This window comes from Lentisalinibacter sediminis (genome assembly GCF_040706615.1).
GTDB lineage: Bacteria > Pseudomonadota > Gammaproteobacteria > Steroidobacterales > Woeseiaceae > Lentisalinibacter > Lentisalinibacter sediminis.
The window spans coordinates 227989-285379 of the sequence record NZ_JAPDRF010000007.1 but is presented as its reverse complement, the minus strand read 5'-3'; the positions used below and the strand labels follow the sequence as shown (position 1 = coordinate 285379).

The 57391-nt window shown below is 67.6% G+C and carries 49 protein-coding genes, 1 other RNA gene and 1 riboswitch (1 of these 51 cut by a window edge); of the genes, 15 read left to right on the top strand and 35 right to left on the bottom strand.

What is annotated here, in order from left to right:
- Positions 1 to 464: the 5' portion of a CinA family protein gene (locus tag ACJMKX_RS16285; RefSeq protein WP_405227780.1), read on the bottom strand. The gene continues 46 nt to the left of window position 1, outside the view; only the first 464 of its 510 coding nucleotides appear in the window; the start codon lies at positions 462 to 464; its stop codon lies beyond the left edge, outside the window.
- A complete protein-coding gene (locus tag ACJMKX_RS16280) occupies positions 461 to 1570 on the bottom strand; it encodes a glycosyltransferase (protein WP_405227778.1) in 1110 nt (369 codons plus the stop codon). The genes ACJMKX_RS16285 and ACJMKX_RS16280 overlap by 4 nt, the downstream gene beginning before the upstream one ends.
- Positions 1571 to 1795: 225 nt before the next feature.
- Here ACJMKX_RS16280 and mutS point away from each other — a divergent pair, with 225 nt between their 5' ends.
- Entirely contained in the window at positions 1796 to 4369 is a 2574-nt protein-coding gene (gene mutS / locus ACJMKX_RS16275) for a DNA mismatch repair protein MutS (protein WP_405227776.1), read from the top strand.
- Between the two features lie 371 nt (positions 4370 to 4740).
- Here mutS and ACJMKX_RS16270 read toward each other — a convergent pair whose 3' ends face one another.
- The 8 genes from ACJMKX_RS16270 to rluD all read right to left on the bottom strand — a co-directional run bounded on the left by ACJMKX_RS16270 (position 4741) and on the right by rluD (position 13240).
- Complete coding sequence (locus ACJMKX_RS16270; RefSeq protein WP_405227774.1) at positions 4741 to 5391, bottom strand: esterase/lipase family protein; 651 nt, start codon at positions 5389 to 5391, stop codon at positions 4741 to 4743.
- Entirely contained in the window at positions 5388 to 5846 is a 459-nt protein-coding gene (gene nudB, locus ACJMKX_RS16265) for a dihydroneopterin triphosphate diphosphatase (protein WP_405227772.1), read from the bottom strand. Before nudB ends, ACJMKX_RS16270 begins: the two co-directional genes overlap by 4 nt.
- 11 nt (positions 5847 to 5857) lie before the next feature.
- Complete coding sequence (aspS, locus tag ACJMKX_RS16260; protein WP_405227770.1) at positions 5858 to 7639, bottom strand: aspartate--tRNA ligase; 1782 nt, start codon at positions 7637 to 7639, stop codon at positions 5858 to 5860.
- Positions 7640 to 7693: 54 nt separating this feature from the next.
- Positions 7694 to 8350, bottom strand: a complete 657-nt coding sequence (locus ACJMKX_RS16255; RefSeq protein WP_405227769.1) for a DUF502 domain-containing protein — start codon at positions 8348 to 8350, stop codon at positions 7694 to 7696.
- 32 nt (positions 8351 to 8382) lie between these two features.
- Complete coding sequence (locus tag ACJMKX_RS16250) at positions 8383 to 8733, bottom strand: FmdB family zinc ribbon protein (RefSeq protein WP_405227767.1); 351 nt, start codon at positions 8731 to 8733, stop codon at positions 8383 to 8385.
- A 90-nt stretch (positions 8734 to 8823) separates the two neighbouring features.
- Positions 8824 to 11427 carry an ATP-dependent chaperone ClpB gene (clpB, locus tag ACJMKX_RS16245; protein ID WP_405227765.1) on the bottom strand — a complete coding sequence of 868 codons (2604 nt, stop codon included), beginning with the start codon at positions 11425 to 11427 and terminating at the stop codon, positions 8824 to 8826.
- A gap of 116 nt (positions 11428 to 11543) precedes the next feature.
- Positions 11544 to 12272 carry a peptidoglycan editing factor PgeF gene (gene pgeF / locus ACJMKX_RS16240; protein ID WP_405227763.1) on the bottom strand — a complete coding sequence of 243 codons (729 nt, stop codon included), beginning with the start codon at positions 12270 to 12272 and terminating at the stop codon, positions 11544 to 11546.
- Positions 12272 to 13240, bottom strand: coding sequence for a 23S rRNA pseudouridine(1911/1915/1917) synthase RluD (rluD, locus tag ACJMKX_RS16235; RefSeq protein WP_405227761.1), 969 nt, complete (start codon positions 13238 to 13240; stop codon positions 12272 to 12274). The genes pgeF and rluD overlap by 1 nt, the downstream gene beginning before the upstream one ends.
- 60 nt (positions 13241 to 13300) lie before the next feature.
- Between rluD and ACJMKX_RS16230 the strand changes: the two genes are divergently transcribed.
- Positions 13301 to 14110, top strand: coding sequence for an outer membrane protein assembly factor BamD (locus ACJMKX_RS16230; RefSeq protein WP_405227759.1), 810 nt, complete (start codon positions 13301 to 13303; stop codon positions 14108 to 14110).
- A gap of 44 nt (positions 14111 to 14154) precedes the next feature.
- Here the strand turns inward: ACJMKX_RS16230 and ACJMKX_RS16225 are convergent, their stop codons facing one another.
- From ACJMKX_RS16225 to sucC, 3 genes are read right to left on the bottom strand one after another with little or no spacing between them, the layout of a single operon-like run.
- The gene (locus ACJMKX_RS16225; RefSeq protein WP_405227758.1) at positions 14155 to 15795 is read right to left on the bottom strand and encodes an NAD+ synthase; all 1641 of its coding nucleotides are present in this window, start codon (positions 15793 to 15795) and stop codon (positions 14155 to 14157) included.
- A 34-nt stretch (positions 15796 to 15829) separates the two neighbouring features.
- On the bottom strand, positions 15830 to 16702 hold the full coding sequence (sucD, locus tag ACJMKX_RS16220) for a succinate--CoA ligase subunit alpha (protein ID WP_405227756.1): 873 nt from the start codon (positions 16700 to 16702) through the stop codon (positions 15830 to 15832).
- Between the two features lie 11 nt (positions 16703 to 16713).
- On the bottom strand, positions 16714 to 17874 hold the full coding sequence (sucC, locus tag ACJMKX_RS16215; RefSeq protein WP_405227754.1) for an ADP-forming succinate--CoA ligase subunit beta: 1161 nt from the start codon (positions 17872 to 17874) through the stop codon (positions 16714 to 16716).
- Between the two features lie 184 nt (positions 17875 to 18058).
- On the opposite strand from sucC, the gene ACJMKX_RS16210 reads away from it, so the two are divergent.
- Positions 18059 to 19705 (top strand): two-component system sensor histidine kinase NtrB, encoded by a 1647-nt coding sequence (locus ACJMKX_RS16210; RefSeq protein ID WP_405227752.1) that lies wholly within the window; start codon positions 18059 to 18061, stop codon positions 19703 to 19705.
- Position 19706: 1 nt separating this feature from the next.
- The gene (locus ACJMKX_RS16205) at positions 19707 to 21044 is read left to right on the top strand and encodes a sigma-54-dependent transcriptional regulator (RefSeq protein WP_405227750.1); all 1338 of its coding nucleotides are present in this window, start codon (positions 19707 to 19709) and stop codon (positions 21042 to 21044) included.
- A 40-nt stretch (positions 21045 to 21084) separates the two neighbouring features.
- Here the strand turns inward: ACJMKX_RS16205 and ACJMKX_RS16200 are convergent, their stop codons facing one another.
- Entirely contained in the window at positions 21085 to 21792 is a 708-nt protein-coding gene (locus tag ACJMKX_RS16200; protein ID WP_405227749.1) for a class I SAM-dependent methyltransferase, read from the bottom strand.
- A gap of 168 nt (positions 21793 to 21960) precedes the next feature.
- Between ACJMKX_RS16200 and ACJMKX_RS16195 the strand changes: the two genes are divergently transcribed.
- The 10 genes from ACJMKX_RS16195 to zapD all read left to right on the top strand — a co-directional run bounded on the left by ACJMKX_RS16195 (position 21961) and on the right by zapD (position 32825).
- Positions 21961 to 22911 carry a glycosyltransferase gene (locus ACJMKX_RS16195; protein ID WP_405227747.1) on the top strand — a complete coding sequence of 317 codons (951 nt, stop codon included), beginning with the start codon at positions 21961 to 21963 and terminating at the stop codon, positions 22909 to 22911.
- The gene (locus tag ACJMKX_RS16190) at positions 22908 to 23309 is read left to right on the top strand and encodes a GtrA family protein (protein ID WP_405227745.1); all 402 of its coding nucleotides are present in this window, start codon (positions 22908 to 22910) and stop codon (positions 23307 to 23309) included. Before ACJMKX_RS16195 ends, ACJMKX_RS16190 begins: the two co-directional genes overlap by 4 nt.
- Complete coding sequence (locus ACJMKX_RS16185; RefSeq protein ID WP_405227743.1) at positions 23306 to 25141, top strand: hypothetical protein; 1836 nt, start codon at positions 23306 to 23308, stop codon at positions 25139 to 25141. The genes ACJMKX_RS16190 and ACJMKX_RS16185 overlap by 4 nt, the downstream gene beginning before the upstream one ends.
- Positions 25142 to 25993: 852 nt before the next feature.
- Entirely contained in the window at positions 25994 to 26506 is a 513-nt protein-coding gene (locus ACJMKX_RS16180; RefSeq protein WP_405227741.1) for a pilin, read from the top strand.
- Between the two features lie 103 nt (positions 26507 to 26609).
- Complete coding sequence (locus ACJMKX_RS16175; RefSeq protein ID WP_405227740.1) at positions 26610 to 27107, top strand: pilin; 498 nt, start codon at positions 26610 to 26612, stop codon at positions 27105 to 27107.
- A 215-nt stretch (positions 27108 to 27322) separates the two neighbouring features.
- Positions 27323 to 29047, top strand: a complete 1725-nt coding sequence (gene pilB / locus ACJMKX_RS16170) for a type IV-A pilus assembly ATPase PilB (protein WP_405227738.1) — start codon at positions 27323 to 27325, stop codon at positions 29045 to 29047.
- Between the two features lie 47 nt (positions 29048 to 29094).
- Complete coding sequence (locus tag ACJMKX_RS16165) at positions 29095 to 30309, top strand: type II secretion system F family protein (RefSeq protein WP_405227736.1); 1215 nt, start codon at positions 29095 to 29097, stop codon at positions 30307 to 30309.
- Positions 30310 to 30370: 61 nt separating this feature from the next.
- The gene (locus ACJMKX_RS16160; RefSeq protein ID WP_405227734.1) at positions 30371 to 31258 is read left to right on the top strand and encodes a prepilin peptidase; all 888 of its coding nucleotides are present in this window, start codon (positions 30371 to 30373) and stop codon (positions 31256 to 31258) included.
- A gap of 7 nt (positions 31259 to 31265) precedes the next feature.
- On the top strand, positions 31266 to 31907 hold the full coding sequence (coaE, locus tag ACJMKX_RS16155) for a dephospho-CoA kinase (RefSeq protein ID WP_405227732.1): 642 nt from the start codon (positions 31266 to 31268) through the stop codon (positions 31905 to 31907).
- A gap of 114 nt (positions 31908 to 32021) precedes the next feature.
- Positions 32022 to 32825, top strand: coding sequence for a cell division protein ZapD (zapD, locus tag ACJMKX_RS16150; RefSeq protein WP_405227730.1), 804 nt, complete (start codon positions 32022 to 32024; stop codon positions 32823 to 32825).
- Positions 32826 to 32832: 7 nt separating this feature from the next.
- Here the strand turns inward: zapD and mutT are convergent, their stop codons facing one another.
- The 3 genes from mutT to ACJMKX_RS16135 all read right to left on the bottom strand — a co-directional run bounded on the left by mutT (position 32833) and on the right by ACJMKX_RS16135 (position 37087).
- Complete coding sequence (gene mutT / locus ACJMKX_RS16145) at positions 32833 to 33264, bottom strand: 8-oxo-dGTP diphosphatase MutT (protein WP_405227728.1); 432 nt, start codon at positions 33262 to 33264, stop codon at positions 32833 to 32835.
- Complete coding sequence (gene secA / locus ACJMKX_RS16140) at positions 33243 to 35996, bottom strand: preprotein translocase subunit SecA (protein WP_405227726.1); 2754 nt, start codon at positions 35994 to 35996, stop codon at positions 33243 to 33245. The genes mutT and secA overlap by 22 nt, the downstream gene beginning before the upstream one ends.
- A gap of 161 nt (positions 35997 to 36157) precedes the next feature.
- Positions 36158 to 37087 carry a M23 family metallopeptidase gene (locus tag ACJMKX_RS16135; RefSeq protein ID WP_405227724.1) on the bottom strand — a complete coding sequence of 310 codons (930 nt, stop codon included), beginning with the start codon at positions 37085 to 37087 and terminating at the stop codon, positions 36158 to 36160.
- 170 nt (positions 37088 to 37257) lie between these two features.
- Positions 37258 to 37343, bottom strand: a riboswitch (cyclic di-GMP riboswitch).
- Positions 37344 to 37443: 100 nt separating this feature from the next.
- Between ACJMKX_RS16135 and ACJMKX_RS16130 the strand changes: the two genes are divergently transcribed.
- Entirely contained in the window at positions 37444 to 37782 is a 339-nt protein-coding gene (locus ACJMKX_RS16130) for a DciA family protein (protein WP_405227723.1), read from the top strand.
- Positions 37783 to 37786: 4 nt separating this feature from the next.
- Here the strand turns inward: ACJMKX_RS16130 and lpxC are convergent, their stop codons facing one another.
- The 18 genes from lpxC to rnpB form a co-directional block, all read right to left on the bottom strand.
- The gene (gene lpxC, locus ACJMKX_RS16125; RefSeq protein WP_405227721.1) at positions 37787 to 38695 is read right to left on the bottom strand and encodes a UDP-3-O-acyl-N-acetylglucosamine deacetylase; all 909 of its coding nucleotides are present in this window, start codon (positions 38693 to 38695) and stop codon (positions 37787 to 37789) included.
- 332 nt (positions 38696 to 39027) lie between these two features.
- On the bottom strand, positions 39028 to 40173 hold the full coding sequence (gene ftsZ / locus ACJMKX_RS16120) for a cell division protein FtsZ (RefSeq protein ID WP_405227719.1): 1146 nt from the start codon (positions 40171 to 40173) through the stop codon (positions 39028 to 39030).
- An 81-nt stretch (positions 40174 to 40254) separates the two neighbouring features.
- Positions 40255 to 41490 (bottom strand): cell division protein FtsA, encoded by a 1236-nt coding sequence (gene ftsA / locus ACJMKX_RS16115; RefSeq protein WP_405227717.1) that lies wholly within the window; start codon positions 41488 to 41490, stop codon positions 40255 to 40257.
- Positions 41491 to 42312 (bottom strand): cell division protein FtsQ/DivIB, encoded by an 822-nt coding sequence (locus ACJMKX_RS16110; protein ID WP_405227715.1) that lies wholly within the window; start codon positions 42310 to 42312, stop codon positions 41491 to 41493.
- Positions 42302 to 43273: a D-alanine--D-alanine ligase gene (locus tag ACJMKX_RS16105; protein WP_405227885.1), complete on the bottom strand. Its 972-nt coding sequence runs from the start codon at positions 43271 to 43273 to the stop codon at positions 42302 to 42304. The genes ACJMKX_RS16110 and ACJMKX_RS16105 overlap by 11 nt, the downstream gene beginning before the upstream one ends.
- A gap of 11 nt (positions 43274 to 43284) precedes the next feature.
- Entirely contained in the window at positions 43285 to 44181 is an 897-nt protein-coding gene (gene murB, locus ACJMKX_RS16100) for a UDP-N-acetylmuramate dehydrogenase (protein WP_405227713.1), read from the bottom strand.
- Entirely contained in the window at positions 44178 to 45605 is a 1428-nt protein-coding gene (gene murC, locus ACJMKX_RS16095; RefSeq protein ID WP_405227711.1) for a UDP-N-acetylmuramate--L-alanine ligase, read from the bottom strand. Before murC ends, murB begins: the two co-directional genes overlap by 4 nt.
- On the bottom strand, positions 45602 to 46690 hold the full coding sequence (gene murG, locus ACJMKX_RS16090) for an undecaprenyldiphospho-muramoylpentapeptide beta-N-acetylglucosaminyltransferase (RefSeq protein WP_405227709.1): 1089 nt from the start codon (positions 46688 to 46690) through the stop codon (positions 45602 to 45604). Before murG ends, murC begins: the two co-directional genes overlap by 4 nt.
- Entirely contained in the window at positions 46687 to 47883 is a 1197-nt protein-coding gene (gene ftsW, locus ACJMKX_RS16085; protein ID WP_405227707.1) for a putative lipid II flippase FtsW, read from the bottom strand. Before ftsW ends, murG begins: the two co-directional genes overlap by 4 nt.
- Entirely contained in the window at positions 47880 to 49262 is a 1383-nt protein-coding gene (murD, locus tag ACJMKX_RS16080; RefSeq protein WP_405227705.1) for a UDP-N-acetylmuramoyl-L-alanine--D-glutamate ligase, read from the bottom strand. The genes ftsW and murD overlap by 4 nt, the downstream gene beginning before the upstream one ends.
- Positions 49259 to 50341 carry a phospho-N-acetylmuramoyl-pentapeptide-transferase gene (mraY, locus tag ACJMKX_RS16075; protein ID WP_405227703.1) on the bottom strand — a complete coding sequence of 361 codons (1083 nt, stop codon included), beginning with the start codon at positions 50339 to 50341 and terminating at the stop codon, positions 49259 to 49261. The genes murD and mraY overlap by 4 nt, the downstream gene beginning before the upstream one ends.
- A gap of 1 nt (position 50342) precedes the next feature.
- On the bottom strand, positions 50343 to 51710 hold the full coding sequence (locus ACJMKX_RS16070) for a UDP-N-acetylmuramoyl-tripeptide--D-alanyl-D-alanine ligase (RefSeq protein ID WP_405227701.1): 1368 nt from the start codon (positions 51708 to 51710) through the stop codon (positions 50343 to 50345).
- Positions 51707 to 53227 carry a UDP-N-acetylmuramoyl-L-alanyl-D-glutamate--2,6-diaminopimelate ligase gene (locus ACJMKX_RS16065; RefSeq protein WP_405227699.1) on the bottom strand — a complete coding sequence of 507 codons (1521 nt, stop codon included), beginning with the start codon at positions 53225 to 53227 and terminating at the stop codon, positions 51707 to 51709. The genes ACJMKX_RS16070 and ACJMKX_RS16065 overlap by 4 nt, the downstream gene beginning before the upstream one ends.
- A 17-nt stretch (positions 53228 to 53244) precedes the next feature.
- Entirely contained in the window at positions 53245 to 54981 is a 1737-nt protein-coding gene (locus tag ACJMKX_RS16060; RefSeq protein WP_405227697.1) for a peptidoglycan D,D-transpeptidase FtsI family protein, read from the bottom strand.
- Entirely contained in the window at positions 54978 to 55280 is a 303-nt protein-coding gene (ftsL, locus tag ACJMKX_RS16055) for a cell division protein FtsL (RefSeq protein ID WP_405227695.1), read from the bottom strand. Before ftsL ends, ACJMKX_RS16060 begins: the two co-directional genes overlap by 4 nt.
- Positions 55277 to 56206, bottom strand: a complete 930-nt coding sequence (gene rsmH / locus ACJMKX_RS16050) for a 16S rRNA (cytosine(1402)-N(4))-methyltransferase RsmH (RefSeq protein ID WP_405227693.1) — start codon at positions 56204 to 56206, stop codon at positions 55277 to 55279. The genes ftsL and rsmH overlap by 4 nt, the downstream gene beginning before the upstream one ends.
- Before the next feature lie 21 nt (positions 56207 to 56227).
- A complete protein-coding gene (gene mraZ, locus ACJMKX_RS16045) occupies positions 56228 to 56683 on the bottom strand; it encodes a division/cell wall cluster transcriptional repressor MraZ (protein ID WP_405227691.1) in 456 nt (151 codons plus the stop codon).
- Positions 56684 to 57008: 325 nt separating this feature from the next.
- Positions 57009 to 57372: RNase P RNA component class A (gene rnpB / locus ACJMKX_RS16040), an RNA gene on the bottom strand.
- Positions 57373 to 57391 lie beyond the last annotated feature (19 nt).

Genomic DNA, 57391 nt, shown 5'->3' with positions numbered 1-57391 from the left:
CTGCGGCGCCGGACCGTTTCCCGGTCGCCCTCAAAATGAACACATTCGGCATACGTGACAGGCGTGGCGCCACTGACCGCCCAGGCGAACCAGACCGTGCCCACCGGCTTGTCCGGCGTGCCGCCGTCCGGCCCCGCGATACCGCTGACCGCCACCGCAATGTCGGCAATGTCCGCGCCGCTGGCCGCCAGCGCCCCGGCCGCCATCTCGCGCACGGTCTCCTCGCTGACGGCGCCGCAGCCGTCCAGGGTCTCGGCGCGCACGCCCAGCAGGGAGCGCTTGGCCTCGTTGCTGTAGGTGACCAGTCCCGCCCCGAACCAGGAGGAACTGCCGGCCACGTCGGTGAGCGCCTTGGCGATCCAGCCGCCGGTGCACGACTCCGCCGTGGTCACCCGGCGCCCGGCGGCCAGCAATGCCTCGCCCGTGCGCCGGGCCAATGCGGCGATGTCCTCGAATTCGGTCATGGGTCTTCCGTGTTCGTGTCCGCGCCGCCGAGCACTTCCCGGTAAAGCGCCAGATGGCGCGCGGCCATGCGCTCCGGGGTGAATTCGCTGCGCACCCGGACGCGGCCGGCCTCGCCCAGACTGCGGGCCAGCGCGGGATCGGTCAATACCCGCAGCATGGCCCGGCCGAGCGCCTCGGAATCCCGGGGCGGCACCAGCAGGCCGGTGCGCCCCGGCTCCACGGCCTGGCAGACACCGCCGGCGGCGAACCCGACCACCGGCACGGATGCGGCGGCCGCCTGCAGGAGCGCCACGCCGAGGCCCTCCGCCAGTGCGGGATGCACTACCAGGTCCAGCGCCGGGAGTATGCGCGCCATGTCATCGCGGAAACCGGCCATCAGCACCCGGTCCGCGAACCCGAGGCGCCGGATCTCCGAGGCCAGAGCCTTCTCCAGTGGCCCACGGCCGAAAAAAATCACGTGGAGCCCGGGACAGTCCTCCAGCACGGCGGGCATGGTCTCGAGCAGGTACCGGTGGCCCTTGCGCTCGATCAGCTGGGCGACCACGCCGGCCACCGGCGCGCCGGCCGGCAGACCGAATTCGGCGCGCAGCCATTCCCGCTCCGGCGCCCCGGCGAAGGGCTCGGCATCCACGCAGTCGGGGATCACCGTGATGCGCCGGCGGTCGATACCGGCGTCCGTCAGCACTCGCTCGATCGCGTTGGAGATGGCGACGATGCGGATGTACGGCCGATAGCGCACGGCGGCGAGCCAGCGCGGTTCCGGGTTGTCGACCCGCCGGGAGACCACCGCGCAGATGCCGCTGCGCCGGGCCGCCAGACCGCCGAGCAGGTCCGCGCCGCGACGACTGTGGGCATGCAGGATATCGGGCCGCTCCTCCTCCAGCACCCGGCGCATGCGCGGCAGGAACCCGAGGTCGTGGTCACCGCGCATGGTCAACTCGCGCACGTGGTGACCTGCCGCCCGGGCGGCCTCGCCCACCTCGCTGCCGATGGCGCTGACCAGCAGGTGCTCGGACTCGTCATCGGCGAGCGCATCCAGCAGATAAAGCACTTGCTGGGCGCCGCCGTACAGGTTGAGTCCCGTCTCCAGGTGCAGAATCTTCATGGGTGTCCGCGGGTCCGCGGCTACGAGAACCGGACAGTGGAATGGTCGCGTACTGTACCCCGCGGCCGGGACGTACAGGAACCCACGGTGTCACAGATGGTGTCACCGATGGCCTGGCAAACCGGCACACCCACCGGCCGGGTCGCCGCCTCCGACAGCCCATCGACTTGCCGACCGTGACGGGCTAGCCTATCCGGCCCGCCCCACACCGGAAAACAGCGAAGAATGAGCGCGTCCGCCCGTGCAGAACACACGCCGATGATGCAGCAGTATCTCGGCCTGAAAGCCGAGCATCCGGACACCCTGCTCTTCTATCGCATGGGCGACTTCTACGAGCTCTTCTACGACGACGCCCGCCGCGCCGCCGAGCTCATCGACATCACGCTCACCACCCGGGGCAAGTCCGCCGGCGAGCCCATCCCCATGGCCGGCGTGCCGTATCACGCGGTGGACAGCTACCTCGCCAAGCTGGTGAAGCTCGGCGAGTCGGTGGCCATCTGCGAGCAGATCGGCGACCCGGCGGCGAGCAAGGGCCCGGTGGAGCGCAAGGTGGTGCGCATCGTCACGCCGGGCACGCTCACCGAGGCCAGCCTGCTGCAGGAGCGGCGCGACAACGCGGTGGCGGCGGTGGTGCTCGCCCGCCGGGAGATCGGCATCGCCTGGCTGGATCTCTCCGCCGGGCGCTTCCTGGTGAGCCAGGTGCCGGACGAGGGCGCGCTGGCGGCGGAGATCGAGCGACTGCAGCCGGCCGAAATCCTCTACGACGAGGAAGGCGGCGTGCCCGGCTGGCTGGCAGAGCGCGCCGGCGCCCGCGGCCGGCCGCCCTGGCACTTCGATGGCGAGACGGCAACAAGGCTCCTGTGTGAGCAGTTCGGTACCCGGGACCTGACCGGCTTTGGTATCGACGGTCTGGAGATCGCCATCCGCGCCGCGGGCGGCCTGCTCGAATACGTCCGCGATACCCAGCGCGGCGCCCTGCCCCACATCGACGGCATGGCCGCCGAGCAGCCGGACGACGCCATCCTCATGGATGCGGCGACGCGGCGTAACCTGGAACTCGACCGCAGCCTCTCGGGCCAGGATCAGCACACCCTCGCCGGCGTCATGGATACCTGCCGTACGGCCATGGGCAGCCGGCTGCTGCGGCGCTGGATCAACCGGCCCGTACGCAGCCACGCCGTCATCGGCGCCCGCTACGATGCGGTGGCGACGCTGCTCGAGCGCGGCCCCGAGGAACTGCGCGATCTGCTTGCCGACGTCGGCGATCTGGAGCGCATCCTCTCCCGGGTGGCGCTGCGCTCGGCCCGTCCGCGGGACCTGCGCCAGCTCGGCGACAGCCTGGGACGTCTGCCGGACCTCGCCCGGCTGCTCGCCGGCCTCGACGCACCGCGCCTGGCCGAGCTGGCCGCCGACGCGGCCGAGCACCCGGATACCCACCGGCTGCTGGAAACCGCGCTGGTGGAGAACCCGCCCATGCTGATCCGCGACGGCGGCGTCATCGCCTCCGGCTACGACGCGGAGCTCGACGAACTGCGGGATATCAGCGCCAACGCCGACCGGTATCTGGTGGATCTGGAGCAGCGCGAGCGCGAGCGCACCGGCCTGCCCACGCTGAAGGTGGGCTACAACCGGGTGCACGGCTACTACATCGAGATCAGCAAGGCCCAGGCGCAGAAGGCGCCCGAGGAATACACCCGGCGCCAGACGCTGAAGGCGGCCGAACGGTTCATCACGCCGGAACTCAAGCGCTTCGAGGACCAGGTACTGAGCGCCCGGGAGCGCGCGCTGGCCCGGGAGAAGGCGCTGTACGAGGGCCTGATCGACGCGCTGCACGAGGTGCTGGGCCCGCTGCGCCGCACGGCGTCGGCGCTGGCCGAACTCGACGTGCTGGCGTGCTTCGCCGAGCGGGCCGAGCGCCTCGGCCTGTCCCGGCCGATGCTCGGCGACGAGCCGCGCATCGCGATCCGCGCCGGTCGTCACCCGGTGGTGGAGCGGGTACTCGAGGCACCTTTCGTGCCGAACGACCTGGAGCTCGACGACGAGCGGCGCCTGCTGATCATCACCGGCCCGAACATGGGCGGCAAGTCCACCTACATGCGCCAGGCGGCGCTCATCGTCATCCTTGCCCACATCGGCAGCTTTGTGCCGGCGGACGCGCTGGAGATCGGCCCGGTCGACCGCATCTTCACCCGCATCGGTGCTTCGGACGACCTGGCCGGCGGGCGTTCCACGTTCATGGTGGAGATGACCGAGACCGCCAACATCCTGCACAACGCCACGCCCGCGAGCCTGGTGCTGATGGACGAGATCGGCCGCGGCACCAGCACCTTCGACGGCCTGTCGCTGGCCTGGGCGGCGGCCCATCACATCGCCACCCGACTGCGCGCCTTCACGCTGTTCGCCACCCACTACTTCGAGCTCACGGCGCTGCCCGACGAGTTGCCCCACGCCGCCAACGTGCACCTCGATGCCACCTCCCACGGCGACCGGCTCATCTTTCTGCACGCGGTGAAGCCGGGCCCGGCCAACCAGAGCTACGGCCTGGAGGTGGCTGCACTGGCCGGCGTGCCGAAATCGGTGATACGGCGCGCCCGCCGCCACCTGGAGCAGCTGGAGTCCGCCCGGCATCACCGCGACCACGGCCCCCAGCAGGAACTGGCCCTGGCGCCGCCGACGCAGGAGGAGCCGCCGGGGGACGCGCTACGCGAGACGCTGGAGGATCTGGACCCGGACTCGCTCTCGCCCCGCCAGGCGCTGGACCTGATCTACAAGCTGAAAGACCTGGCGGACGGCTCGTAGGAGGGCCTTCAGGCCCGATCCGGCTTTCTATCGGCGTTGGCCCGCCATCGACTGGGGCGGACTGCGGGGGACGCTCAGTCGGACGTCCTGTCCTCCTTCGCTTCGGCCGGGCCTCCTTCCCGCCGTCCTGGCTCCAGTCGGCCCGGACGACCCCCGCAGCCCGCCCCAGCCGCTGACGGGCCCGTAGCCGAGAGGCTTGGCACAAATCAGCAGGCGCTCCTGACTGTCAGCTCCGTCACGCCACCACGCGGCGGCCGTCATGCGGGGGTATCCGTCGCCGCGACCTTTCGTCGGGAGCAAGATGGATACCCCCGCAGGGCGGCCACAAAAGAACGCGGGTCTGGCAGGGCGGATCGGGCCTGAAGGCCCTCCTACGCGAATCTTCCTTCGCGGAGGAAGGTATCCGCGGCGGCGGCGGCGGCGCGGGAGAACAGGAGGCCCGTGTGGGTCACGTTGAGCACCAGGTGATCGGCGATGCCGGGCAGCTTTGTCTCCGCCACCCGCACCGTACCGTCGTGGGGCGGCTCCAGGCGGCCGAGCAGGCGGCCGGCGCCCACGCCCCGGCTGCCGGCGATTACGCCGGTGCGCGCGGCGAGTTCCGGCGGGCACCACTCCGCCGCGCTCGAGTCGAGCACGCCGCCGGCGATGCTGCGGCCGGTGAGGCGTCTGCCGAGGCGCGAGGAGGCGAGGCGTTCCGCCGAGCGGCTGCCGGTCAGGGGCGATCCCAGGCAGACGATGCGGCCCGGCGGCGCCTCGTCCCAGCCCGCCAGCGTGCGCAGTATCAGGGCGCCGCCGAGGCTGTGGCCTACCCAGCCGATGCGGCCGGCGTGCAGGCTGGCGGCGAAGGCGCGGAGGTCCCGGGCGTTCGCATCGATGCCGTGGCGGATGGTGCGCCAGGAGAAGAGGTTGACATCGTCCCGGCCGGCCTCGCGCAGGCGTCGGGCGAGACGCTTCAGCGCCCAGGATCCGAGCCAGAGACCGTGCACCAGGACGAGTGCGCTGCGTTCTCCCTCCGGGTTCACGCCAGGTCCCTGGCCAGGTCTTCGAGCGCCTCCCGGTTGGTCCAGGACCAGACTCGTTCGATGGCTTCCTCGAGGGGCACCCACGTGAACGCGGAGTGCTCGCTCGGGCTCAGCACCACGTCCCGGGGCTCGTCGAGCCGGAAGCGCCATTCATATTCGACGTTCTCGAAGATGCCCGGCGGGTAGCGGTTGCGCCAGCGGGGATCGATGACGAAGACGCGGCTGACCCCGGTGTAGGCGAGCGTGCCGTTGTCCTCGAAGCCGGTCTCCTCGGCGAGCTCCCGGGCGGCCGCGCTGTCGTGGGTCTCGTCCCGCAGCAGGCTGCCGGTGATGGACTGCCAGAATTCGAAGGGGCGCTGGCGATGCAGCAGCAGGACCTCGCCGCTGGCCGCGTAGACGACCACCAGCACCGACTCGGGACGCCGGTAGGGCCTGGCGGGAGTCGGTGCAGTCACGGCGCCGGCGCTCAGCTCGCGGTATCGCCCCGCGGCTTGCGGAGCCGGATGCCCACCTCGCGCAGCTGCTGGGCGGAGACGTCGCCCGGCGCGTCCGTGAGCGGGCAGGCCGCCGTCTGGGTCTTCGGGAAGGCGATGACGTCGCGGATGCTCTCGGCGCCGGCCATCAGCATCACCAGGCGGTCGAGGCCGAAGGCGATGCCGCCGTGGGGCGGGCAACCGTACTCGAGCGCGCGCAGCAGGAAGCCGAACTTCTGCTCCGCCTCCTCGGGGCCGATCTGCAGCAGGTCGAACACCGCCGACTGCACCTCCTGATCGTGGATACGGATGGAGCCGCCGCCGATCTCCGAGCCGTTCAGCACCATGTCGTAGGCGCGGGAGAGTGCGTGTTCCGGGTCCTTGCGCAGGGCCTCGGCGTCACTGATCGAGGGCGCCGTGAACGGATGGTGCAGCGGGTCCAGTCGGCCCGTGGCGGCGTCGCGCTCGAACATCGGGAACTCGACCACCCACAGCGGCTTCCAGCCGGCCTCCACCAGGCCCCGGTCCTCGCCCAGCTTCACCCGCAGGGCGCCGAGGGCGTCGTTCACCACGTGCGCCTTGTCCGCGCCGAAGAACACCAGGTCGCCGTCTGCCGCGCCGGTACGCTCCATGATGCCGGCAATGGCCTCGTCCGGCAGGAACTTGAGAATAGGCGACTGCAGGCCCTCACGGCCGGCGGCGGTGTCATTCACCTTGATGTAGGCGAGGCCCTTGGCGCCGTAGCGGCCCACGTAGGCGGTGTAGTCATCGATCTCCTTGCGGGTGAGTTCGCCGCCCTTCGGCAGGCGCAGCGCGGCCACCCGGCCCTTCGGGTCCGCGGCGGGGCCGGCGAACACCTTGAATTCGACCCCTTCGAGGAGGTCGGAGACTTCCACCAGCTCCAGCGGGATGCGCAGATCCGGCTTGTCGGAGCCGAAGCGCTGCATCGCCTCCGCCCAGGCCATGCGCGGGAAGGGTGCGGGCAGCTCGACGCCGAGCACGTCGGCGAACAGGGCACGGATCAGCCGCTCCATGGTGCCCATCACCGTCTGCTCCTCGACGAAGCTCATCTCGATGTCGAGCTGGGTGAACTCGGGCTGGCGGTCGGCGCGCAGGTCCTCGTCGCGGAAGCAGCGCACGATCTGGTAGTAGCGGTCGATGCCCGACATCATCAGCAGCTGCTTGAAGATCTGCGGCGACTGCGGCAGCGCGAAGAACTTGCCCGGATGGGTGCGGCTGGGGACGATGTAGTCCCGCGCGCCCTCCGGCGTGGTCTTGGTCAGCATCGGCGTCTCGACGTCGATGAAGCCCTCGTCGTCGAGGAACCGGCGCAGCGAGCGCGTGGCGGCATGGCGCAGGCGCAGGTTCGACAGCATGTCCTCGCGGCGCAGATCCAGGTAGCGGTAGCGGAGCCTGAGCTCCTCGTTGGCGGTCTCGTCGTGATGGAACGGCGGCGTCTTCGCGCCGTTCAGCACCGTCAGCTCCTCGGCCAGCACCTCGATCTGCCCGGTCCGCATATTCGGGTTCACCGTGCCCTCGGGCCGCGGCCGCACCTTGCCGCGCACCGCCAGGACGAATTCGCTGCGCACCCGCTCCGCCTCGGCGAAGATCTCCGGGCGGTCCGGGTCGAACACCACCTGCAGCAGGCCCTCCCGGTCGCGCAGGTCGATGAAAATCACGCCGCCGTGGTCGCGCCGGCGGTGCACCCAGCCGGTGACTTCCACGACTTCGCCGGTCAGTGTCTCGTCGACCTGTCCACAGTAATGAGTGCGCATAGGGTTATCGATGATGAATGAGGGACCGGCGACGCCGGCAAAAGAGGCGAAATGTTACGACCTGGCCTCGGGCGCTGCAAGCGGAAGCTCCTGCTCGCCGGCGTGCCAGCCGGGCACGACGACGCCCAGCGAGATGATCATCTTCAGCGCCTCGTCCACCTCCATCTCGAGCTCGATGATGTCCTTTCGGGGCACCATGATGATGAAGCCCGAGGTGGGATTCGGCGTGGTCGGCACGAAGGTGCAGACCACGTCCTCGCCGGTCTTCGCCTGCACCTCGCCCAGCGCGCTGGAGGTCTGGAAGGCGAGGCTGTAGACGCCCTTGCGCGGGTACTCGATCAGCAGCACCTTCTTGAACGAGTCACCGGAGTCGCCGAGCACCACCTCGGCGAAATTCTTGGAGGCGCCATAGACGGAACGCACCACCGGGATGCGCTGCAGGATGGCCTCGCCGAGCGCGAGCAGCCGCCGACCCGCGAAGTTGGCGACCAGCATGCCGGTCACGAGCAGGATGATGATGGTGAGCAGGATGCCGAGGCCCGGGATGGTGAACGTGATCCCGAAGACCTCGTAGGGCGGGCGTACGCTCGGCGGCAACAGGCCCAGGGTCTTGTCGAGCTGGCGGACCAGCAGGTTGAGGATGAACAGGGTCAGGCCGAGCGGTACCCAGACGAGCAGCCCCGCCACCAGCCAGCCCCGCAGGCGCTTCATGACCGCTCCCGCTCCACCCGTGCCGTCCCGGCTCAGGCCGCCGCGCCGCCGGTGGAGCCGGCCGCCTTGCCGTCGCTCGCCTTCTTGTCGGATTTGCTTTCCGGCTTGCTCTCCGACTTCTTGTCGCCGTCGCCGCCGGACTTCTTCTCGCCGTCGCCGCCGCTGCCACCGCCGTCGGCCAGGTTGCGCTTCTTGTCCTTGTCGGTCTTGAAGTCGGTCTCGTACCAGCCGCTGCCCTTGAGCCGGAAGCGGGGCGCCGAGATCTTGCGCTTCAGTGCCGCCTCGCCGCAGTCGGGGCAATCGGTCAGCGGGTCGTCACTCATCTTCTGCAGGGCGTCGAGTTCGTGCCCGCAGCTCTTGCACACATACTCATAGATAGGCATGTCGTCTCTCTCCACGAAGAACGCCCCCGGAGACACCGGGGGCGCCGATTATAGCCGCTGTCGGTACGGGAACCGGTTTCGTCCTCCCGCTCAGCCTGCCATGGCCTCGGGGGCATCCGAGGTGCGGAACACGATCTCCTCCCCCGAGACGTCGGCCAGGATGGTGTCGCCCGGCGCGAATTCGCCGGCCAGGATACGCTGGGCCAGCGGATTCTCGATGCGCTGCTGGATGGCCCGCTTCAGCGGCCGCGCGCCGTACACCGGGTCGAAGCCGGCCTCGGCGAGCTGATCCCGCGCGGCGTCGGTGAGCTCGAGGTCCATGTCGCGGTCGGCGAGACGCGCGTGCAGGTAGCCGAGCTGGATATCGACGATGCGGCGGATGTGCTCGCGGCCGAGCGGATGGAACACCACCACGTCGTCCACCCGGTTGATGAACTCGGGCCGGAAGTGCTGGGAGACGACCTCCATGACCTCCCCCTTCATCTTCGCGTAGTTCTCCTCGCCGGCGAGCTCCTGGATACGCTGGGAGCCCAGGTTCGAGGTCATGACGATGACCGTGTTGCGGAAGTCCACCGTGCGGCCGTGGCCGTCGGTGAGTCGGCCGTCGTCCAGCACCTGCAGCAGGATGTTGAAGACGTCCGGGTGTGCCTTCTCGACCTCGTCGAGCAGGATCACCGAATAGGGCCGGCGCCGCACCGCCTCGGTGAGGTAGCCGCCTTCCTCGTAGCCCACGTAGCCCGGCGGCGCGCCGATCATGCGCGCGACCGAGTGCTTCTCCATGAACTCCGACATATCGAGGCGCACCATGGCCTCGTCGGTGTCGAACAGGAACTCCGCGAGAGCCTTGGTGAGCTCGGTCTTGCCGACGCCGGTCGGGCCCAGGAACAGGAACGAGCCGATGGGCCGGCGGGGATCGGAAAGACCGGCGCGGGAACGGCGGATGGCATTGGACACGCTCACCACGGCCTCGTCCTGGCCGACGACGCGGGTCCTGAGCGCCTCCTCCATCTGCAGGAGCTTCTCCTTCTCGCCCTCCAGCATCTTCGAGACCGGGATGCCGGTCCACTTGGAGACCACCTCGGCCACCTCTTCCTCGGTGACCTTGTTGCGGACCAGCGTGGGCTTGGCCGTCTGCTCGGAGTCGGCAGCACTCTCCAGCTGGCGCTCGAGTTCCGGGATCTTGCCGTACTGCAGCTCGGACATGCGGGTGAGGTCGCCGGCACGGCGCGCCGTCTCCAGCTCCAGCCGTGCCCGCTCCAGCTCCTCCTTGAGATGGGTGGTGCCCTGCATGGCCGCTTTCTCGGACTTCCAGACCTCTTCCAGATCGGAGTACTGCTTCTCGAGGTCGCCCAGCTGTTCCTCCAGGTCTTCCAGCCGACGGCGCGAGGCCTCGTCGGATTCCTTCTTCAGCGCCTCGCGCTCGATCTTCAGCTGGATGATGCGCCGCTCGAGACGGTCCATCGCCTCCGGCTTGGAGTCGATCTCGATGCGGATTCGCGAAGCCGCCTCGTCCACCAGGTCGATGGCCTTGTCGGGCAGCTTGCGGTCGGTGATGTAGCGGTGCGAGAGCGTCGCCGCGGCCACGATCGCCGGGTCGGTGATCTCGACGCCGTGGTGCACCTCGTAGCGCTCCTTCAGCCCGCGCAGGATGGCGATGGTGTCCTCCACCGTCGGCTCGGTGATCAGCACCTTCTGGAAGCGGCGCTCGAGGGCGGCGTCCTTCTCCACGTACTGGCGGTATTCGTCCAGGGTGGTCGCGCCCACGCAGTGCAGCTCGCCGCGTGCCAGCGCGGGCTTCAGCATGTTGCCCGCGTCCATGGACCCTTCGGCCTTGCCGGCGCCCACCATGGTGTGCAGCTCGTCGATGAACAGGATGATCTGCCCCTCCTGCTTGGAGAGGTCGTTCAGCACGGCCTTCAGGCGTTCCTCGAACTCGCCGCGGAACTTCGCGCCGGCGATCAGCGCGCCCATGTCCAGCGACAGAATGCGCTTGCCCTTCAGGCCCTCCGGCACTTCGCCGTCGACGATGCGTTGCGCGAGGCCCTCGACAATGGCGGTTTTGCCGACGCCGGGCTCGCCGATCAGCACCGGATTGTTCTTGGTCCGGCGCTGCAGGATCTGGATGGTACGGCGGATCTCGTCGTCGCGGCCGATGATGGGATCGATCTTGCCCTGCTCGGCCCGCTCGGTGAGATCGATGGTGTATTTCTCCAGCGCCTGGCGGGTGTCCTCGGCGTTCGGGTCGTTCACCTGTGCGCCGCCGCGCATCTCCTCGATGGCCTTGGTCAGCGCGCCCTTCACCACGCCGGCCTCGGCGAGGATCTTGCCCAGCGCGCCCTTGTCTTCGACCGCCGCCAGCACGAACAGCTCGCTGGAGATGTACTGGTCGTTGCGCTCCTGGGCCAGCTTGTCGGTGACGTTCAGAAGCTTGCCGAGGTCGTTCGAGAGGTGCACCTCGCCACCCGTGCCCTCCACGCTCGGCAGCCGGTCGATGGCCTCGCCCAGCTGGGAGCGCAGCATGTTGACGTTGGCGCCCGCGCGCGTCAGCAGGCTGCGCACGGTGCTGCCCTGCTGGTCCAGCAGCGCGACCATCAGATGCACGGGCTCGATGAACTGGTGGTCCTGTCCGACCGCCAGTGACTGGGCATCGGCCAGCGCCATCTGAAATTTACTTGTCAGTTTGTCCATTCGCATGGGCTAGTCCCCCGGATCGGGATGTTCTCAACTGGTTCGGAAATGGTGCCGGAAGCCGCAGTTTCAAGCGCCGGCGCGGCCTCGGTGGCCTCCGGTCCCACCGTGCCGTCGGGCCCTCAGCCCCGTATCCAGACCAGAGTGGCCTGACGGCCGCAGTCGTGGTCGCGCCGGTAGGAGAAGAAGCGTTCGGCCTCGTCGTGGGTGCAGTAGCCGCCGCCGCTGACCGTCACGCCGGCGGCCTCGAGCTCCCGCCTGGCCAGGCCGGCCAGGTCCGCCTGCCAGCGGCCGCGGTCGTTGGGCGCGAAGAAAGCAGCATTGACGACGTCCCGCTCGATGAATCGCTCGCGCACCTCCCCGCCGACCTCGAAGGCGGGCTGGGCGATGGCGGGGCCGAGCCAGGCGAGGAGTTCCGCCGGCGGTGTCGTCATCGCGGCCAGGGTCGCCTCGACGATGCCGTCCGCGAGCCCGCGCCAGCCGGCATGTGCGGCCGCCACCTCGTCGCCGCGGCGGCTGGCGAGCAGCACCGGCAGGCAGTCGGCCGTGAGCACGGCGCAGACCACCCCCGGTTCCCGGGTCACGGCGGCGTCCGCCTCTGCCGGAGTGCCACCGGGTCGCGCCTCCACCACCCGGGTGCCGTGGACCTGGGCGAGCCAGGCCGGTTCGCCGGGCAGATTCAGCGCCTTCGCCAGGCGACGCCGGTTCTCCGCCACCGCCGCCGGGTCGTCGCCGACGTGCGCGCCGAGGTTGAGGGCCGCGTAGGCGCCCGTACTCACGCCGCCGGCACGGGTGGTGGCCGCTGCGGCAACCGCCGCGGGGGCTTCCCAGTCGGCTCGCAGAATGTCCATCAGCCGGCCTCCACCCGCTCCCGGTGGGCCCGCAACGCCGCGAGCAACGCGGCGTGGTCGTCGGGCAGCGGCGAAGAGAACGCGAGTTCCTCGCCGCTCACCGGATGTTCGAGGGCCAGCGACTCGGCGTGCAGCGCCTGGCGCCGGAAGTGCCGGAGCGTGGCCGCGAGCGCCTCGTCGGCCCCGGGCGGCAGCTGCAGGCGCCCGCCGTAGACCGGGTCGCCCAGCAATGGATGACGGATGTGGGCGAAGTGCACGCGGATCTGGTGGGTGCGGCCGGTCTCGAGGCGCACGCGCACGTCGGTGTGCGCCACGAAGCGCTCCACCACACGGTAGTGGCTCACCGCCGGACGGCCGCCCTCGCGTACCGCCATGCGCGTGCGCTGGACCGGATGGCGGTCGATGGGCGCGTCGATCGTGCCCCCCGCCGTCAGCACGCCCCGGCACACCGCCCGGTACTCACGACGGATGTCTCGACGGCCCAGCGCGCGGACCAGCGCCGTGTGGGCCTCCACCGTCCGCGCCACCAGCATCAGCCCGCTGGTGTCCTTGTCCAGCCGATGCACGATCCCGGCCCGCGGCACGGTGGCGAGTTCCGGGTAGCGGTGCAACAGGCCGTTCTGCAGGGTGCCTTCCCGATTGCCGGCCCCCGGGTGCACGACGAGACCGGCCGGCTTGTCCACCACGATCAGGCCCGCGTCCTCGTGCACCACCCGGAAGACGACCGGCTCCGCCTCCACACGAGTCTCCGGCTCGACCACCGCGTTCAGCTCCACGGTCTCGCCGCCGCTCACCGCATCCCGCGGGCGGCAGCCGCGGCCGTCCACGGTGATCAGGCCGGCCAGCAGCCACTCCTTCAGGCGGCTGCGCGAGTACTGGGGGAACATCTGCGCGAGCGCCTGGTCCATCCGCTTGCCGGCCAGCGCCTCGGGGATCTCCTGCCTCAGTGTCTGTGCTGTCTCCGTCATCGGGGGGCCTCGGGTAAGCCCGGCAGTTTACGTTATACTCCGCCGACTATGCCCAGCATTATGCGCCAAGCCACCCGGCCCACCGTTTCCAAACCGGTCTCCGGCACGGTTTCCGCCACCGTCTCTGCATGGCCGGGCGCCGCCAGCCGGCTGTTGCTGATCGCCTGCCTCGCCCTGGCTGCGGTCGCCTGCGGCACCGACGGGCCCGAGCGCCAGCAGGGCGCGGTGGAAGAAGTGTACGAGCGCGGCCAGCGCTCCCTGGCCAACGGCAATTACCGCCAGGCCATCCTCATCTTCGAGCAGATCCAGGCCCGCTTCCCGTTCACCGAATTCGGCAAGCAGTCCCAGATCGACCTGATCTATGCCTATTACAAGAGTGGGCGCGCCGAGCAGGCCATCGACGCTGCGGACCAGTTCATGCGCGAGAACCCCACCCACCCGCGGGTGGACTACGCGCTCTACCTGCAGGGCCTGACCTGGTTCGACAAAGAGCCGAGCCTGCTGGACCGGACGTTCGGCGTCGACCGCTCGGACCGCCCACCCACCGATACCCGTCGCTCGTTCGCCGCCTTCAAGAGGCTGGTGGAGCGCTACCCCACCAGCGATTACGCCGCGGATGCCACGCAGCGGATGATCTTCCTGAAGAACCGGCTGGCGGCCTACGAGAACCACGTGGCCGAGTACTACCTCCGCCGGGGTGCATGGATCGCCGCACTGAACCGGGCGAAGACCGCGCTGGAGGAATACAACGGCACGCCGGCGAACGAGAAGTCGCTGGAGATCATGGTGCGCGCCTACGAGAAGCTGGATCTGGACGAGCTGGCCGCCGACACCCGCCGGGTGCTCGCAGAGAATTTCCCGGACAGCTGATCTGCCTACCGGCGCCCGCGTGGTCGAGGGCCGCCTGAAAGGCTCTACCCGGGGAAGCGATAGCCCGAGGTGATCGGGTAGCGCCAGTCGCGGCCGAATGCACGGGTGGAGATGCGCACGCCCGGCGGCGCCTGGCGGCGCTTGTACTCGCTCCGCCGCACCATGTTCAGCACCCGCAGCACGGTCTCGCGCTCGTAGCCCCGCGCGGCGATCTCCTCCACCGACAGATCCTCTTCGATGAACGCGGCCAGGATGGGATCCAGCTCTTCATAGGGCGGCAGCGAATCCGTGTCCTGCTGGCCGGGCTTGAGCTCGGCGGAGGGCGGACGGGTGATGACCCGCTCCGGGATCACCGGCGAGCCGCCGTCGCGGGAATTACGATATCGGGCCAGCCGGTACACCAGCGTCTTGGCGCAGTCCTTCAGCGGCGCGAACCCGCCGGCCATGTCGCCGTACAGGGTGGCATAGCCCACCGCCATCTCCGACTTGTTGCCGGTGGTCAGCAGCATGCGGCCGGTCTTGTTCGAGATGGCCATCAGCAGGATGCCCCGGCAACGGGACTGGATGTTCTCCTCCGTCGCGTCCTCCGCCAGCCCCTCGAACAGGGGCGCCAGCTGGGCGAGCGTGGCATCCACCATGGGCTCGATGGAGATGACGTCGTAGCGCACCCCCATACCCTCCGCCTGGGCCGCCGCATCCGTGCGGCTGATGTCCGCCGTGTAGCGGTAGGGCATCATCACCGCCTGCACCCGCTCCGGGCCGAGCGCATCCACCGCCACGGCCAGCGTCAGTGCGGAATCGATGCCGCCGGACAGGCCCAGCACCACGCCGGGGAAGCCGTGCTTGTCCACATAGTCGCGGGTGCCGAGCACCAGTGCCGAATACACGCTCTCCTCCGCCCCGGGCAGCTCGGCGAGCGGCAGCGGCTCGGGCTCGATCGCACGGCGGCCGATATGGAGTTCGAGCGGGAAGAGCCCCTCCTCGAACATCGGCGCCCGGAAGGTGAGATTCCCTTTGGCGTCGGCCACGAAGGAGCCGCCGTCGAAGACCAGCTCGTCCTGGCCGCCCACCATGTTCAGATAGACCAGCGGCACACCGTTCTCGCCGGCGCGGGCGCAGCCCATGCGCTCGCGCTTGTCCTGACTGACCGTGTCGTAGGGCGAGCCGTTGATGGTCAGGATGACCTCGGCGCCGGCACCCCGTGCGAGCCGCGCCGGACCCGGCTGCCAGATGTCCTCGCAGATGGTGAGACCCACACGGGTACCGCGGAAGCGGAACACGGCCGGCTTTTCGCCCGGCGTGAAATAGCGCTTCTCGTCGAATACCCGGTAGTTCGGCAGCAGATGCTTGCGGTAGCGGGCGAGTTCCCGGCCGTCCTCGATCACGATCGCGGCGTTGTACAGCCGCTCGCCGTCGTACTCCGGGAACCCCACCAGCACCGCGACGCCCTCGAGCTCGGCGCGGATACGCTCCAGCGCGGCGGCGATCTGGCGCCGCAGGCCGGAGTGGAACAGGAGATCCTCCGGCGGATAGCCGCAGAGGAAAAGCTCCGGGAACACCACCAGATCCGCGCCGTGCTCGTCCCGGGCGCGGGCGGCCGTCGCGAGCAGCCGCTCCGTGTTGTCGGTGACGCCTCCGACCACCGGATTGAGTTGCGCGAGAACGAGCTTCAGCGACTCGGCCATGTCGGTAGTGGGCCAGGCGGCAGCCCGGCGCGGCTCAGCCCCCGAGCGCCGAGGCGATGGCGGAACCGAGATCCGCCGGCGAGCGCACCGTGGTGACGCCGGCCTCCTCAAGAGCCTCGAACTTGGCCTCCGCCGTGCCCTTGCCGCCGGCGACAATGGCGCCGGCATGGCCCATGCGCTTGCCCGGCGGCGCCGTCACGCCGGCGATGTAGGCCACCACCGGCTTGGAGACGTGGTCCGCGATGTACGCCGCGGCGGCCTCCTCGTCGGTGCCGCCGATCTCGCCCACCATGATAATGCCGTCGGTCTCGGCGTCGGCCTCGAACAGCTTCAGGCAGTCGATGAAGTCCATCCCGCGTACCGGGTCGCCGCCGATGCCGATGCAGGTGGACTGGCCGAGCTCGGCCTGGGTGGTCTGATAGACCGCCTCATAGGTCAGCGTGCCCGAGCGGGAGATGACGCCGATGCGCCCGGCCTGGTGGATCATGCCGGGCATGATGCCGATCTTCGCCTGCCCCGGCGTGATGATGCCCGGGCAGTTCGGCCCGATCAGCCGGCAGTCGTAGGCGGCCAGCGCGGCGCGCACCTTCACCATGTCCAGCACCGGGATGCCCTCGGTGATGCAGACCACCAGGCCCACGCCGGAGTCCGCCGCCTCCAGGATGGCATCGGCCGCGAAGGGCGCCGGCACATAGATCATGCTGACGTCGGCGCCGGTCTCGGCCACCGCCTCGTGCATGGTGTTGAACACGGGCACGCCCAGATGCTCCTCGCCGCCGCGGCCCGGGGTGACGCCCGCCACCACGTTGGTGCCGTAGGCGATGCACTGCTCGGTGTGGAAGGACCCCTGGTTGCCGGTGATGCCCTGGCAGACGATACGGGAATTGTTGTCGACTAGAACGCTCATGGATGCTCCTGTCAGCCGGCCGCCGCCACGGCCTTCTTGGCCGCGTCGGTGAGATCCGATGCCGCGATGATGTCCAGGCCGCTGCCGGCCAGCTTCTCGCGGCCCTGCTCGACGTTGGTGCCTTCCAGGCGCGCCACCACGGGCACCTCGACGCCCACCTCCTTCACCGCGGTGATGATGCCGTCGGCGATGAGATCGCAGCGCACGATGCCACCGAAGATGTTCACCAGGATGGCTTTCACGCTCTCGTTGGAGAGGATCAGCTTGAAGGCCTCGGCCACGCGCTCGGCGGTGGCGCCGCCGCCCACGTCCAGGAAGTTGGCCGGCTCGCCGCCGTGCAGTTTGATCAGGTCCATGGTGGCCATGGCGAGGCCTGCCCCGTTCACCATGCAGGCGATGTCGCCGCCCAGGGAGACGTAGTTGAGATCGTGCTCCCGGGCCTCGCGCTCGGTGTCGTCTTCCTGGGACGCGTCACGCATCTCCTCGAGCGACTGCTGGCGGAACAGCGCGTTTTCCTCGATGTTGATCTTGGCGTCCAGCGCGACGATGTCGCCGTCGCCCGTGACGATCAGCGGGTTGATCTCGAGCAGGCTCGCGTCCTTGTCCTCGAACAGGGCGTAGAGCTTGTTCAGCAGAATGCCGAACTGCTTCAGCTGGCCCTTGTCGAGGCCGAGCCCGAAACCGAGCCGGCGGATCTGGTAGGGCTGCAGGCCGGCGGCAGGCGAGACCGCGACCGAGAAGATCTGCTCCGGCGTCTTCTCCGCCACCTCCTCGATATCCATGCCGCCCGCGGCGGAGGCGATAATGGCAACGCGCTTGGCCTCCCGGTCCACCAGCATGCTGAGATAGAGTTCGCGCTCGATCGCCGAGCCGGATTCCACGTAGACCACGTTGACCGGCAGCCCCTCGGGGCCGGACTGGTGGGTGACGAGTTGCGTGCCGAGCATGCCCTCGGCGGCCTCGCGTACCTCATCGGCGCTGCGGCAGAGCTTCACGCCCCCCGCCTTGCCGCGCCCGCCCGCATGGACCTGGGCCTTCACCACCCAGAGATCGCCGCCGAGCTCTTGGGCGGCCGCCACGGCGGCGTCGGCCGTCTCCGCGGGCCGGCCCTCGGGCACGGGGATGCCGTAATCGGCGAACAGCCGTTTGGCCTGATATTCGTGCAGATTCATCGTTCGTCCGGACTGTCAGTTGGGAGACGCGGGCCGGTTTCTGCGTTCTGGTTCGCGGCCGCCCGCGGAAGAGGTGCGTATTGTGGGGCAAAGGTCGAGGATTGGCAAAGCCCCGTCAGAAGGCGGGTTCCACTACAATTCGGCCCCAACAGACATGTAGGAGGGCCTTCAGGCCCGACCCGATATGGCAGAAAACGCGGCAGACACCCAAGGGAATCCGGTGCCGGAGGCGGCCGCCGGCGCCACGTCGGAACTGGGCCGGCGAGTGCTCGGCACGCTCGCCGCCTTCCGCCTGTTCATCGCCGCTGCCTCGCTGCTGGCCTTCTTCGTCGACACCGACCCCCGACTGGTGGGCGCCGAGCAACCGGCACTGTTCGCCGGCACTGCCGCCGCCTACCTGATGGTGGCGGCGTTCACGCTGATGGGGCTGCGCCGCACGGTGGCCGGCCTGCAGATCTACGCCCAGATCTCCATCGACGTGATCGCGATCCTGCTGCTGATGTACGCCAGCGGCGGCGTCTCCAGCGGCCTCGGCGGTCTGCTCATCGTCTTCGTCGGCGGCGGCAGCCTGGTGATGCCCGGCCGGCTGTCCCTGTTTTTCGCCGCCGTGGCTGCCATCGGCATCCTGTTCAGCCAGATGATCTCGGTGTTGCGCGGCGCCGCGTTCGCCGACGGCTACCCGGCGGCCGGCATCCTCGGCGCCGTGATCTTCATCGTGGCGCTGGCGGCGCGGCCGCTGGCGCGGCGCATCCAGGAGAGCGAGGAACTCGCCCACCAGCGGGGCGTGGACCTCGCCAACATGGCCGAGCTCAACAACTACATCGTCCAGCACCTGCGCGAGAGCATCGTGGTGATCGACGCCGACGACCGGGTGCGGCTCATCAACGAGTCCGCCGCGCACCTGCTGCGTGCAGATAACTTCTCGCCCGGCATGAAGCTCGCGATGCTCTCGCCGGAACTCGACCGCCACGTGCGCGCCTGGCGCATGGTGGACCGGGAGGGCCCGCCGCCTGAGTTCACCATGACCGACCCCGAAGGCGGCACACCCATCCTCGTGCACCTCGCTCCTTTCGGCCGCACCGGCAAGGGCCGCGGACCGGTGCTGGTGTTCCTGGAGGACGCGAGCCTGCTCGCCGAGCGGGTGCAGCAATCGAAGCTCGCCTCGCTGGGCCGCCTCTCCGCCAGCATCGCGCACGAGATTCGCAACCCGGTGGGCGCCATGAGCCACGCGGGGCAACTGCTGCAGGAGTCGCCGGCCATCTCGGAGGAGGAGAAACGGCTGATCGAGATCATCCTCTCCCACTCCGACCGGGTCAGCCACATCATCGACAACATCCTCCAGCTCTCCCGCCGCGACACCAGCCAGCCCGAGCGCTTCGCGCTGGGCCCGTGGCTCGAGGACTTCACGCAGGAGTTCGCCAAGACGCTGCAGCTCAACGAGGGCGAGCTCACCGTCGAGCCCGGCGACGACCTGGAGGTGCGCATGGACCGCAGCCACCTCCGCCAGGTGCTCTGGAATCTCTGCGACAATGCGGTGAAATACGCCAGCGAGACCGGCGGCATCGAGGTGATACTGCGCACCGGCCGCGTGGAACCGGGCGACCGCCCCTATCTGGAAGTTCTTGACCGGGGTCACGGTGTGGAGACCGGCACCATCGATAAGATCTTCGAGCCCTTCTTCACTGCGCGACAGGGAGGGACAGGGCTCGGTCTGTATATTTCGCGGGAATTATGTGAACTGAACCGGGCCACGCTCTCGTACCGGCCGCGCGATGGCGGAGGCAGCGTATTCCGCATCGTGTTCGCGGACCCGAACCGCTGGCAGAGCTGACATGACGACAGACGTACAGGCACTGGTGGTCGACGACGAGCCGGACATCTGCGAACTGCTCGCGATGACCCTGAACCGCATGGACATCGCCACCGAGACGGCAGGCGACGTCGCCTCGGCCAAGCAGAAGCTCCGTGGCGGCGACTTCGACCTCTGCCTCACCGACATGCGGCTGCCAGACGGCGACGGACTCGAGCTGGTGGAATGGATGCAGAGCCACACGCCGGGCGTGCCGGTGGCCATGATCACGGCCCACGGCAGCGTGGAGACCGCCGTGCAGGCGCTGAAGCTCGGCGCCTTCGACTTCGTCTCCAAGCCCCTGGACGTCAAGGATCTCCGCAATATCGTCGGGGCCGCCATCCGGCTGGGCGCCGCCGGCGGCGACACCGCCCGGGAGCTGCTCGGCCGCTCCGCCGCCATCGACCGGGTCCGGGACATGATCGCGCGGGTCTCGCGCAGCCAGGCGCCCGTGCACATCTGCGGCGAGTCCGGCACCGGCAAGGAACTGGTCGCCCGCATGATCCACGAGTCCGGGCCGCGCAAGGACGGTCCCTTCGTGCCGGTGAACTGCGGCGCCATCCCGGCCGAACTCATGGAGAGCGAGTTCTTCGGCCACAAGAAAGGCAGCTTCACCGGCGCCGTGACGGACAAGAAGGGGCTCATCGAGACGGCCGACGGCGGCACCCTCTTCCTGGACGAGATCGCCGATCTCCCGCTGGCCATGCAGGTGAAACTGCTGCGCTTCATCCAGGAGAAGACCATCCGGCCCGTCGGCGCGCCGCGGGAGGTGGCGGTGGACGTGCGGATCCTCAGCGCCACCCACCGGGACCTGGCAGCCATGGTCGCCGGCGGCGAATTCCGCGAGGACCTCTTCTACCGCATCAACGTCATCGAGCTGCGCGTCCCGCCCCTGCGTGAGCGCACCGAGGACATCCCGCTGCTGGCCGAGGCCATCCTCGCCCGCTTCGCCCGGGAGTCCGGCGGCGAGCCGGCGCAGCTGACGCCCGGCGCCCTGGAAGCCCTGTGCGGCTACGCCTTCCCGGGCAACGTTCGCGAACTGGAGAACATCCTGGAGCGGGCGGTGACCCTGTCGCCGAACGGCATCATCGACAGCGGCGATCTGCAGCTGCGCCCGGCCGTGGCGTCGTCGAAAGAGGGGGCGGCGGCAGCGGCGGCAGCGCGCGCCGAAGCGCTGGGCGACCAGCTAGAGGACGTTGAGCGCCAGGCCATTGTGGAGGCGCTGGAGAAGACCCGTTACAACAAGACGGCGGCGGCGAAGCTGCTGGGGCTGACCTTCCGGCAGCTCAGGTATCGGATCAAGAAGCTGAATATCGATTGATGGGGCAGGCAGAGGCGGGATTTCGGCGCTCAATCGCCGATCAGCCTTCCCTGTCTTCCCGATAGAAGAAGTCGCGGCCGACACGCTCGCAGATCGCGTTCTCCGGCACTGGCATGATCTGGCGCAGGAAGCTGTGCTCGTACGGGAAAAAGTGCAGATGTGGATTGAACGTAAATCGATACTCCCGTTCTTTCGGCACGACGATGATCAGTCTCCGCCGGCAGATGCGCCGCAACTCGGCAACGGCCGTGCGGATATCGACAACATGTTCCAGCACATGGGTACAGATCACCGTGTCGAAGGAACGGTCCTCGAAAGGCAGGCGCTCGACAGCCCCCTCGACGAGCGTAACGCCGGGCAAAACCCGCTCCAGATCGCCGGGAACGACAATATCGACTCCCGTGTGCTGATACGCGTCAGCCGGCACGTTATCGATCAGGTGACGAAGTAGTCCGCCGGCACCACAACCGATATCGACGATACGTCCCGGCAGAAGCTCCGCAGTGATGCGCTCGAGACACGCACGGGAATTATCGGTATCCAGATGCAGCCGCGGCAGATTCACATAGACGGCTTCGTAGTCCGCTTCCGTCAGCCGATGGATGCGTCTGCGAAAATGCTCGAGCTCGGCGACTTTCGCGCCCCAGTAGCGCTCGAACAGCCAGCGCATGAAGGCGCTGTCCCGAAGGATCGGGGGCACCAACTCCTCCAGCACAAAGCGGATACGGTTCGAGGTTTCACGCTTCATCGAATCTCCATGCCAGCCTCCGCGAGCCCGGTAAGCCTTGACGCCTCCGCCGGAATTCGCGGTTGATGGACCAGCTCACAGTTTTATGTTCAATGTTGAGTATACTCTCGGTCGCTCCTGACCCGCCGACGTGCGGAAGTCGTCAGCCGCCATCCGAGAGAGACGGATATGGACCGACTCCAGATCGCCGTTCTGATCCCCTGCCGCAACGAGGCCGCGGCAATCGGGAAGGTCGTGGCCCAGGCCCGCGAGTCGATGCCATCGGCCGAAATCTGGGTATGTGACAACGACTCCACGGATGACACCCGGACGATCGCATCGCAAGCTGGTGCCCGGGTCCTGTCCGAAACCCAGGCCGGAAAAGGCCACGCCGTGCGCCGGCTGTTCGCCGATACAGAGGCGGATATCTATGTGCTTGTGGACGGTGATGGCACTTACGACCTGAGCCGGGCGGGCGAGATGATCGACATGATGATTCATCAGAAGCTCGACCTCGTCACCGGCACGCGGCAGGCGGTCTCCGCTGCCTCGTATCGGCAGGGACACAAGTTGGGTAATCGCGTTCTGACCGGACTGGTTTCGCTGGCCTTCGGCCGCAGGGCGACGGACATGCTTTCCGGCTACCGTGTCATGTCGCGACGTTTCGTAAAGTCCTTCCCTATGCTGAGCGGGGGCTTCGAGATCGAGACCGAGCTGACCGTGCATGCCTTCGAACTCGGTATGCCCCAGGCTGAGCTCGAGACCGAGTATCGGGAACGTGCCAAGGGCTCTGCCAGCAAGCTCAGCACCTACCGCGACGGTATCCGCATCCTTCGCACAATCCTGATACTCGTCAAGGAGGAACGCCCGCTCGCGTTCTTCTCGGGACTCGCCGCCCTGCTGGCCGGCCTGTCAGTGGCACTGGCGGTCCCGGTCATCCAGGAATTTCTCCGCACGGGACTGGTGGAGCGGCTCCCCACTGCCGTTCTCTCGACAGGCATTATGCTGGTGGCCGTGGTCTGCCTCGGTTCCGGACTGATACTCGACACGGTCACCCGCGGGCGGAGAGAGATGAAACGCCTGTCGTATCTCCGGCTACCGGCAGTGGTTGAAGCCGCGTCTCGGCCAACCGGGGAATGATGCAGCGAGACGCAAAGTTTCTGCTTGTTGGGGCTGTTGGCTTCGGAGTAGACATCTCGATTCTCTCCGGACTGACGACCCTGGGTGCAGACCCGATCCTCGCACGCTGCGTCTCGGCTCCCGTGGCAATCACTGCGACGTGGATTCTCAATCGGCTGTTCGTGTTCCGCACGTCAGGCAAGCTGAAGCCGGCAGGAGAATACGCGCGCCACGTAACGATCCAAACCAGCGCTTTCGCGCTGAATATGGCGGCGTACTGGTGGCTGGTTAGCAGGGACGACGCAACGGTAATCAATGCAGTGGTCGCCGCCTGTTTCGGCTCGGCGATCGGATTGATCGTCAACTATGTCGGCTCCAGGTACTGGACCTACGACCTGGGCAGCGGGGCACGGACGTGACGCAGCGGATTCCTCGCCTTCTGATATGGGCCGTGTGTAGCGCAATCGCCGTTTTCCTAGCGCTGCAGTTCCACATCGCCGCGTTCGTGGACGGCGAGTACATCCCCGTCGGCAATGATTCCTTCTACCACGCCAGGCGAATCCTCGATGCCGCCATCGGCGAACGGGGCTTTTATCAGTTCGACGAAATGATTCATGCACCCGAGGGGAGTCTGCTTACGTGGCCCTGGGCGTATGACTACCTGATCGCGAAAGCGCTGCAACTGGCCCTGCTGCTCGAGCCAGCCCTGGACCCTATGAAGTTCGTCGCGAATGTCCCGGTCTTCTGGGTCATCGTCAATGTCGGCTTGCTGACTCTCCTCACGCGGGAACTCGGACTGGCGGTCGAATGGCGCGTGGCCGCCGTATTGGCGCTCGCGCTCTCGCCACTGACCCAGCTCCTGCACGGCCAGGGCATCATCGATCATCACTTCATCGAGATGACCTTCACCCTGCTCGCGGCCTGGCTGGGTGTTAGATTCCTCAACGAACCAGAGAATCGAGCCTCCGCGACGATACTCGGAGTCGCTCTCGGCACGGCGCCGGCCTTTCATGCCAGCCTGTTCATACTGCAGATGCCGCTGGTTGCAGCATTATTTATATGGTGGGTCAAAGGAGGGTCTATCCCGGTCCGAAGCCAGAAATCCCTGGCCACGAGCTTGGTGTTAGCGACCGCTGCCATTCTCTCGGTATCGGAGCCTGTCCACCGCGGGCAATTCAACTTCACCACCCTGTCCTGGTTTCACCTTTATGCAGCCGCGGGGACATGCCTCGTCACCTGCCTCTTCAGCGCCTATACATACACCGTTCGACGGCTCATATGGCTTGCCGGCGTCGTCTTGCTTTTCGTCGCTCCTCTGGTGCCTACGTTAATGGCCGCAAAGGGTTTCATGGCAGGGCAGACGATCGGACTGGAGCGCATCGAGGAGGTCCGAAGCCCGTTCAGCATGTTGATACGCGAAAATGGACTAATTCGCACACTCGGGCTCTACGGCCTTGTGCTGTTGGCAGCTCCGGTCCTCCTGCTCGCATTCCTCTTTCGCAGCCTGCGAGGCCGCAGCCCCGCCGAAATCTATTTCGCGGTTTCTTGTGTCTTCGGATTATCGCTGGCACTGCTGCAGTTTCGCTTTCATCCGTTCGCAGCGGCGGCCTTTAGCGCGGGTCCCGCAGTACTGCTCAGTCCGATTTTGGCGCGCTTGCCGCTGCGACGAGGACTGGCCGCCGCTGTCGTCATCACCGGCGTCTTCATCGCATTCGCGATACCGCTGACGGAGCAACTGTTTGCGCGACACGCTGTCGGCCTTGATCCTCATTACGCCAACACAAGAAAGATTTATAACACGTTGTCTAAAGCCTGCCAGCAGGACCCCGGAGTAGTTCTAGCGGATAGCAACGACGGTCACTACATCCGCTTTCATACCGACTGCAGCGTCATTGTGAACAACTTCCTGTTGACCGCCCAGCATGGGCAAAAGCTGAGTCAGGCCAGGCAGCTCATGCGGCTCAGACCCGCGCAATTGCTTGATCATGAGCTCCCGATCAAATACGTATTCAGCCGGCTGGAATATGTTTATACGAAAGACGACGGCGTCGGAAGGGCAACGACGTTAGAGGAAATTGCCTCGGCCAATCCACCGCTCTTCCTGGAGCTTGCCTTTAGTGAGCCGCCCAAGGGATTCGAGCTCCTCGACGAGATTCGTCTAGAGGATCGGCGTGATCTAGGCTACGCGAGACTCTTCCAACTCGTGCCGAATAAGGCCCGCTCAACCGGCCGCATCGAGAAGTGGAACTAGGGGCGGCGCTCGTACAACCACCATTGCCAACCCGGGTATCCCGAGTACGGAAAAGACTCGATCAGGTCATATGACCGATCATTCAGTGATACAGATGTGGGGCTTCTGCCGCAGGGTCTAGTTCCTGGTCTAGAAAAGATCAGCGGATGTGCGCATGAGTGAGTCTTGATCGAGATATATGAGACGTTTGCTATCTGGACGTTAACCAGCATAGAAGTCCAATAGGACCTTGTTACGAAAACCCTGGTCGCTTGCCACGGTGAACTGCCGCTATCCGTCGACTCGAATAGCCGCTCGACTGCAGCAGTGTAGCGTCCGCCGCCCGAGTCCAGAAGAGCGTGGAGCTGATAGGCATTGCCCGCGACAATCGCACAGATGATCGCGATGCTCGCAATTCTGGCAGGCGTCGATTTATCCCATAAAACACCAAGGAAGATAGCTACCGCAAGGTGGAAGAACGTAACAGCGACAAGAAGTTATCTCGGGAAGAGGAACGGCGGCTGTGATTAAGAGCAACGCCAACGGTATGGCCACCGTGATGGAAAGCAGAACCAGGCCTTGACCATTTGCGTGGACTACGCCGCCACTAAACAAGACCGCCGCTGCAACGGCTACGGAGCGTTGCGGCGAAGGCAACAGTTTAGTGACAAATTTTGTCAGGATCTGACAAGGCTCAGTATCGGCAGACCGTATCCGACTCCCCAAATTGAGTACCACCCTCAACGATAATCAAAGATTATCAAGTGCTTAGGTCTTCCTATCAGGGGTTGGCCTCGATTTTGCATCTATCGTCGCGCCGACGGGACACCGTCACAGGAAATATTCTGGCTATCTCTTTCAAGGGAGAAAGAAATGAAGAAAGTGCAGCAAGGTTTTACCCTTATCGAACTCATGATCGTGGTTGCGATCATCGGCATCCTCGCCGCGATCGCTATTCCGGCTTATCAGGACTACACCATCCGTTCGCAGGTCTCCGAGGGCCTGAACCTCGCGGCGGCTGCGAAGGCGGCTGTGGCCGAATCGTTTTTGAATACCGGCGAGGCCCCAGCAAACCGCACAGTAGCTGGCATGAGCGAAAACGCGGTCGACACCCAAGGCAAGTATGTCGCGTCAGTCAACGTGGAAGGTGGCGATATCGTCATCGTATACGGCAATGATGCTAACGCGAAGATTAACACGGACGCCGCTTCCCCCGACGGTACTACGCTAGTGATCCGTCCCTTCACCACCGTTGATGATTCAATTACGTGGGTTTGTGGTTGGGGCATAACTGGCGTCACTTCTCCGGCAGGCACTGCACTCGGCACTGGCGGTTCGAGCACAGATATCCCCGCGAAATATCTGCCGTCTTCTTGCCGTCCATGAACTAGATACTTGCATGGCGAAAGGCCCCCTCAACGGGGGCCTTTTTGCATCGGTTAGCCAAATCTACATAATTGCGGAATAGATGTAGGCTGGTAGGGCAAGAATGAACAGATCACAGCACGGCTTTACGTTGATCGAGCTAATGATAGTCGTTGCGATCATCGGCATTCTAGCGGCAATTGCCGTCTCCTCGTACCAGACGTATACGATCCGGGCGCAAGTGGCGGACGGATTGAATCTCGCGGCGAATGCCAAGACCCCGATCGTCGATGCTTTCGTCAATAATGGTACGCCACCCTCGAATCGCCTGGCCGCTGGCATGTCCGCGAATGCCACGGATACCGCTAGTAACTACGTTACGGCCGTCGACGTACGTAACGGCACAGTCGAGATCCGGTACGGTAATAGGGCTAATGCTGCGATCGGGGGCGCCTCCCTATTCTTAACGCCGTATGAAACCGGTAATCTGGGCGTTATCTGGATCTGTGCCGATGCAAATCCACCCGATGGTACTGCCCCGATGGGCACGCAAGCCGGTAACCCGGCTTTCATCGGCGACACTACTGTACCCGCCCGTTACCTCCCCACCAATTGCCGCTGACGCCCTTCGGCAATCCGCTAAGTGTCTCTGTATGCCACACGGCACAGACAGAACTTACTGTTTTCTCGGTGATTTGCGGGTACGGGAGCAGAATTTCACAGAGCCCGTTCCTTATTTGTGACGACGCGCACAAAACCAAGTTGATCACCCCCGGCAGATGGGTGAGACTATGGTGCTCCGGGTCGAGCGTAATTTAGGGAGCATCGGCGCAGCCCATGGCCGTAACCGCCTCACAGACTACTTTGTCCGGCCTGCCGCGTAGGCTGGTGCAGGACGGTATTGTCTCCGAAGACGTGGTGAGCCAGGCCTCCGAAGACGCTCGCAATGCCAAGATTTCCCTCGTTGCCCACCTGGTCACTTCCAATCTGGCTGATGCTCGTGCAATAGCCATCGCGGCAGCCCACGAATTCGGGGTCCCACTCCTGGACCTGGACGCCATCGACGTGGATCTGGATACGGTCCGTTCCGTCGACCAGAAACTCCTTAACAAACACCGGGTGATCCCGCTCATCCTGCGTGGCAAGCGCCTCTTCCTCGGTGTCGCAGACCCGACCGATCTGCAGGCCATCGACGAGATCAAGTTCCAGACCGGTCTGCGGGTCGACCCGGTGGTCGTCGAGCAGGACAAGCTGGAGGAGCGGGTCGCCAAGGCGCTGGAAGCCGTCGACACGCGGATGACGGCGTTCGACGATGAGGACTTCGACGATCTCGACAACCTAGAGGTCTCCAGCGGTATCGAGGACGAACAGGACGATATCAGCCGGGACGAGATCGAAGACGCCCCGGTCGTCCGCTTCGTCAACAAGGTACTGCTGGACGCGATCAAGCGGGGCGCCTCGGACATCCACTTCGAACCCTACGAGAAGTACTTCCGCGTGCGGACTCGTCAGGACGGCGTGCTAAAGGAGATCGCCCAGCCGCCGGCGGGACTGGCCGGCAAAGTCTGCGCCCGGCTGAAGGTCATGTCCCGGCTGGACATCGCAGAACGCCGCGTACCCCAGGACGGCCGCATGAAGATGCGGCTGTCGAAGAACCGGGCGATCGACTTCCGGGTGAACACGTGCCCGACGCTGTTCGGCGAGAAGATCGTCCTGCGTATCCTCGATCCGTCCAGCGCCAAGCTGGGCATCGATGCGCTGGGCTACGAACAGCAGCAGAAAGAGCTCTACCTCAAGCACCTGAACAAGCCCTACGGGATGATCCTGGTGACGGGCCCGACCGGTAGCGGTAAGACGGTCTCGCTCTACACGGGACTCAACATCCTCAACACCGAGGATCGGAACATCTCCACTGCGGAGGATCCTGCGGAGATCAACCTGCCGGGCATCAATCAGGTGAACGTCAATCCGAAGGTGGGTCTGACTTTCGCCTCGGCGCTGAAAGCCTTCCTCCGCCAGGATCCCGACGTGATCATGGTGGGTGAGATTCGTGACCTCGAGACCGCGGAGATCGCGATCAAGGCGGCCCAGACGGGCCACCTTGTGCTCTCCACCCTGCATACCAATGACGCGCCGAAGACGCTGACCCGGCTTGTAGACATGGGCGTGAAGCCCTACGCCATCGCCTCCTCCGTGAGCCTGATCATCGCCCAGCGCCTCGCGCGGCGCCTTTGTGACAACTGCAAGGAGCAGAAGGACATCCCCGATGCCGCACTGCTGAAGGAAGGCTTCACCGAGGAAGAGGTAGCAAAGGGCATCACGATCTTCGGTCCCGTGGGCTGCAACCAGTGTACGGACGGCTACAAGGGTCGCCTCGGCATCTTCCAGGTCATGGAGGTCACCGAGACGATCGGCCGTATCATCATGGACGAAGGCAACGCCATGATGATCGCCGAGCAGGCCACCAAGGAAGGCGTCTGGGACCTGCGCCGTGCCGGCCTGCAGAAGGTCATCAACGGTCTGACGGGACTGGAAGAGATCAACCGAGTGACGGTCGAGTGACGAACTCGACCGCAACGTAACGACAGGAACAGTCTGGATACGGAATCATGGCTGAAGCAGCAATCAAGACGACCCCGTTCAACTGGGAAGGCACGGACCGCCGCGGGAACAAGATCAAGGGCAAGACCCTGGCCGCCAGTGAGGCGGCGGTGCGGGCGGAACTCCGCCGACAGGGCGTCGTGCCCAGCCGCATTCGCAAGCAGCAGAAACTTTTCAGTACCGGCTCGAAGATTCAGACGGCAGATATCGCGATCTTCAGCCGCCAGCTCGCCACCATGCTGGCGGCAGGCATCCCGTTGGTGCAGGCCTTCGAGATCGTGGGCAATGGGCACGAGAACGAGGCCATGCAGAAGCTGATCCTCGCGATTAAGGCCGACGTCGAGGGCGGTGCATCGCTGCACGAAGCGCTGGCCAAGCACCCGCTCTACTTCGACGATCTCTTCGTCAACCTGGTGGAAGCCGGCGAGCAGGCGGGCGCTCTCGAGACGCTGCTGGACAAGATCGCCACCTACAAGGAGAAGACGGAGGCGATCAAGAAGAAGATCAAGAAGGCGCTGTTCTACCCCGCAGCCGTGGTCGCGGTCGCGATCATCGTGACGGTGATCCTGCTGATCTTCGTGATCCCGGCCTTCGAGGACCTGTTCAAGGGTTTCGGCGCAGACCTGCCGGGCTTCACGCGCATGGTGGTGGACCTGTCGATCTTCGTGCGCACCAAGGGCTGGCTGCTGCTCATCGGCATCATAGTGGCAGTCGCTGCATTCCTCTATTTCAAGAAGCGATCGCGCGCGATGCGTCACTTCCTCGACCGCCTGAGTCTGAAGCTGCCGGTCATCGGGCCGATCCTCGAGAAGTCCGCCATCGCCCGTTACGCCCGCACGCTGTCCACGATGTTCAGCGCCGGCGTGCCTTTGGTCGAGGCGCTGGAATCCGTATCCGGCGCCTGCGGCAACATCGTCTACGAGGAAGGCGTGATGCGCATGCGCGACGAGGTCGCCACCGGCCAGCGCCTCCAGCAATCCATGGAGAACACGGACCTCTTCCCGAACATGGTCATCCAGATGATCGCCGTCGGCGAGGAATCCGGTCAGCTCGACTCCATGTCGGCCAAGGTCGCTGACTTCTACGAGGAAGACGTGGACGCCGCAGTGGACAGCATGAGCAGCCTGCTGGAACCGCTGATCATGGCCATCCTCGGCGTGCTGGTCGGCGGGCTCGTGGTCGCCATGTACCTGCCCATCTTCAAGATGGGATCGGTGGTCTGACGCGCCGGATCACCGCACTCGCGCGCACTGAATCGCCGACCGGGCCCGCCGGAGCATCCCGATGAGCCTGGTGGAACTCCTCAGCAGCATGCCGGCGGTCTGGCTGACCGTCGTCGGCCTGCTGAGCCTGCTGATCGGCAGCTTCCTGAACGTGGTGATCCTGCGCCTGCCGGTGATGATGGAACGCGAGTGGCGCGCCCAGGCCGCCGCAGTGGAAGGCCGGGAAGAGGGGCCCGCCGAACCGTTCAACCTCGTGGTGCCCCGCTCCCGCTGTCCGCAATGCGGCGCCGCGGTCCGCGCCTGGCAGAACATCCCCATCCTGAGCTACGTGCTGCTGCGCGGCCGCTGCGCCGGATGCTCGGCGTCCATCGGCGTGCGCTACCCCGTCGTCGAAGCCTTCACCGCCCTGGCCTCGGTGCTGGTCGCCTGGCGATTCGGTGTCACGCCGGAGGCTGTCGCGGCGCTCGCCTTCACCTGGACGCTGATCGCCCTGGCCGTGATCGACATCGACCACCAGTTGCTGCCGGACTCACTGACCCTGCCGCTCCTCTGGCTGGGCCTGCTCCTGTCACTGTGGCACGACACGGCCGACGCCACGGTGCTGTTCCAGACGCCGCGCGAAGCGATCATCGGCGCCGCCGCCGGCTACCTCTCACTGTGGTCCGTGTATCACCTGTTCCGCCTCGCGACCGGCAAGGAGGGGATGGGCTACGGCGACTTCAAGCTGCTGGCCGCGCTCGGCGCCTGGCTCGGCTGGCAGATGCTGCCGCTGATCATCCTGCTCTCCGCCGCCGTCGGCGCGGTAGTCGGTATCGCGCTCATGGTCTTCACCCGCCGCGGCCGGGACGTGCCGATTCCCTTCGGTCCCTATCTGGCGGCCGCGGGCTGGATCGCGCTACTGTATGGGCGCGAGATCATCGACGCCTACCTCGGTATGTGGCAGGGCTGAACAGAGCATGACCCGACATCCGGCCGCAGACGACATTCTGCACATCGGCCTGACCGGCGGCATCGCCAGCGGCAAGACGGCCGTCTCCGACATGTTCGCGAAGCTGGGCGCACCGGTCATCGACACGGACCGCATCGCCCGGGAAGTGGTGCAGCCGGGCCGCCCGGCGCTGGCCGAGATCGTCGAAGAGTTCGGCGAGGACGTACTGGACGCCGACGGCAGCCTGGACCGCCGCGCGCTGCGCGAGCGCGTCTTCGCCGAGGACGGTGTCCGCCAGCGCCTGGAGGCGATCACCCATCCGCGCATCCGGGACGAGACGCTGCGGCGCATGCACAACGCCGGCGGCCCGTATCAGGTCATCGTGGTGCCGTTGCTGGTGGAATCGGGTTTCGGCGCACTGGTGGACCGGGTGCTGGTCGTGGACTGCCCGCCGGAGGTGCAGCGCCAGCGGCTGATGGAGCGGGACGGCGAGTCGGCCGAGACCGCCGATGCAATGATGCGTTCCCAGACCGACCGGGAGACGCGGCTGGATGCGGCCGACGATGTGGTGGACAACACCGGCTCGCTGGAAGACACCCGGCGCCAGGTGGAGCACCTGCACAACCGCTACCTGGCTCTGGCGCGAGCGGCCCGCGAGGACGAAGACTGACCGTCGCGATTCGGCGACACCATAGGCGACATCAGAGGCGGCACTGTCGTCGCACAATAGCCTGTCCTGACAGGACATTTGCTCTGGCCGCGTCCGCTGACGCAGAATAGCGGGATGCCGCAAGCTGCCAGAGAAGATACCGCACCCGAAACCGCCACGGCGCCCGTGGAGTACGAGCAGCCGCTGAGCGAGCGCATGCGGACATTCCTGCGGCTGGAGTTCCTCTACCAGCAGACGCTATACCACTGCGAGACCGAGTCCGACTGGGGCACCCGCGCCGCCATCTCGAGCCTGCTGGAGATCACTTCCATCCTCACCCGCGGCGACGTCCGCAGCGAGGTGATGAAGGAGCTGGAGCGCCAGCTGGCGACGCTGGAGGGCTACCGCAGCCAGCCCGGGGTGGACATGGGGCGTCTGCGCACGCTGCTGGGCAACCTGGAGCAGGCCCGCGGCGAGGTCAGCCACACCGGCCCGCACTTCCTGCAGCCGCTGAAGGAATGTGAGTTCCTGAGTTCTATCAAGCACCGCAGTGCCATTCCCGGCGGCACCTGCGAGTTCGACCTGCCCGATTACAGCCACTGGCTGCGCCAGCCCTGGGAACGGCGCATGGAGAACCTCGAGAGCTGGCTGAAGGTGATCCGCCCGGTCTGCGATGCCGTGCTGGAGCTGATGTGGCTGATCCGCGAGAGCGCCATCCCGCAGGCGCGCACCGCGACGGGCGGCATGTATCAGGACACCATCGCGAAGGACAATGCCTGCCGCCTGCTGCGCGTGTCGCTGCCGCCGGGCAGCCCGCTGTTTCCGGAGATCAGCGGCAGCCCCCACCGCTTCACCGTCCGCTTCATGGAGTGGTCGGACATCGACTCCCGCGCGGTACAGACCGGCGGCGACGTAGCCTTCCGCCTGAGCATCTGCTGAAGACGCTCTAGCCGACCCGGTCCCGCAGCAGCGCCTCCAGAACCGGCGCATCGGCCTCCAGCATGTCGTAGTCGAACAGTTCCGCTGCGCTCGCCCAGGCGAGTTCCTGCCGTTCGAGTGCCTGCACGCGGCCGCGCCAGCCGGTCACCAGATGGAAGTCCAGCGCCACGCTGCGTTCGGGGTAGTCGTGCTCCAGCGCCATGAAGCGACGGGCTCCCAGCACCTCGATGCCGATCTCCTCCGCCAGCTCCCGCCGCAGGGCGGCCAGCGGTTCCTCGCCGGGCGCGATCTTGCCGCCGGGGAATTCCCAGCGGCCGGCGCCGTGCTTGCCGGGCTGACGCCGGCTGATCAGGATGCGGCTGTCGCCGTCGCGGAGGATCCCCGCCACCACCTGCAGGCGGGGACGGGGCGCGTCGGTCACGACAGCCGGCCGTGGCACTGCTTGTATTTCTTCCCGCTGCCGCAGGGACAGGGCTCGTTGCGCCCGATCTTGCGGCCCTCGCGCACGAATGTCTGCACCGGCTCGGCCGATGCGCCGCCTCCTCCGCCGCCCGCCACTGCCTCGGCGGCCGCGGCAGACGCCGTCGCCGCCGTCCCGCCGGACGCCAGTGCCGACGCCTGCGCGTGCTGGAACTCCATGGCCTTCTTGGCCCGCTGCTCGGCCTCCATGCGCTCCACCTCTTCCTGGCTGCGCAACCGCACCCGCATCAGGATGCTGATGGTGTCGTGCTTCACCTGCTCGAGCATCTGCCCGAACATCTCGAAGGCCTCGCGCTTGTACTCCTGCTTCGGGTTCTTCTGGGCGTAGCCCCGCAGGTGGATGCCCTGACGGAGGTAATCCATGGCCGCCAGGTGCTCCTTCCAGTGCAGGTCCAGCTGGGAGAGCATGACCTGCTTCTCGAAGCCCCGCATGATGGACTCGCCGATCTCGCCGACCTTTTGCTCGTAGTAGTCTTTCGCGGACTCGACGATGCGGTCGCAGAGCTGGTCCGCGTTCAGGGTCTTCTCTTTCTCCAGCCACTGGACGACGGGCAGGTCGAGCCCGAAGTCGGCGCGCAGCGCCTGCTGCAGGCCTTCCGGATCCCACTGCTCCTCGACGCTGCCCCGCGGGATGAACTCCTGCACCGCCGTCTCCACCACCTCGTCGCGGATGTTCTCCACGGACTCGGCGACGTCGTCGGCCTCCATGAGTTCCGAGCGCTGGTGGTAGACCACCTTGCGCTGGTCGTTGGCGACGTCGTCGTACTCGAGCAGCGATTTGCGGATATCGAAGTTGTGGGCCTCCACCTTGCGCTGGGCCTTCTCGATCTGGCGTGACAGCAGCCCGCTCTCGATGGCCTCGCCGTCGCGCATGCCCACCCGCTGCAGCAGGCTCTTCGTGCGGTTGGGATCGCCGAAGATGCGCATGAGGCTGTCTTCCATGGACAGGTAGAAGCGGCTGGAACCCGGATCACCCTGACGGCCGGAGCGGCCGCGCAGCTGGTTGTCGATGCGCCGGGACTCGTGACGCTCGGTGCCGACGATGTGCAGACCGCCGGCCTCCAGTACCTGGTCGTGCCGCTTCTGCCACTCCGCGACCACGGCCTGGCGCTGCTCGTCAGTGACGTCCTCGCCGAGTTCGGCGAGTTCGGCATCCCTGTTGCCGCCCAGCACGATGTCCGTGCCGCGGCCGGCCATGTTGGTGGCGATGGTAATGGTGCCGGGACGGCCGGCGTCCTCCACCACCTTCGCCTCGCGCTCGTGCTGCTTCGCGTTCAGCACCTGGTGCGGGATCTGCTTCTTCTTCAGCAGGCCGGACAGGAGCTCGGAGTTCTCGATGGAGGTGGTGCCCACCAGCACCGGCTGGCCTCGCTCCCGGCAGTCGACGATGTCCTCGATGATGGCCTCGAACTTATCGCTCTGATTCAGGAACACGAGGTCCGGATGATCCGCGCGGACCATTGGCCGATGGGTGGGAATCACCACCACCTCGAGGCCGTAGATGGACTGGAACTCGAAGGCCTCGGTGTCCGCCGTACCCGTCATGCCGGCAAGCTTCTGGTACATGCGGAAGAAGTTCTGGAAGGTGATCGACGCGATGGTCTGGTTCTCTTCCTTCACCCGCACTCCTTCCTTGGCCTCCACCGCCTGGTGCAGACCGTCGGACCAGCGCCGGCCCGGCATGGTGCGGCCGGTGAACTCGTCGACGATGACGATCTCGCCGTCCTTGACGATGTAGTCGACGTCGCGCTGATACATGGCATGCGCGCGCAGCGCCGCCATCAGGTGATGCATGAGCTTGATGTTGCCGGCGTCGTAGAGACTCTCGCCGGGCTGTATCAGCCCTGCCTTCGTCATCAGCTCCTCGACGTGCTGATGGCCGTCCTCGGTGAGATAGACCTGCTTCGTCTTCTCGTCCGGCATGTAGTCGCCCGGGCCTTCTTCCTCCTCCTGCTTGACGAGCTTGGGCACGAGCTTGTTGATCTTCTCGTAGAGTTCGGTGCGCTCCTCGGAGGGGCCGGAGATGATCAGCGGCGTGCGCGCCTCGTCGATGAGGATGGAGTCCACCTCGTCGACGATGCCGTAGGCGAGCTTGCGCTGGGCCCGGTCCTCGGTGGAGAACGCCAGATTGTCACGCAGGTAGTCGAAGCCGAGTTCGTTGTTGGTGGCGTAGGTGATGTCCGCGCCGTAGGCCTCGCGCTTCTCCGCCGGCGACTGACCGCTGCGGATCACGCCCACCTCGAGCCCGAGGAAGTTGTACACGGGGCCCATCCAGGCCGCGTCACGACTGGCCAGGTACTCGTTCACCGTAACGATGTGCACCCCTTCGCCGGTGAGCGCGTTGAGATAGGCCGGCAGGGTCGCGACCAGCGTCTTGCCCTCGCCGGTTTTCATCTCCGCGATCTTGCCCTCGTGCAGCACCAGCCCGCCGATCAGCTGCACGTCGAAGTGGCGCATGCCCACCGTGCGATCGGCCGCCTCGCGCACGGCGGCGAAGGCCTCGGGGATGAGGCTGTCCAGCTTGTCGCCGTTGGCGAGACGCTCGCGCAACGCCGGCGTCATGGCCGCGAGTTCCTCGTCGCTCTTGTTGCGGTACTCGTCTTCCAGCGCGTTGATGGCCTTGACGAGCTTCGAATACGATTTGACCAGACGCTCGTTGCGACTGCCGAATATCTTTGTGAGAAATGCCACTGGGTTATCCGTCCTGAAACGCGCTCTGATACGCGAAAGAGCGCCGTCGGCCGTCGCGGCGTCGGCGCTCGATTGGGGTTCGCCCGAAAAGGGCTATCCTTAAAACGGTTATTCTAAGGGCAGCGGGTGCGCTGCGTCTAAAAAGGGCGGGCGTCGGGGGCTCAGCTGCCGCTGGCGCGAATGTATTTGAGCGGGTTGACCGACTTGCCCTCGTAGATGACTTCGAAATGCAGGTTGGGCCCGGTCGCCCGACCGGTCGCTCCCATGTGCGCAATAATCTGTCCTTTCCTGACTTCATCACCCACATTCACGAAGTTCTCGGCGTTGTGCGCGTAGCGCGTCACGTAGCCGTCGCCGTGGTCGATCTCCACCATCTGGCCATAGCCATAGCGCTTGCCCGAGTAGGTGACCACGCCGGCGCCGACGGCGACGATCTCCGCGCCGGCCTTGCCGGCGAAATCCACGCCCTTGTGCCATGCCTGCTTGCCGGTGAACGGGTCCGTGCGCCGCCCGTAGTAGGACGACAGCCAGCCGGACTTCACCGGCCGCCCTTCCGGCCTGATCTGCTCGTTGAGATTGCGGGTCAGGAGCACACTTTCAAGTACACCGAGCTGCTTTTCCCGATCGCTCAACTGCTGGGAGAGCCCGTCCAGCGACGTCAGGATGTCGGCGACGCCGCCGCTGCCGAATTCTTCCGGCTCCTCCGGGCCGCCGATGGCGGGCGGGGACTCGAAGTCGAATTCGCCGTCCTGCAGCTCGGCCATCTCGGTAAGACGCCGCCCGAGCGCGTCCAGCCGGATAACGTGGGCGTTCATCTGGCCGAGCCGGATCGCCAACGCATCCAGTGTTTCTTCCGTCTCGCGCCGGGCCGCCTCGATCTCGCGCCGCTGCCCGTCCAGTTGCTCGGACATGGCGCGGAGTTCGGCCGTATCCGCCTGGGTGCCGTGCTGGCGCGCGAAGAAGTATCCGCTACCGAAGACCGCTGCCGCGAATACACCGACGATAGTGCCGGCGATGGCGAGGGTGAGCGGCGCGCCGAGGTCGATCTGGCGAACGCCCGTACGGCGGCGGCTGAATATGACGAGATTCATCGATTGCAGTCCCGATTACGAGTCGGATCCCGGTCCGAAAAGCCGTTCCAATAACACCACCGACCGGGAATTGTTGGTCGCTCTTGTTCCGACCTGTGACCGACGAACCCGCTGGCTCCGGAGCAACTGCCCGGCTTGTGCAGCAATGTCGGCTTCAGTCTAATGGTCATCCCGGCAACCCCGCTGTCCGGGGCTCGGGACCCGCGGACCGGAAGCTTTGCGTCCCCGGCTCACACCGGGTTTGCCCTGATCGAGATCGTCAATATGCATAATGAAGACCGGCAGATCAAGGAATTGCATGCGCCGGAGGGGTCCTTCACGGTCAATCTGTGAGCCGGTTAACATCCACGCAAGCCATGAACGAGAAGAAGCTCGGCAATCTGCTCTCCCGTCCCGACAGCCCGCTCGCGGGCATCGTCGAGCGCGCCCGGGCCATGGAGACGCTCACCGCGGCCGTGCGGGCCGCGCTCTCCGAGGACGCGCGCGCCCACTTGGTCTCTGCCGCACGAAGGGACGATGGCACGCTGGTTCTGGTCACCGAGTCGTCCGCGTGGGCGGCGCGCCTGCGTTTCGCCGCCGACGAGGCGCTGGCCGCGGCACGGCGCTACGGCGTGACCGCCGAGTCGGTGAGCGTGCTGGTGCGCCCGGAGCGCGAAGGCCCGGAGCACGAAGACTCAGGGCGCGAAGACGGCTAGCCGCTCAGGCGAATACCGGGCTCGCGTAGGAGATCGGTGCCTTGCGGCGATCCTCGAAGGTGACCGGCTGCCACGCCGACTCGTCCTCGAGCAGGCGCCGCAGCAGCAGGTTGTTCAGCTCGTGGCCGGAGCGGTAGCCGCTGAATTCGCCGATCAGGCTGTGACCCAGCAGATACAGGTCACCGATGGCGTCCAGGATCTTGTGCTTGACGAACTCGTCGTCGTAACGCAGGCCGTCCTCATTGAGGATGCGGTAGTCGTCCAGCACGATGGCATTGTCCATGCTGCCACCGAGGGTCAGGTTGTTCGCCCGCAGCGTTTCGATGTCGCGCATGAAGCCGAACGTCCGCGCCCGGCTCACCTCACGCAGGAAAGACGTCGTGGAGAAGTCGATGGAGGCCCGCTGGGAGTGCTTCTTGAACACCGGATGATCGAAGGCGATCTCCAGGTTCACCTTGAAGCCGTTGAACGGCCGGAATTCCACCCACTTGTCGTCCTGCTCGATGCGCACCGGCTTGCGGATGCGGATCAGCTTCTTCGGGGCATTCTGCTCCTCGATGCCCGCCGACTGCAGCAGGAAGACGAACGGGCCTGCGCTACCGTCCATGATGGGCACTTCCGGCGCGCTCAGGTCGACGTAGCAGTTGTCGATACCGAGACCGGCCAGCGCCGACATCAGGTGCTCGACCGTCGCCACACGCACGTCGCCGTCGATCAGCGTCGTGCCGAGCGTCGTCTCGCCCACCCGGTGCGCTTCCGCACGGATCTCGACCGGCTCTGCCAGATCGGTCCGGCGAAAGACAATCCCGCTGTTCGGCGCGGCCGGGCGCAGCGTCATGTAGACCTTGCGGCCCGAATGCAGACCGACTCCGGTCGCGCGGATGGCCGTTTTCAGCGTTCTCTGTTGCAGCATGGCTACATTTCCCGACGCGGCCCTGCCCTCTCCCCGGCACGACCGATAATAATGGCGATCCCGCGGAAACTGCCGCTGAATCACGGATGTTCACTGGTTGTAGTCTGCGCAGCCCGCGGTTCACCCACCGCCTGACAACGCACCTGTTGCGCGAAAGCAACGGTGTATGCCCGGAAAACCCGTCGGCAAAAACACCGGTTTTCAGGCAGTTACGACCGTTGCTTCACAACACCAACGAATAAAGATATCACAGCGTTTTTTTGCAGTGCAAGAAAAAAGGGCCGGGGCGACCCCGTCCGTGGGTCGCCCCGGCCGAGCGGAGGCGGCAGCGGTCAGTCGGCCTGGCGGCGCAGGAACGCCGGGATGTCCAGCAGATCCTCCTGCAGCCCCAGGTCGCTGATGCCGTCACCGACGGCACGCTTGCGCTGCACGGTCGGCTTCTCGAGCTCTCCATAGTTCGGCTCGGTGCGTGCGGCACCGGAGCGGCGCACCACCCGCATGGGCGTGCCGGCGGCCATGGCCGGCTGACCGAGCCCGGTGGCCACGACGGTCACCCGGATGGTGTTGCTCATGTCGGGATCGATCACCGTGCCGACGACCACCGTGGCATCGTCGGAGGCGAATTCCTTGATGGTGTTGCCCACTTCCTGGAACTCGCCGATGGACAGGTCCATACCCGCGGTGACGTTCACCAGGATGCCGTTTGCGCCGGCCAGGTTGATGTCCTCCAGCAGCGGACTCGAGACGGCCGCCTCGGCCGCTTCCCGCGCACGGTCCTCGCCGGACGCCGCGCCGGAGCCCATCATGGCCATGCCCATCTCGGCCATCACCGTACGCACATCGGCGAAGTCCACGTTGATGAGGCCGGGCCGGGTGATCAGCTCGGCGATGCCCTGCACGGCGCCCTGCAGCACCTGATTGGCCGCGCGGAACGCGTCCAGCAGGGTGGTCTCGCCGCCGAGAACCGTCAGCAGCTTCTCGTTCGGGATCGTGATCAGCGAATCGACGTATTTGCCCAGCTCGGCGATGCCCTGATCGGCGATCTTCATGCGCTTCGAGCCTTCCATCCCGAAGGGCTTGGTGACCACGGCCACGGTCAGGATACCGAGCTCCCTGGCCACCTGGGCCACCACCGGTCCTGCGCCCGTACCGGTGCCACCGCCCATACCGGCGGTGATGAAGAGCATGTCGGCGCCCTCGATCACCTCCTGGATCCGGTCCCGGTCCTCCATGGCCGCCTGCCGGCCCACGTCGGGGTTGGCGCCGGCGCCGAGCCCTTTCGTGATATTGCAGCCGATCTGCAGCGCGGTGCGCACCTCGGCATTCTTCAGCGCCTGGGCATCGGTATTGGCGCAGATGAAATCCACCCCTTCGATGCCGGCCTCCACCATGTGAGCGACGGCGTTGCCGCCGCCGCCACCCACGCCGATCACCTTGATGACCGCGCTCTGGCTGTATGCATCCATCAGTTCGAACATGTCGCTTCCTCCGCTCTCAACATTCCAATGTCGTTGCTCTCAGTACCTTCAGCCGGCAGCGCCGCCGCCGGCATCCGCTCTCTAGAAATGGCTCTGGAACCACGCACGCATGCGCGCCAGCACCTCTTTCAATCCGTTGCCCATCGGCACCTCGTTCTCCTGCCGGGTCAGGTTCTCGTAGCCGTACAGCAGGAGCCCGACGCCGGTGGCGTGTATCGGGTTGCGCACGACGTCCGACAGGCCCTTTACGTACTGGGGGATGCCGAGCCGCACGGGCATGTGGAACACCTCTTCGGCCAGCTCCACGGCACCCTCCATCTTCGCGCTGCCGCCGGTCACGACGATGCCGGCGGCGATCAACTCCTCGAAGCCGCTGCGCCGGAGCTCGTCGCGCACCAGGGTGAACAGCTCCTCGTAGCGCGGCTCCACCACCTCGGCCAGGGTCTGGCGGGCGAGCCGCCGCGGCGGCCGGTCGCCCACGCTCGGCACCTCGATGGTCTCGTCCGGATTGGCGAGCTGGGACAGCGCGCAGGCGTACTTGATCTTGATGTCCTCGGCGTACTGGGTGGGCGTACGCATCGAGACCGCGATGTCGTTGGTGACCTGGTCGCCGGCGATGGGGATCACGGCGGTGTGCTGGATGGCACCGCCCAGGAAGACCGCGATGTCGGTCGTGCCGCCGCCGATATCGACGATGGCGGCGCCGAGTTCCTTCTCGTCCTCGGTCAGCACCGAATAGCTGGAGGCCAGCTGCTCGAGCACGATGTCGTCCACCTCCAGGCCGCAGCGCTGGACGCACTTGACGATGTTCTGGGCCGCACTTTCCGCGCCCGTCACCATGTGCACCTTCGCCTCCAGGCGCACGCCGGACATGCCCACCGGCTCGCGGATGCCCTCCTGACTGTCGATGATGAATTCCTGGGGCAGGATGTGGAGGATCTTCTGGTCGGCCGGAATGGCCACCGCCCGCGCGGCGTCGATGACGCGCTCCACGTCGCTCGGGCTCACTTCCTTGTCCCGGATGGCGACGATGCCGTGAGAGTTCAGGCTGCGCACGTGGCTGCCGGCGATGCCAGTGTACACCGAGTGAATATCGCAGCCGGCCATCAGCTCCGCTTCCTCGATGGCGCGCTGGATCGAATGCACCGTCGACTCGATGTTCACCACGACGCCCTTCTTCAGGCCGCGCGAAGGATGCGAGCCGATGCCGATCACCTCGATCTCGCCGGCCTCGGAAAGCTCGCCCACGATCGCCACCACCTTCGACGTGCCGATATCCAGTCCGACGATGAGGTTCTTGTCCGTCTTCCTGGACATCTAGCCCGCCCCCCTGGCCGCCACGACGGCTGACTCGGCCGAGTCCCGGCTCGCCCAGGCCGCTTCCTTCCAGCCGATGGAGAAACCGTTGGAGTAGCGCATGTCGATATGTGTGATGTCTCCCTCCCTGGCCGTGACCATGTCGACGACCGTCTCCAGAAACAGCGCCAGGCGCTCATCCACCGCCCTGCGGCCGAGCCGGACCTGGATGCCGTTGGTGAGCGTCAGCTGCCAGGCACCCCGGGCGTCGAGCCGGACGGCAGCCAGGTCCAGGCCGGCCTCGATCAGCGGACCGCGCACGGCGAGGTAACGGGAAGCCACCTGAGCCGCGCTGCCCTCGGGCCCGGACAGCCGCGGCAGCTCCGCCGGGACGTGGCGCGCTTCGGTGAGGAACAGCTCGCCGCGCACGTTCAGCAGCCCGCTCTCGCCCCAGCGCGCCGCAGGCACCTGCTCGCTCACCGCCACGCTGAGTTCGTCCGGCCATTCGCGCCGCACGCTGGCCGCGTCCACCCAGGCCAGCGCCTCGAGGCGGCGGCGCATCGCGCCGAGATCCGCGCTCAGGAAGCCGTCCCGCAGCCCTTCGGCGATGGCCTCCTCGATGCGGGCTTCGGTCACCCGCTGGAAAGGCGCGTCGATGGTCACGGCGCGGATCGGCCGGTCGAGGGCCAGCGCGCTCAGCTGATAGGTGGCGCCGATCAGCGCCAGCGCGCACAGCGCCGTCAGGATCCCGGTCACGGGGATCTGCGATAGCTGCGGCAGCTTCAGCTGCACGGCCGGCTTCTGCCGCGGAGTCCTTCTGCGCTTCGCCTGCTTACGCGCCATTGACCGACCTCCGTGTCTCCACGGCCGGCAGCTCGGCCATACTCGTCTCCAGGATGCGCCAGCACAGCGTGGAGAAGTCGATGTCCGACCCGACGGCGGCCATGGGCACCAGGCTCTGGCCGGTCATCCCGGGCACCGTATTGATCTCGAGCAGCTGGGGCACCCGGTCGGCGCCCACCATGAAGTCCACCCGGCCCCAGCCGCTGCAGCCGAGCGCCCCGAAGGCGGCCAGCGCCTGGCGGTGCAGATCCTGCTCGAGGGCGGGCTCGTCGGTGCCGGGGCAGTGATAGCGGGTATCGCCGGACTCGTACTTCGCCGCGTAGTCGTAGAAGACCCGCGGCGTCTCGATGCGGATGGACGGCAGCGCGGCCCCCCGCAGCACGGCCACCGTGAACTCCTCACCGTCCACCCATTCCTCGACGATCACCTCGTCGTCGTAATCCGCTGCCGCGGCCCATGCCGCCGCGAGTTCGGCAGCCGTCTCCACGCGGCGCATGCCGACGCTGGAACCCTGGCCCGCAGGCTTTACGATCAGCGGCAGGTCGAGGGCGGCGAGCGCGGCCTCGAGACCGGTCTCGCTGCGCACCGTCCGCCAGGCGGGCGTCGCGAGACCGGCGGCGGAGAACAGCATCTTGCTGCGCACCTTGTCCATGGCCAGCGCGGAGGCCATCACACCGCTGCCCGTGTAGGGGATGCCGGCCCATTCCAGCGCTCCCTGCAGCGTACCGTCCTCGCCGCCCGGGCCGTGCAGGGCGATCCAGACCCGGTCGAACCGCGCCGCCAGGAAGTCGGCGAAGCGGCGCTCCGCCGGATCCCAGGCGGCCGCGTCCACGCCCGCCTCGCGGAGTGCCGCCAGCACGGCGCCGCCGCTGCGCAGCGAGACCTCGCGTTCGCTCGAGGCGCCGCCGTACATCACGGCCACCCGACCGAAGGCGCCGGCATCGCGCACGGTCCTGACCACGTCGGCGGCGCTCATGCGGCCTGCCCCACGATGCGGACTTCGTGGCGCAGCTTCACGCCGTGCTCGCGCTCGACGGTGGTCTGCACCAGCTCGATCAGCGCCTCGATGTCGGCGGCCGTGGCACTGCCGTCGTTGATGATGAAATTCGCATGCTTCTCCGAGACCACGGCGTCGCCGATGCGCCGGCCCTTCAGTCCGGCGGCCTCGATCAGCCGGGCGGCGTGATCGCCCGGCGGGTTGCGGAACACCGAGCCGCAGCTCGGCAGGCCGATCGGCTGGGTGGCCTTGCGCCGCTCCACCAGCTCGTTCAGGCGCTCGATGCTCGCCTCGCTTTCCGGCTCGAAGTCGAAATGCGCCGCGATGAACCATTCGTCCGCCGGTCCGCGCACGCTGCGGTAGCCGACCTCGTAGTCCTCCGGCGTGCGCTCGCGCAGCGCGCCGTCCCGGGACAGGGTCTCGACGCGCACGATCCGGTCCCAGGTCTCGCCACCGAAGGCACCGGCGTTCATCGTGAGCGCACCGCCGACGGTCCCCGGTATGCCCGAGAACCAGGCACTGGGACCGAGGCCCCAGCGGGCGCAGCGCCGCGCGAGCCGGGTGCAGGGCACACCGGCCTCCGCGCGCACGCCGGTCTCGCCCTCGCGCTCGAGCGCGGAGAGCAAACCGGTCGTGGCGATGACCACGCCGCGGATGCCGCCATCGCGCACCAGCAGGTTGCTGCCGAGACCGACCCAGTGCACCGGGGTCGCCGGATCGAGTTCACGCAGGAACGCAGCCAGGTCAGCCACGCTGGCCGGACGGAAGAACAGGTCCGCCGGTCCGCCGACCCGCCAGGAGGTGTGACGGGACATGGGCTCGTTACGGCGCAGGTCGCCGGCAGGCTGCTGTCTCATCGTCCCGGCGTTCATGGCTTCACGCTCCTCAGACGGCCCTCGGCCAGCTTTTCCGGCAGGGCCGCGGCCTCGGCGCCGATGTCGCCGGCACCCATGGTGAGCACGACGTCGCCGTCGCGCAGCATGCCCGGCAGCACCTCGGCCAGCCGGCCGAGATCCTCCAGGAACACGGGCTCGACGGCGCCGCGGCTGCGTACCGCCCGCGCGATGGCGCGGCCGTCGGCGCCGGCGATCCGGGCCTCGCCGGCGGCGTAGACTTCGAGCAGCAGCAGCGCGTCGGCGCGGGACAGCACGTCGGCGAAGTCGTCCAGCAGATCCCGGGTGCGGGTGTAGCGATGCGGCTGGAAGACGAGCACCAGGCGCCGCGACGGCCAGCGCTGGCGCGCCGCCTCCAGCGTCGCGGCCACCTCGGTGGGGTGATGGCCGTAGTCGTCCACCAGCGTGATGCGGCCCGCCCGGGTCGCGACACCGTCGTGCACCTGGAAGCGGCGGTCGATGCCCTCGAAACCGGCCAGCGCCGCCAGCACCGCGTCGTCGGCCACGTCCAGGTCCTGGGCCACCGCAATCGCGGCCAGGGCGTTCAGCACGTTGTGCGTGCCGGGCAGGGACAGGCGCACGTCCAGGTCCGGCGCATCGCCGGGCCGGCTGACCCGGAAGCCGCTGCCGGATTCGTCGAAGCGGATGTCGGTGGCGCGCACGTCCGCATCCTCCGCGGTGCCGTAGGTGACGGCCGCGCGGCCGATGTCGGGCAGGATGCCGCGCACGCCCTCGTCGTCCAGACAGACGAAGGCGACGCCGTAGAACGGCAGGTTGTGCAGGAAGGCGACGAAACTCTGATGCAGCCGCCGCAGGTCGCCCTCGTAGGTCTCCATGTGATCGGCATCGATGTTCGTGACCACGGCCATCATCGGCTGCAGATGCAGGAACGAGGCGTCGCTCTCGTCGGCCTCGGCCACCAGGTAGTCGCCGGCGCCGAGCCGCGCGTTGGCATCCGCACTCTTCAGACGGCCGCCGATGACGAAGGTGGGATCGAGACCGCCCTCGGCGAGAACACTCGCGATCAGGCTGGTGGTGGTGGTCTTGCCGTGAGTGCCGGCCACGGCGATCGAACGGCGGCTGAAACGCATCAGCTCGCCAAGCATCTCGGCGCGCTGCACCACGGGGCAGCGGTGCTCCTGGGCGGCCAGCACCTCGGGGTTGTCCGGCGTCACGGCGCTGGAGATCACCACCACGTCCGCCCCCTCCACGTTGGCCGGGTCGTGGCCGATGCGCACGTCCGCGCCCAGGCGCTCCAGGCGGCGGGTGACGGCGTTGGCTCGCAGGTCCGAACCGCGCACCTGGTAGCCTTGGTTCAGCAGCACCTCGGCGATGCCGCTCATGCCCGTGCCACCGATGCCCACGAAGTGGATGAGATTGACCCGGCGCATCCGATCGATCATCCGGCACCTCCCGCGGCGGCGAGGCAGAGTTCGGTGATCGTCGCGAGCGCCCGGGGCGACGCCGTCGCGCGCGCCCGCTCGGCCCGCACCAGCAGCGCCTCCCGGTCGCCACCCAGCTCCTCGATGGCGGTGGCCAGGCGCTCCGGCGTCAGGTCGCGCTCCTGCACGACCAGCGCCGCCCCCGACGCCACGAGCACGGCGCCGTTGGCGGTCTGATGGTCGTCCACGGCCGCCGGGAACGGGATGAACACGGCAGGCAGTCCCGCCATCGCCACTTCGGAGACCGTGAGGGCGCCGGCCCGGCAGACCACCAGGTCGGCCCAGGCGTAGGCCGCAGCCATGTCTTCGATGAACGGGGCGACCTCGGCTTCCACGCCCGCGACCCCGTAGGCCTCCCGGGCTGCCTCCAGCGTCCGCTCACCGGCCTGGTGGCGCACCTCCGGCCGGATGCCGGAGGGCAGCGCGGCGACGGCGAATGGCAGCAGGCGGTTCAGCGCAAGGGCGCCCTGGCTGCCGCCCAGCACCAGCAGGCGCAGCGGGCCGGCGCGCCCGCGCAGGCGCTCGGCGGGCGGCGGCAGCGCGGCGATATCGCGGCGCACCGGATTGCCTACCGTCTGCGCCGTAATACGGCTGGAAAAGCTGCCCGGGAAGGCTTGCAGCACAACCCGGGCTAACCCAGCCAGAAGTCGATTCGTCAGTCCTGGGACCGCGTTCTGTTCGTGGATGATCAGGGGGCGGCGCGTCAGCCACGCGGCGACGCCGCCGGGGCCGCTGACGAAGCCGCCCATGCCGAGCACCACAGCAGGCCGCCGCCGTATCATCACGACCAGCGACTGCACCAGCGCGACGGCGAGGCGGAACGGCGCCAGCAGCCGGGTCATGAGGCCCTTGCCGCGCAGGCCGGAGATGCCAATCCACTCGATCTCGATGCCGGCGGCGGGCACCACCCGCGCCTCGAGCCCCCGGCGCGTGCCCAGCCATACCACCTCGCGGGCACGCTCGCGCAGGGCGTCGGCGACCGCCAGCGCCGGATAGACATGGCCGCCGGTACCGCCCGCCATGATCAGGATGGGCCGCGCGCTCATGACGAAGCCCTCTTCCGCCGCCGGCCGCGGCCGGTGCTGACCGGCGCGGCCGCGAGTTCGTGGCAGGCCCGGAGCACGAAGCCGATGCCGGCGAGCGTGACGATCAGGCTGCTGCGGCCGTAGCTCACCAGCGGCAGCGGCAGCCCCTTGGTCGGCAGCAGCCCCATGTTCACGCCGATATTGATGAACGCCTGCAGCCCCAGCCAGATGCCGAATCCGAATACGGCATAGGCCTGGTACCACTGCCCGGCTTCGGCGAGCTTCCTGGCGATGCCGAGGATGCGCCACACCAGCGCGAGGAACAGACCGATCAGCACCAGCGCCCCCAGCAGGCCGAACTCCTCGGCGAACACCGCGAAGACGAAATCGGTGTGCGCCTCCGGCAGGTAGAACATCTTCTGCACGCTCGCCCCGAGGCCAACGCCGAACCACTCGCCCCGGCCGATGGCGATCAGCGACTGGGTGAGCTGAAAGCCGCTGTCGTAGGGATCCTCCCAGGGATTGAGGAACGCGGTGAGGCGGCGCATGCGGTACGGCGAGGTGACGGCCAGCGTCGCCAGCGTGGCGACGGCAGCGGCGAAGAACGCCAGGAAGTCCCGCAACCGCGCGCCGCCGATGAACAGCATCGCGAGCGCCGTGGCGACCAGCACCGTGGCAGCACCGAAATCGGGCTCCGCGAGCAGCAGGACCGCGGCGAAGCTGATCACCACCATCGGCTTCAGAAAGCCGACGAAGTGACTGCTGAGATCCTGGCCGCGGCGGACGATGTAGCCGGCCAGATACAGGATCACCGCCAGCCGCGCGGGCTCGGACACCTGGATGGTGATGCTGCCCACCCGCAGCCAGCGGGTGGAGCCGTTCACCGCGTGGCCGACGCCCGGGATCAGTACCACCGAGAGCAGCGCCAGCGCCAGCAGCACCAGCAGGAAGCCGCTGCGCTGCCAGAACGTGGTCGGCACGCACAGCATGAACACGGCCGCGCCGAGGCCCACGGCGATGGCCAGCAGCTGACGCCAGACGAAGGCGAAACTGCCGACCTCGCCGCCGTCCGCCACCGCGATGGACGCCGAGGCGAGCACGACCAGGCCGCCGAGCAGCAGCGTGGACGTCAGCGCCACCAGCACCGGATCCAGCGACGGCTGCGGCATGAGGCGCACCGGGAACGGCAGGGCTGCGGAACTGGTGGCGCTCATGAGTCCAGCCCCTCCACCGCAGCGCGGAACGCATCGCCCCGCGCGCGGTAATCCGCATACATGTCCAGGCTGGCGCAGGCGGGCGCCAGGACGACCGTATCGCCCCGCTCGGCGAGCGCCGCCGCCCGGGCCACGGCACTCTCCATGTCGGCCGCCGTCTCCACCGGCCCCACCGGGTCCAGCGCCTCGGCGAGCCGCGGCGCATCCCGGCCGATCAGCACGGCGGCGCGCAGCCGTCCGCGCACCGCCTCCGCCAGGGCGTCGAAGCGGGCGCCCTTGGCGTCGCCGCCGGCGATCAGCACGAAGGGCGTCTCGATACCCTGCACCGCGGCCACGGCGGCGCCCACGTTGGTGCCCTTGGAGTCGTTGATCCAGGTGACCCCGTCCCGCTCGGCGATGAACTCGCTGCGGTGGGGCAGACCGCGGAACTCGATGGCCGCGTCCACCATGGCGTCCATGTCGAGCCCCAGCCCCTCGCCGAGAGCGAGCGCGGCGAGGGTATTCAGCCAGTTGTGCCGGCCGCAGAGGTGCAGCGCGCCGGCCGGCAGCAGCTCTTCCGCGCCCCGCGCCAGCCACCACTCGCCGGCGGACTCGCGCAGGCCGTACTGGCCCGCGGGCGGCGCGTCCTCACCGAAGCTGATGCGCCGCTCCGGCAGTTCGATACCGTCGGGCGGCGCCTCCGCCCGGTTGGTCACGGCGATGTCGGCGTCGCGATAGATGCGGTACTTCGCCCGGGCGTAGGCGTCCATGGAGCCGTGCCAGTCCAGATGGTCTGCGCTCAGGTTCAGCATCGTCGCCACACGCGCCGGCAGCCGGGCGGTACGCTGCAGCTGGAAGCTGGAGAGCTCCAACACGTAATAATCGGGCCGGGGCTGGTCCAGCAGATCCAGCGCCGGGGTGCCCAGGTTGCCGCCGGCCAGCGCCTTTACGCCGGCTCCCTCGCACAGGGCGGCCAGCAGGGAGACCACCGTGCTCTTGCCGTTGGAGCCGGTCACCGCGGCGATGGGCGCCTCGGCCTCCTGCACGAACAGATCGATGTCGGAGAGCACCGGCAGGCTGCGCTCGCGGGCGGCCTGCAGCAGCGGCTCGGAGTCCCGGATGCCGGGCGAGACGACCAGGCGGTCCACGCCCTGCAGCAGCGCGGTGTCGAACGAGCCGGTGTGGATCTCTGCCCGGGGCAGCACCGAACGCAGCACCTCGGCCCCGGCCGGCGCCGGACGGCTGTCGGCGAAGCGCGCGGACAGGCCGCGGCGCGCCAGCCAGCGTGCCACCGACTGGCCGGTGGCGCCTGCGCCGAGGACGAGCGTGGCAACGGCGCTGCCGCTGCCGCTGGCCTCGTCCCGCGCATAGAGCGGTTTGCTGTCGGCGTAGCCCATCATCGGATCTTGAGACTCGACAGGCCGATCAGGACCAGCACGACGGTGATGATCCAGAACCGGACGATGACTTTTGGCTCCGCCCACCCCTTCAGCTCGAAGTGATGGTGCAGAGGCGCCATGCGGAAGATGCGCCGGCCGGTAAGCTTGTAGGAGACCACCTGCATCATCACCGAGACCGTCTCGACGACGAACACGCCGCCCATCACCGCCAGGATCAGCTCCTGCCGGGTGACGACGGCGACGGTGCCGAGCGCAGCCCCCAGCGCCAGCGCGCCGATGTCGCCCATGAACACCTGCGCCGGGTAGGTATTGAACCAGAGGAAGCCGAGTCCGGCGCCGGCCAGTGCCGCGCAAAACACCAGGATCTCGCCGGTGCCGGCGACGTAGGGGATGCCGAGATACTCGGAGAAATTCACGTTGCCGGTGACGTAGGCGAACACGCCCAGCGCGCCGCCGACCAGCACCGACGGCATGATGGCGAGGCCGTCGAGGCCGTCGGTCAGGTTCACCGCGTTGCTGAAACCGACGATATAAAAATAGGTGACTACCATCTGCGCCGCGCCGAGCGGGATCGCCACGTCCTTCAGGAACGGGATCAGCAGCGAGGTCTCCACCGGATCCACGGCCGTCAAGTACAGGAACACCGCCGCGCCGGCGGCGAACACGGACTGCCACAGCAGCTTGAAGCGCGGCGCGAGGCCGGTGGGATCCTTCAGGATCAGCTTCTTGTAATCGTCCACGAAGCCGATGCCGCCGAATGCGAGGGTCACCAGCAGCACCACCCACACGAACCGATTGGAGAGATCCGCCCACAGCAGCGTGCTGATGGCGATGGCGATCAGGATCAGCGCACCGCCCATGGTGGGCGTGCCCGCCTTCAGCAGATGCGTGGCCGGGCCATCGTCGCGAACCGTCTGGCCAATCTGGCGCAGCGACAGGCGGGCGATCATGTAGGGGCCCACCACGAAACAGATCACCAGCGCCGTGAGCGCGCCCAGGATCGCGCGCATCGTCAGATAGCTGAAGACGTTGAAGCCCGATTCGAACCGGGTCAGGTATTCGGTGAGCCAGAGCAGCACGTCAGCCCTCCCCGCCCGCAGCCGTGTCCGGCTCCGCGTTCACGAGGCCATCGACGATGCGCTCCATGCGCATCCCCCGGGAGCCCTTCACCAGCACGCTGACTTCCGCCGTGAGATCGCCGCGCAGCGACGCAATCAGCTCGTCGGCGCTGGCGAACCAGCGCGCGCCGCCGCCGAAGCCTTCGGCCACCCGGCGCGCCAGCTCGCCGAGGCAGTACACCCGCTCGATGCCGGCGCTGCGCAGATCGGCGCCCGCCGCCTCGTGGATGGCGGCCGTCTCCTCGCCCAGTTCCAGCATGTCGCCGACGACCGCCCAGGCCCGTCCGCCGCCGGCGACCACCGCGCGTGCGCCGGCCGCGAGCGACGTGGGGTTGGCGTTGTAGGTGTCGTCCCAGATCACCGCGCCGCCGGGCGTCGGCCGGCGGGTCATGCGCCCGCTCACGCGGCGGGCTGCGGCCAGGCGCTCGGCGGCCCGGCGCAGTGGCACGCCGGCGGCCATGGCGGCCGCCGCCGCGCAGCAGGCGTTCATGACGTTGTGCTCGCCCGGCAGCGGCAGCTCGACCTCGACCGACGCACTGCCGGCGACCAGCAGGAACCGGCTGCCGTCCGCCGTCGGCCGGACGTCCCTCGCGCTGACGTCCGCGTCGTTGCGGAGACCGAAGGTCACCACCTGTGCCGGACCGGCCATGGCCTCCCACAGTCCGCACCAGGCATCGTCGGCGTTGATCACGGCGGTGGCCTCGGGACCCAGCGCCTGGAACAGCTCGCCCTTCGTGCGGGCCACACCCTCGATGCTGCCCAGCCCCTCGAGGTGGGCGGAGCCGGCATTGGTGACCACGCCGATGTCCGGGCGGGCGAGGCCGGCCAGCCACGCGATGTCGCCCGGGCGGCTGCAGCCCATCTCGAACACGCCGTACTCGTGGTCCGGCTCGAGCTCCAGCAGCATCAGCGGCAGTCCGATCTCGTTGTTCAGGTTGCCGCGGGTCGCGAGCGCCGTCTCGCCCAGACAGGCCGCGACGAGTTCCTTCACCGTGGTCTTGCCGTTGCTGCCGGTAATGCCGATGACGGTGGCCCCGTGACGGCTGCGCCACTCGGCGCCCAGGCGGCCGAGCGCCACGCGGGTGTCCGGCACGCGCACCTGGGGCAGCGCCGTATCGGCGCACCGGGAGACCACCGCGCCGGCCGCGCCGCGCTCGGCCGCCGTCGGCACGTAGTCGTTGCCGTCGAAGTTCGGGCCGGTGAGCGCAAAGAACAGCTCGCCCTCGCCCAGGCGGCGGGTGTCGGTGCTCACGCCCGCCCAGGGACGGTTCTCGCCGACGAGCTCTCCGCCCACGATCTCGGCCGTCTCGCGCAGCGTGCCGGCGCTCATGCCGACGACCTCCCCGCGAGCGCCGCCAGCGCCTCTGCCGCATCGCTCAGCGGACGGGGGCCGGCGGCCGTGATCTGGAAACGTTCGTGGCCGCGGCCGGCGAGCAGCACGCAGTCCGCGGGCGCTGCCTCGCGCACCGCCGTGGCAATCGCGTCGCGGCGATCGGCGACGACGCGGTACTTGTCGTCTCCCGGGCCGTCCGCCGGCGCCCCGCTCATGATCTCCGCGATGATCGTAGCGGGGTCCTCGGCGCGGGGATTGTCGCTGGTCACGACCACCCGGTCGGCGGCCGCGGCCGCGCGAGCCATCAACGGGCGCTTGCCCGGGTCCCGCTCGCCGCCGCAGCCGAACACGCACCACAGCTCGCCGTCGCAATGGGGCCGCAGCGCGGCGAGGACCGCCGCGAGCGCGTCCGGGGTGTGGGCGTAGTCGACGACCACCAGGGGACGGCCCCCGCCCACCACCTGCAGCCGGCCCGGCGGCGGTTCGACGGCGGCCAGCGCCGCCGTCGCCTCGTCCAGCGGGATGCCGGTCTCCAGCAGGAGCCCGAGCACGACGCCCAGGTTCTCCACGTTGAAATCGCCGCGCAGACGCGAGCGCACGCTCCCGTCGCCGAACGGCGAGGTGAACGAGAAAGCGATGCCGTCGGCGCCGAGGCAGACGTCGCCGACGGCGATGCGGCGCCGCGGCGCCGTCGCGCCCCTGCGGGTCACGGCGAGCGCGGAGTCTCCATGACGGCGGCAGAGTTCGGCGCCGAAGGCATCGTCTGCGTTGATCACCCGGTGCTCCAGCCCCGGCACGTCGAGTAGCCTCGCCTTGGCTTCGCCGTAGGCCGCCATGCTGCCGTGGTAGTCCAGGTGATCGCGGCTCAGGTTGGTGAAGGCGGCCGTGGCGAGGCGGACCCCGTCGATGCGGCCCTGGTCCAGGGCGTGAGAGGAGACCTCGATGCTTGCATGGCCTGCGCCCGCGTCCGCGAAGGCGGCGAGACGGCGGTGCAACTCGATCACGTCCGGCGTGGTCAGGTCCGCCGTCTCCAGCACGTTCGGCATGCCGGCGCCGAGCGTGCCCAGGTAGGCGCAGGGGCGCTCCAGCCGGTTCAGGGCATCGGCGAGCAGCCAGCTCACGGTGGTCTTGCCGTTGGTGCCCGTCACGCCGGAGACGGCGATCCGCGCCGACGGCGCGCCGAACCAGCGGTCGGCGATCGCACCCAGATGGCTGCGCAGTTCAGGCACCGCAACTGCGGGGACGGACAGCCCCTCGGGCGCCGCGACACCGCGGGCAGGCTCGTAGACCACGGCGCCGGCGCCGGCCGCGAGTGCCTGTGGCAGGTAGTCGAGGCCGTGGCCGGCCGTGCCCTGCAGCGCGAAGAACGCGCCGCCCGGCACCACGCGGCGGCTGTCCAGCGTGATGTCCGAGAGGGTCGTCGAGGTCGCCGCAGGCACCGCCGCCGCGGGCACGATGCCCGCCAGCAGCGCCTGCAGCGTCGTCGGCCTTGTCGACGTCTCGGGCGGACTCATGACCCCTGCCACCGCACTCATCGTCCCGCCGCCTGCATCGCCTGCACGACCTCGCCGGGCTGGCGCACCGGCAGATCGTCCGGCGGCACGGCCAGCAGGCGCAGCGCTTCCGAAGTCACCCGGGCGAACACCGGCGCGGACACCTGGCCGCCGTAATAGGCGTCGCCCGTCGGCTCGTCGATCAAGACGACCACGGCGAGCCGCGGGTCGCTGGCCGGCGCGAGGCCGGCGAAGATGGCGAGATAGCGATCCTCGGAATAGCCTCCCGCCGCGAATTTCCGCGCCGTGCCGGTCTTGCCGGCGATGCGGTATCCGGGCACGTCCGCCCGCGTGCCCGTGCCTCCGGGCAGCACCACCTGTTCCATCATCCCCAGCACCTGCCGTGCCGTGGATTCGGCGATGGCCCGGTTCGCCGGGGGCGGCTCGTCCAGCTTCAGCAGCGACACCGGCCGCATCAGGCCGCCGCTGCCGATCACGGCATAGGCCCGCGCGAGCTGCAGCGGCGTCACCGACAAGCCGTAACCGTAGGCCAGCGTCGCCTGGCTGATCGGCTTCCAGTGGTTGTAGTGGCTCAGCAGTCCCGCGGACTCGCCGGGGAAACCGCAGGAGGTGAGGCTGCCGATACCGAATCCCGACAGGGTCCGCCAGAGCTGCTCCGGCTCGAGCGACATCGCGATCTTCGTGATGCCCACGTTGCTGGAGCGCGACAGCACCGTCGTGAGGTCGATCGGGCCCAGGTCCTCGGTATCCTCGATACGCTTCGCGCCCACCTCGACCCAGCCCGGCCCGGTATCCACGATGCTGCCCGGACGGAAGCGGCCGCTCTCGAGCGCCGCAGCCATCACCAGCGGCTTCACGCTGGAACCGGGCTCGAGGATGTCGGTGACCGCCCGGTTGCGGTAGCGCTCCACCGCCAGTTGCGAGCGATCGTTCGGGTTGTAGGCGGGCTGGTTCACCATGGCCAGCACCTCGCCGGTGTCCACGTCCAGCACCACGATCGAGCCGGAGGCGGCGCCGTGGCGGCGGACCGCGGCCTTCAGCTCGCGGTAGGCCAGATACTGGATGGTCAGGTCGATGCTGGCGGCGAGTGTGCGCCCGTGCCGGGGCGGGCGGATGCTTTCGACGTCCTCGATGGAACGCCCCCGATTGTCCTTCAGCACGCGCTTGGCACCCGGCTCGCCGGCGAGCCAGTGGTTGAAGGCGAGCTCGAGGCCCTCCTGACCCGAGTCGTCGATGTCGGTGAAGCCGAGCAGATGGCCGGTGACCTCGCCGGCGGGATAGAAGCGGCGGTATTCCCGCAGCACGTTCACCCCGGGCAGGTCCTCCGCCTGCACCCGGTCCGCCCGGTCCGGCGAGAGGTGGCGGCGCAGGTAGACGAACTCCCGCTCCATGTTGCGGGTGAGCCGGCGCATGAGCTGCTCGGGGTCCAGGTCGAGCAGGCTGGCCAGCTTCGGCACGTCTTCGGCGGCGGGCGCGAGCTGGCCGGGGTTCGCCCAGATGCTGTCCACCGGGGTCGAGACCGCCAGCGGCTCGCCGTTGCGGTCGGTGATGGCGCCGCGATGGGCGGAGATCTTCTCCGTGCGCAGATGGCGCGCGTCGGCCTCCCGCGCCAGGAAGTCGTTGTTCAGCACCTGCAGGTCGACGGCGCGCGCCACCAGCGCCGTGGCCGTGAGGGCGAAGAAGCCGAGCACCAGCGCGCTGCGGTTGCGAAACCGCCGCACGGCCTGTTCCTTCTTGCGCGCTCCCTTCTTCATTCCGGTTTCACGATGTAGATGTCACTGGTCTGCGGCCGCTCGAGTTCGAGATCGCGGCGGGCGATGCGCTCCACCCGGGCGTGGGTGGCGTAGGCGCTCTGCTCGATCTGCAGCCTGCCCCATTCGATGTTCAGCGCATCCCGCTCGCCGCTGAGCTCCTGTAACTGCACGAACAGCTCGCGCGACTGCTGGCGGGTGTGAATAATCGCCATCGCCGAGGCCACGCACGCCAGCGCGAGCACCAGCGTGAGGCCGAGCGGCACCGTTGCCGGGAGCGTCTTCATCGGCTGCCGGCTCATGCCACCTTCTCCGCCACGCGCAGTCGTGCGCTCCGGGCCCGGGGGTTCGCATCCGCTTCGTCCGCCGAGGGCGTCAGCGGCCTGCCCACCAGCCTGAGCCAGGCCCGCGCCGAGGGCGGCACCTCGGGCAGGCCCCGGTAGCGTTCGTCGTCCAGCGAGGCGTCGCGCATGAAGCGCTTTACGATGCGGTCCTCCAGCGAGTGGAAGCTGATCACGGCGAGCCGCCCGCCGGGCGCCAGCACCTCGCGCACCCGGGACAGCGCCTCGGTGATCGACTCGAGTTCACGGTTCAGACAGATGCGGATCGCCTGGAAGGTCTTCGTCGCGGGATGCCGCTCGCCCGGCTTGCGCCTCCCGAGCACCGACTCGACGATCCCGGCGAGCTGACCCGTGGTGGCGAGCGGGGCTTGTTCCCGCGCGCGGACCACGGCCCGGGCGATGCGTGCCGCCTGCCGTTCTTCGCCGTAGGTTTTCAACACCTCTCGCAAATCGCGCTCCGATACCCGGTTAAGCCAGTCGCCTGCGCTCGGGCCTTCCTGCCTGTCCATCCGCATGTCGAGCGGGCCGTCCTGTCTGAAGCTGAAGCCGCGCTCCGCGTCGTCCAGCTGTGGCGAGGAAACCCCCAGATCGAAGAGAATCCCGTCGGTCCTGCCGCCGAAGCCGTGCCTGACCGCGATAGCTCCGAGATCCGAGAAATTCCCCCGTTCGATACGAAACCGTCCGTCTTCCGAAAACCGTTCCCGTCCGGCAGCGACCGCCTCTTCGTCCCGGTCTATCGCCAGCAGCCTGCCGACGGGACCCAGCCTTTCCAGAATCGCCGCGCTGTGACCGCCCCGGCCGAAGGTCGCATCGATGTAGAGACCGTCGGGCCGTATCGCCAGACCCTCCAGCACCTCGGCCAGAAGGACCGGGATATGCTCAGTCACTCGGCGCCAACCACCTTGTTCTTATAAGGAGAGCGACTCGAGTTCCGCGGACAGCGGCAGCTCGTCGCCTTCCTCGTCTGCCAACCACGAGTCGCGCTTCTCGCTCCAGCGCTCCTCGTCCCATAACTCGAACTTGTTGCCCTGCCCGATCAGCACCGTGTGCTTGTCGAGCCCGGCAAACTCCCGTAGCTCCTTCGAGAGTAGAATGCGACCATGGCCATCGAGTTCGACCTCTGTCGCATGACCCACCATGAGGCGCATCAGCCGCCGCGCCTTGCGGTCGAGTGCCGGCAGCCGCACGAGCTTGCGCTCGATCTCTTCCCAGTCGGGCAGCGGATAGATAAGGAGGCAGTAATCCCGGTCTACGGTGACAACGAGGTTCCCGTCGCAACGCGCAGCGATCCGCTCGCGGTAGCGCGTCGGTATCGCCAGCCGCCCTTTGGCGTCCAGCGTGACTTTGGTAGGACCTCGAAACATGCGTGGCGGGACCCCCTGTAATCCCAACTATTCCCACTTTTCACCACTTTTCGACACTATAGGGACCGACCCTGAGGGCGTCAATATCGGCGTGCGGATTATCGCTTGTGGGACAGGGACTTAGCGGGAAGAGGCCCGGCCGGGGCGGGACCGGGTGACGGCATATAAAGCCGAAAATCAGTAGCTTAAATGTGCCTTCTCGGCGATATCTGAACTGACTGTCGCCGTTCGGCGACAGGGGCTTTGCGGGGATCGCGAGGGCCGTCGCTTGCGCAAACGGGGGCGGAGGCGGCTTCCGCCACCCCCACCACAGACTCGTCCGAGAAAAAGGAGCCGGCCGGTAAGCCGGGTTCTGTCGAGGGCAATCATTCATCTGGGGCAGCCGTCGCCGGCTGCCTCTAGCGACCTACCCGGGAGTCCGTTCGGGACCGACGGTGCGGCTTGCGCCGCGCACTCCCCTATTTGGTCTTGCTCCGGACGGGGTTTACCTTGCCGCGGCGTGTTACCACCCGCGCGGTGCGCTCTTACCGCACCATTTCACCCTTACCAGCGCCTCTCGGCGCTTCGGCGGTATGCTTTCTGTTGCACTTTCCGTGGGCTCGCGCCCCCCAGGCGTTACCTGGCGTCCTGTCCGAAGGAGCCCGGACTTTCCTCCCCGCGCGAGGCGGGGCGATTGCCTGGCCGGCTCCATGATCCAAATTAGGGCAA

Bases quoted from the DNA above. Each gene is read 5' to 3' on its own strand.
- ACJMKX_RS16205 (WP_405227750.1), top strand. From the start codon at position 19,707: ATGACGACAGACGTACAGGCACTGGTGGTCGACGACGAGCCGGACATC.
- ACJMKX_RS16065 (WP_405227699.1), bottom strand. From the start codon at position 53,227: ATGAGTCCGCCCGAGACGTCGACAAGGCCGACGACGCTGCAGGCGCTG.
- ACJMKX_RS16195 (WP_405227747.1), top strand. From the start codon at position 21,961: ATGGACCGACTCCAGATCGCCGTTCTGATCCCCTGCCGCAACGAGGCC.
- ACJMKX_RS16160 (WP_405227734.1), top strand. From the start codon at position 30,371: ATGAGCCTGGTGGAACTCCTCAGCAGCATGCCGGCGGTCTGGCTGACC.
- zapD (WP_405227730.1), top strand. From the start codon at position 32,022: ATGCCGCAAGCTGCCAGAGAAGATACCGCACCCGAAACCGCCACGGCG.
- aspS (WP_405227770.1), bottom strand. From the start codon at position 7,639: ATGCGCACTCATTACTGTGGACAGGTCGACGAGACACTGACCGGCGAA.
- sucD (WP_405227756.1), bottom strand. From the start codon at position 16,702: ATGAGCGTTCTAGTCGACAACAATTCCCGTATCGTCTGCCAGGGCATC.
- ftsW (WP_405227707.1), bottom strand. From the start codon at position 47,883: ATGAGCGCCACCAGTTCCGCAGCCCTGCCGTTCCCGGTGCGCCTCATG.
- murG (WP_405227709.1), bottom strand. From the start codon at position 46,690: ATGAGCGCGCGGCCCATCCTGATCATGGCGGGCGGTACCGGCGGCCAT.
- ftsA (WP_405227717.1), bottom strand. From the start codon at position 41,490: ATGTCCAGGAAGACGGACAAGAACCTCATCGTCGGACTGGATATCGGC.
- murD (WP_405227705.1), bottom strand. From the start codon at position 49,262: ATGATGGGCTACGCCGACAGCAAACCGCTCTATGCGCGGGACGAGGCC.
- ACJMKX_RS16135 (WP_405227724.1), bottom strand. From the start codon at position 37,087: ATGAATCTCGTCATATTCAGCCGCCGCCGTACGGGCGTTCGCCAGATC.
- ftsL (WP_405227695.1), bottom strand. From the start codon at position 55,280: ATGAGCCGGCAGCCGATGAAGACGCTCCCGGCAACGGTGCCGCTCGGC.
- pilB (WP_405227738.1), top strand. From the start codon at position 27,323: ATGGCCGTAACCGCCTCACAGACTACTTTGTCCGGCCTGCCGCGTAGG.
- ACJMKX_RS16180 (WP_405227741.1), top strand. From the start codon at position 25,994: ATGAAGAAAGTGCAGCAAGGTTTTACCCTTATCGAACTCATGATCGTG.
- clpB (WP_405227765.1), bottom strand. From the start codon at position 11,427: ATGCGAATGGACAAACTGACAAGTAAATTTCAGATGGCGCTGGCCGAT.
- ACJMKX_RS16255 (WP_405227769.1), bottom strand. From the start codon at position 8,350: ATGAAGCGCCTGCGGGGCTGGCTGGTGGCGGGGCTGCTCGTCTGGGTA.
- ACJMKX_RS16110 (WP_405227715.1), bottom strand. From the start codon at position 42,312: ATGGCGCGTAAGCAGGCGAAGCGCAGAAGGACTCCGCGGCAGAAGCCG.
- murB (WP_405227713.1), bottom strand. From the start codon at position 44,181: ATGAACGCCGGGACGATGAGACAGCAGCCTGCCGGCGACCTGCGCCGT.
- ACJMKX_RS16200 (WP_405227749.1), bottom strand. From the start codon at position 21,792: ATGAAGCGTGAAACCTCGAACCGTATCCGCTTTGTGCTGGAGGAGTTG.
- lpxC (WP_405227721.1), bottom strand. From the start codon at position 38,695: ATGCTGCAACAGAGAACGCTGAAAACGGCCATCCGCGCGACCGGAGTC.
- ACJMKX_RS16210 (WP_405227752.1), top strand. From the start codon at position 18,059: ATGGCAGAAAACGCGGCAGACACCCAAGGGAATCCGGTGCCGGAGGCG.
- pgeF (WP_405227763.1), bottom strand. From the start codon at position 12,272: ATGGACATTCTGCGAGCCGACTGGGAAGCCCCCGCGGCGGTTGCCGCA.
- ACJMKX_RS16165 (WP_405227736.1), top strand. From the start codon at position 29,095: ATGGCTGAAGCAGCAATCAAGACGACCCCGTTCAACTGGGAAGGCACG.
- coaE (WP_405227732.1), top strand. From the start codon at position 31,266: ATGACCCGACATCCGGCCGCAGACGACATTCTGCACATCGGCCTGACC.
- ACJMKX_RS16225 (WP_405227758.1), bottom strand. From the start codon at position 15,795: ATGGCCGAGTCGCTGAAGCTCGTTCTCGCGCAACTCAATCCGGTGGTC.
- ACJMKX_RS16280 (WP_405227778.1), bottom strand. From the start codon at position 1,570: ATGAAGATTCTGCACCTGGAGACGGGACTCAACCTGTACGGCGGCGCC.
- ACJMKX_RS16130 (WP_405227723.1), top strand. From the start codon at position 37,444: ATGAACGAGAAGAAGCTCGGCAATCTGCTCTCCCGTCCCGACAGCCCG.
- ACJMKX_RS16175 (WP_405227740.1), top strand. From the start codon at position 26,610: ATGAACAGATCACAGCACGGCTTTACGTTGATCGAGCTAATGATAGTC.
- ACJMKX_RS16230 (WP_405227759.1), top strand. From the start codon at position 13,301: ATGCGCCAAGCCACCCGGCCCACCGTTTCCAAACCGGTCTCCGGCACG.
- ACJMKX_RS16190 (WP_405227745.1), top strand. From the start codon at position 22,908: ATGATGCAGCGAGACGCAAAGTTTCTGCTTGTTGGGGCTGTTGGCTTC.
- ACJMKX_RS16250 (WP_405227767.1), bottom strand. From the start codon at position 8,733: ATGCCTATCTATGAGTATGTGTGCAAGAGCTGCGGGCACGAACTCGAC.
- mutS (WP_405227776.1), top strand. From the start codon at position 1,796: ATGAGCGCGTCCGCCCGTGCAGAACACACGCCGATGATGCAGCAGTAT.
- ACJMKX_RS16060 (WP_405227697.1), bottom strand. From the start codon at position 54,981: ATGAAGAAGGGAGCGCGCAAGAAGGAACAGGCCGTGCGGCGGTTTCGC.
- sucC (WP_405227754.1), bottom strand. From the start codon at position 17,874: ATGAATCTGCACGAATATCAGGCCAAACGGCTGTTCGCCGATTACGGC.
- ftsZ (WP_405227719.1), bottom strand. From the start codon at position 40,173: ATGTTCGAACTGATGGATGCATACAGCCAGAGCGCGGTCATCAAGGTG.
- mraZ (WP_405227691.1), bottom strand. From the start codon at position 56,683: ATGTTTCGAGGTCCTACCAAAGTCACGCTGGACGCCAAAGGGCGGCTG.
- rluD (WP_405227761.1), bottom strand. From the start codon at position 13,240: ATGACGGAGACAGCACAGACACTGAGGCAGGAGATCCCCGAGGCGCTG.
- murC (WP_405227711.1), bottom strand. From the start codon at position 45,605: ATGATCGATCGGATGCGCCGGGTCAATCTCATCCACTTCGTGGGCATC.
- ACJMKX_RS16070 (WP_405227701.1), bottom strand. From the start codon at position 51,710: ATGAGCGCCGGCACGCTGCGCGAGACGGCCGAGATCGTGGGCGGAGAG.